Below are 52,223 nucleotides of genomic sequence, written 5' to 3'. Positions count from 1 at the left end.
CGCCGACACCCTGAACCAACGACCCCGCCCTACCCTCGAGCTGAAAACCCCAGCCCAAGCCATGAACGAACTCCTCAGCAAAGGTGCTTAGACCAATTGACTTTGGGTCGTTCTTCCGGGTCCGAAACGTCACACTCGGCGAGTGGACCCCGCCCGAGCAGCGCGCGCGGCGGGTCGGGGAGTTCAGCCGGCCCGCGGACGGGCGCACCTAGGATGCGGCGGGTGCGGAACCGAGGGGCGGATCAACCGGAGGCCACCGACCAGTCGAACGCGGTCTCGCCGGCCGGCTCGATGGACGGGCCGGACCCGGCCGACGGTTCGGAGCCGGTTGTCGGCCCACAACCGGGCGTCGAGCCCGCACCGGTCGCCGAACCAGAACCGGCCGCCGGGCCAGCACCAGCCGCCGAACCGGAACCGGTCGCCGGCCGAGAACCGGCCGACAGCTCGGAACCGGTCGGGGGCCGGATGCCGCTCCTCCGGTCGGAGTGGGCCCGGATCGGGTTGGCCCTGGTGGGGGCAGGGGCCGCGGTGATCGCCGGGTACCTGATCGTGGCGGTGGCCGGGGTTCGGCAGGGATCGCTCACGGTGGAGCAGGCCACCGGACCGTCCGCGATGGCGGTGCTCTACCTGACGTTCTGGATCGGCTATTGCGTGGTCTACCTCGTGACGACTCTGGTGACGCTCGGCCGCGCGGACGCCGCAACCCTCGCGCTCTGGCTCCGGGAGAGCAGGCAGGGACGGAGGCGACGACGGCTGCTGGAGCTGCTGTCCCTGTCCAGCGGCCCGGCCGGGTCGGTGAGCCTCAGCGTCGCGTCGCTGGTCGCGGTCGTCGTGTTCGCCATGTCGGAGCAGCTGCGCGGCAGCCTGCCGGTGATCGTTCTGACGTTCGGCGTGGTCGTCTGCTCCTGGCTCGTCATCGCGATCACGTACGCGCAGCACTACGCCCGCGAGAACAGCAACGACCGGCAGTTGGCCTTTCCGGGCGAGGAGCGGGACGGGCCGCCGGTCTTCTCCGACTACGTCTATCTGGCCGTCCAGGTCGGCACCACCTTCGCGACCTCCGACGTGGCGATCGAACGCCGCTCGATGCGCCGCACGGTCACCGTGCACAGCGTCGTCACGTTCGCGTACAACACCGTCGTGGTCGCCCTCATCGTCTCGCTGTTCCTCGGCGCCGCAGGCTGACCTGCGACCGGGATCACAGCGGCACGGCGACGACTCTGGGCCCGTTCGCCCGGTCCGGTGGGACATGACCAAGCCATCAATGACCCCCGAGGTCCTCTGGCGTGCCGTGACGACCGAGCGACTGGCGCTCGCCGACGACCTGGCCGCCCTCACCGACGAACAGTGGCGGCAACCGACCCTGTGCGGCCGGTGGACCGTGGCCGAGGTGGTCGCCCACCTGACCGCGGGCGCCGTCACCACGCCGTTCCGCTGGATCCGCAGCGTGGTCGCGGCCGGATTCGACTTCGGCCGGCACAACGACGCCCGGCTGGCCGAACACCTCGGCGCGACACCGGCCCAAACACTCGCGAGGTTCCGGGCCGCGGCCGACCGCCGGAACTCCCGGTTCGGCCCGCCCGCCGCGGCCTGGCTCGGCGAGACGATCATCCATGCCCAGGACATCCGGCGGCCGCTCGGCATCCCGACCGAGCCGGCGCTCGAGACGACGACCCACCTGGCCGGGTTCCTGGCCAGGACCGACGTCACGGTGCCGAGCCGGCAGACGGTCGCCGGGCTCCGGCTGGTCGCGACCGACGGGCCGTTCCGCACCGGCACCGGACCGCTCGTCTCCGGGCCGACGCTCGCCCTCGCACTGGTGATGGGCGGCCGTCCCGCGTACGCCGACGACCTGAGCGGGCCCGGCCTGGACCGGCTCCGGGCTCAGTGCCTGGCCGCCCACAAGATCACGGAGTGACCGGGCGGACCTTGTCGGTGAGCAGCTTCACGGCCAGCAGGCCGAGCACCGTACCCATCAGATAGCGCTGCACCCGCAGCCAGGTCGGCCGCCGGCCCAGGAAGCCGGAGATCGAGCCGGCGGCCAGCACGATCAGCGCGTTCACCGTGACCGCGATCGCGACCTGGATCCCGCCCAGCACCAGGCTCTGCAGCCAGAGCGGGCCGCCGGCCGGGTCGACGAACTGCGGGATCACCGCGAGGTAGAGGATCGCGATCTTGGGGTTGAGCAGGTTGGTCACCAGGCCCATCAGGAACAGCCGGCGCGGTGGGTCCGCGGGCAGTTCGCGCGGCTGGAACACCGACCGGCCACCCGGCCGGAACGCGGTCCAGGCCAGGTAGCCCAGATAGGCCGCGCCGCCGATCTTCAGCACCAGATACAGCTGCGGTACGACAGCGAACACCGCCGCCAGGCCGAGGGTCGCCGCGGTCAGATAGACGGCGAACCCGGCCGCCACCCCGGCCAGCGAGAACAGCCCGGCGCGGCGGCCCTGGGTCACGCTGCGGGAGACCAGGTAGATCATGTTCGGGCCCGGCGTGAGGACCAGGCCGAGGGCGACAGCGGTCACGCCGAGGACGGCGGCAACGGTGATCATGGGCCCGAGTCAAGCCGCGCGGCACGGCCCGGACCAGGGCCAATCCGTGATCTGTGGCCCGGTTGTCACCTGGATCGCGCGCGGAGTCATTAAGGTCTGCGGGAGGGAGTTCACCCGAACGGAGCTCATCATGGCCAAGACCCTGCAGGTGTTGCGCGACATCGTCTTGTTGATCACCCGGATCGGCCTGGGCGCGATCCTGATCGTGCACGGCTGGCGGCGCTGGCAGGTGGTCGGGCCGCAGAGCCAGATCGACTACCTGTCCCAGTTCAGCACGCCCTATCCGCAGGTGGTCGTCTGGGGCACGATCATCCTGGAACTGGTCGGCGGGCTGTTCCTGATCGTCGGGGCGCTGACCCCGCTGGTCGCGGCGGCCGTCGTGGCCCAGCAGGTGTTGATCATCTGCTACACCAATTGGTACGGCTACCAGTTCCTGGCCGCCAACGTGCCCGAGTTCTCGGTCTCGGAACGGATGATGAACAACCTGGCCCTCGGCCTGCTGGCGTTGATCTTCCTCGTCTTCGGTGCCGGCCGGGCCTCGATCGACCGTCTGTTCCGGCGCGAGAAGGTGGAGGAGCAGACGCCGGAGCAGGACTACGGCGACACCGTCGTGTCACCGCCCGGCCCGTAGGCCGCCCGGAACTCCCTGGGCGCCATGCCCTTCAGCCGGCGGAACTGCCGGTTGAAGTTGGCCAGGCTGGCGTACCCGCTGTCGGCGGCGATCTCCGCAACGGTCCGGTCGGTGTCGATCAAGAGCCGGCAGGCCACGGCGATCCGGACCTCGATCAGATAGTTCAGCACGCTGCGGCCGGTCGCCCTGCGGAAGCTCCGGCTGAGCGCGCTCGGGGTCAGGTGCGCCACCGCCGCCACGTCAGCCAGCGAGAGCCTGGCCCGGTGGTTCGTGATCAAGAACGTACAGATCCGCTCGATCATGGCCTGGCTGTTCTCATCGACCAGGGCTCGGAAGCCCTCGCTCACCAGCGCACGGGCAGGCAGGGCGGCGAGTTCAGTGAGCACCCGCAGGAGTTCAACGGTCCGGACGGCGCCGGCCAGCCCACCGAGTTCGGTCAGTCGGCCGGCCACAGCTCCGGCTGCTTCGGAACCGAACGCCAGGCCACGGCTCGCACGATCGAACAGGCGGGCCAGCGGGCCGAACTCCGGCGCCGCCAGGAAGCCGGTGCCGAGGAACTCCCGGTCGAACTGGGCCACGATCGCGGTGTTCGGTACGCCCTCGGGATGCGGCTCGGCCAGATAGCTGTGCGGCAGTTCCGAGCCGAGCAGGACCAGGTCGCCCGGCCCGTAGTCCTCGCAACTGTCGCCGACGAACCGGACGCCACGGCCGGAGATGATCAAGGTCAGTTCGAGCTGTTGGTGAAAGTGCCAGTGGAACGGGAAGGCCGGCTCGGACCGGAACTGGTAGGCCCAGGACTCCCGCGGCGACGGCTCGATGTGCTCGACCTGCGCCCTCATGGGCCTCGACGCTAGCGGTGTCGGCGGCGACCGGACAAGGCTGCGCGGATCGTACCGATGGAGGCTCGGTTTCAGGTAGACGTCCTGCCGCGCTCCGAACGAGACTTTCGGCAACCCCCAGCTGCCGAGGAGCCCCGATGACTCAGCCGCCGCGACGCTTCCGCCGGACCCTGCCGACCATGATCGCCCTCGCCGCGGCGGTCCTGCTGCTCCTGATCGCCAGCCCGCCGCACGCCCAGGCCGTCGGTGACGCCCCGGTGGCGTCGTCCCCCTCGGGCGTCTTCAAGCACCAGGCCAGCACCGATTCGAACCCCATGGACCTTCCCGGAGCCGTCCTCAACCTCCCGATGACCACCGGTGAAGGGATCTGGCTCTACACGACGGGGCTGGAGGCCCGCACCGAGTACGGCAGCGAATTCCCCGATCCCGGCGTCACCTTCATCGTCCAGTGCTACGGCCCGGGGATCGCCGCCGAGGGCACCGGCTGGTACGCCGCGCGCAACCTCGATCCGCCGCACAACACGTACACGTTCCGGCCGCAGATCCGGGCGATGTTCGTGGCGCCGTCGACCGGGACGTACGCCTGCAAGATCAGGGTCGCCGCCTATCAGCCGCGGAGCGGAACCATCGAGGTGATCTTCAACGCCGGTGCCGTGCTGCACGGCACACCGGTGAAACCGACCAGCACCGTCGGTGTGACGGCCGGGTACGGCTGGACGGTCCCGAACTCCGGCAGCAATCCCCAGCCGACGATCAGTGCAGCCCGGCCGACCCTGCGGCACCTCAGCGGCAGCTACACGTTCGCCCGGCCGTCGAGTCCCAAGGTCACGGTCGCGATCGATCAGAACGTCACCACCTGCAGCGTCGGCGACACGTTCCCGGGCTGCGGCACCGATCCGGCCTTCGACCAGACCACGGTCCGGGCCAGGATCCTCGCCCAGCCGCTGCACCTGGACGGCTCGGCCTGCGGGGTCAGCACGCCGCTGACGGTGTTCGAGCACGAACTGCGGGTGAAGGCCGCCTACCACCACTACCCGATCCTCACCACCGCCGTGCTCGACAAGGCCACCACGCTGAGGGGATGCCCCCGGGTGAACCTGGTGCTCGAGCTCACCTGGCTGAGCGGCCAGCCGATGGTCGTGCACACGTTCCGTCCCCATGATCAACGACCCGGCTGGGGTGGTATCTACGAGCATGGCTGATGATTCCGGAGTGACCAAGATCGACTGGCAGCGCTGGTATCCGCGCCGCGCCGTGTCCTGGTGGACCACGATCAACGACCTGCAATGGCCGAACCGCTCGATCCGGGACGACATCCGGCGACGGGCCGAGGCGCTGGCCGAGGCCGGTGTCGACCTCGCGATCAACTTCGGCTGCCACATGCGGTTCGACTTCGCGATGGTGTTCGGCAGCCTGCACGGTTATCTCGGAGAGGTCGCCGACGAACTGCACCGGGTCGGGATCAGGTTCTTCGACCACTACAGCTCCAACGTGATCACCCGGCCCCGTGGCGCCGCGGGCCGGGCCCACGCCCACCGGAGCAACCGGCATCAGGTGCTGTTCTACCCGGATCCGATCGCCGCACCGCACCAGCAGTACGCCGGGCACCGGTACGACGACCTGCGCACGGTAGACCTGCGCGACGGCGGCGCCGCCTACGCGACCCCGTACGACTCGGAGCAGTTCTGCTCCAACCACCCGGACTACCTCGACATGCACCGGCAGTACCTGGTCCGGCTGTTCGACGAGGTGGACCTGGACGGGATCGAGGTCGACGACATGGCCGACTACGGCGGCCTGGCCTCGTGCGGCTGCCGCTTCTGCCTGGACCGGTTCCGCACCGAGTACGGACTCGAGTTGCCACCGCTGACCGACCCGGAGTTCTGGGGCGACACCAGCGGCCACCCCTACTTGTGGGGCAACTACGCCAACCCGGACTTCCAGGCCTGGATCGCGCTGCGCGAACAGACCATGGCCGATCACCTGGCCCTGGTGAAGCGCACGATCGGCGACCGGCCGCTGATGACCTGTTGCGCCAGCACCGGCCCGATGAACCTCGGCGGCCGCGCGCTCAACCTGGAACGGCTGCTGCCGCACGTCGACCTGCTGATGCTGGAGAACGTCGGGCTGGCCCCGGACGGCGTGAACTGGCTCCGGCTGGAGGCCGAGGCGATGCAGCAGAAGGATCTGGCCCGGCAGCGCGGCGGCGTTCCGGTCCTCGCGCTCACGTACACACTCGGGCACGACGGAGGCCTGCTCGGCTGGGCCCTGTCCCGCTTCTGGGGTACGTCCTCCTGGGCCAGCACCAACCCGGGCCGGCTCGAGGTCGACCCGCCGGAGCCGCTGGACGAAGCGCAGATCACCGGGCCGGTCAACCGCTGGGAGCGGGCGGTCAGCCCGCTCGACGCGCTGGCCCCGAGCGATCTCGTCGATGTACGGCTGCTCAACGACACCTACGCCCGGGCGGCCGGTTGGCGTGACGCGGACGGCCGGGAGGAGTGGGACCGGGTCAAGGACTGGACCTATGCGCTGGTCGAGCACCAGGTCGGCTATCGGCTGATCCGGCCGGCCGAACTCGAGGCGGGCTCGGACGACGGAACACCGCTCATCCTGGACGGTGCCTCGTGCGTGTCCGACGCCCTCGACTCCGCGGTCCGGGCGCACCTCGACCGCGGCGGGCGGGTCTGGCTCCGGGCCCCGTACGGCACCCACCACGCCGACGGCAAGCCGCGCGAGCGTCCGCTGCTGGACGACCTGGTCACGCTCGGTTCGCCGGGCCTGCGGGTGCTGACCGAGCCCGTCGCGGCCGGCGGCCCGGCGCCGACGGACTGCAAGAACCAGCCGCCGCTGCACATCGAGGAGGACCGACCGCGGCACGATCCGGTCCGGGACCTGCTCGACCGGGGTGAACTGGAGCCGACGGTGACGGTGTCCCCGGCCGATGCGGGCTGGGCGGTCCGGCTCCGGCGGCATGCCGAGGGTTTCGCCCTGCATGTGCTGAACCTGCGGATGCACGGCGAGGCGCATCCCACCCTGCTCGAGATGGGCGAGCGGCCGGTGCTGGAGACGATCTCGTCGGTCAACCCGACCACGTCGGTCACCGTGACGCTCCGCGGCCTGGACCCCGGCTGGACGGCGCCGCACCTGTTCAGCCCCGAACTCGGCCGGTCCGGGCGTCCGGTGCCACGGTCCGAGGACGGCTTCGTGCTCGACCTGACCGGGGTCGCCGTGTACGCGGTCGTGCACGATCAGCTGGGCGCGGGGTGACCCACAGGTTTCGCACAGGTCGGCCATAGCTGACACCGGGGCTGCCGTGCCACGCTTGAGCGCATGGCAGCTACCGACACCGGGCGTGAGGCACTGGTCCACGCCGACGGTTCGCCGATCCGGATCCTGGCCGTCGACGACGAGCCCAGCCTGACCGAACTGCTCTCGATGGCCATGCGGTACGAGGGCTGGCAGGTCGCCACGGCCGCGTCCGGGTCGGAGGCGGTCCGGGTCGCCCGGGAGACGCGGCCGGACGCGATCGTGCTGGACATCATGCTGCCCGACTTCGACGGGCTGGAGGTGATGCGCCGGATCCGTACCGAATTGCCGGACGTGCCGGTGATCTTCCTGACGGCGAAGGACGCCGTGACCGACCGGATCAGCGGGCTCACCGCCGGCGGCGACGACTACGTGACCAAGCCGTTCAGCCTGGAAGAGGTGATCGCCCGGCTGCGCGGGCTGCTCCGCCGGTCCGGTGCCGCCCAGTCCCGGAACGACTCGCTGCTCGTGGTCGGCGACCTGACCCTGGACGAGGACAGCCACGAGGTGACCCGGGCTGGCGAGCAGATCCACCTGACGGCGACCGAGTTCGAACTGCTGCGGTACCTGATGCGCAATCCGCGCCGCGTGCTCAGCAAGGCGCAGATCCTGGACCGGGTCTGGAACTATGACTTCGGCGGCCAGGCGAACGTGGTCGAGCTCTACATCTCCTACCTGCGGAAGAAGATCGATGCGAACCGGGAACCGATGATCCACACCATGCGCGGCGCCGGGTACGTGCTGCGACCCGCAAGTTGATCATGACCCCTCGGGTCGGTGCTGATCATGGACGGTGAGGTCGAGCCGGTCGGGCGCTGGCCTGCTCCGGACGGACGGCGGCCGGGCGCCTTCGCCCGGGGCACCCTCGGGCGAAGGCTGTTGCTGCGCGTCGTCGGCCTGGTGGCGGCGATCGCGGTCGTGCTGTCCGGGCTGACCACGCTGGCGACCTGGCAGCTCCTGGTCGGCGATCTCGACAGCCAGTTGCGAGGCGTCTACTCGCGCGTCTTCCGCGACGCCCCGCCGATGCCGGGCAAGCCCGACAGCGAGACGCTGCAGGTCGATCTGCCGGGCCAGCCGATCGGCACGCTGGTGATCATCGACTACGGCGTCAAGGCTCGCGCCAACGTGCTCGGCGAACGCGGCATCCCAGCTCTCGTGAGCAAGAAGGCTGGTGCTCAGGCCCTGGACATCGAGGGCTCACTCCCGGTCAACGTCGATCTTGATCGACTCGGCCGCTATCGGGTCATGGTGAACGTGATCAACGGCTACCGGGTCGCCGTCGGGCTGCCGCTGAGCCGGGTCGACTCGTTGCTGTCCCAACTGGTCGGGCTGGAGGTCATCCTGTCGCTGGTCGCGATCCTGGCCACCGTCGTCATCGCCCGGCCGCTGATCACCCGCAACCTGCGCCCGCTGAACCGGGTCGCCGGAGTCGCGCAGCAGGTGTCGGCCCTGCAGTTGGATCGCGGCGATGTCGCGGTGGACGTCCGGGTCGCGCCCGCGGACGCCGACCCGACCTCGGAGGTGGGCCGGGTCGGCCAGGCGCTGAACCACCTGCTGGCCAACGTCGACGGAGCCCTGTCGGCCCGTCAGGCCAGCGAGACCCGGGTGCGCCGGTTCGTCGCCGACGCCTCCCACGAACTGCGCAACCCGCTGGCCGCGATCCGCGGCTACGCGGAACTGACCCGGCGCGACCGTGATCAACTCGAACCGGACACGTCGTACGCGCTGGACCGGATCGACGCCGAGGCCGGCCGGATGTCTGTCCTGGTGGAGGATCTGCTGCTGCTGGCCCGGCTCGACGACCGGCCCGAACTCGACCTCAAGCCGACCGACCTGTCCGAGCTGGTGATCAACGCGGTCAGCGACGCCAGGGTCGCCGGCCCCGATCACCAGTGGGAGCTCGACCTGCCACCGGTGCCCGTCCAGGCCGACCTCGATCATCACCGGGTGCACCAGGTGCTGGTCAACCTGCTCGCCAACGCCCGCACCCACACGCCGGCCGGCAGCACCGTGCTGACCCGGCTCACCGAGGGCGACGGCAAGATCACGATCATGGTCCGGGACAACGGCCCGGGCGTCCCGCCCGACATCGTCGACCACGTCTTCGAACGCTTCACCCGCGCCGAGGCCAGCCGGGCCCGCGCCGCCGGCGCCGCCAAGGGAGCCAGCACCGGCCTCGGCCTGGCCATCGTCGCCGCCGTCGTCGAGGCCCACCACGGCACCGTCTCGGTGGCGAGCAAGCCCGGCCGGACCGAGTTCACGGTGACCCTGCCCGCCACCGGCGCCGCGACCTGACATGAAAAACTGGTGATTCGCACCGCCGCACCAAGGGGGCTCCTGTGATCACCGAACGCGCCACGCTGCTCACCGCCGTTGCCGAGACGATCGTCGGGGTCGGCCCTTCGACAGGCTCAGAGAACGATGCGACAGGCTCGGGGCACGAATCGACAGGCTCGGGAACCGGTGGTTGGGATGCGACCGGGTTCCTGGCGGAGGCCGGCGCGGAGTTGGCCGATCTGGGTCCCGCGGTCGAGTCCCTGCTGGACCGGGTGACCGCCGAGGCGCCCGACTTCGCCGCGCTCGATCATGATCGGCGGCAGGCCGTGCTGGACCGGATCGAGCTGCCGCCCCGGCTGGCCCGGCTGCTCAACGCCGACTACTACGCGACACCGCGGGCCTGGGCCGAGGTGCGCTGGTCGCCGGCGGCGGCCGACGGCTGGCCCGATCCACTGCCGGCGGTCTCGTACGGGCAGCAGGGTTGGATCACCCCGGACCAACTGCTGGACCGCTACGACGCGATCGTCGTCGGGGCAGGTGCCGGCGGCGGCGCGGCGGCGCAGGTGCTGGCCGAGTCCGGCCGCCGGATCTTGATCATCGAGGCCGGTACGGCACCGACGGCCGCCGAGCTGAGCCGTGATCATCTACGCAACCCGCGGGTCAACTTCGGCCTGGACCGGTTGACCGACCCGCGCGGCGGCGGCTGGCCGCGGACCATCGAGACCCCGGACGGCGAGGAGGCCGTGGTCGGACCCGGTGACCCTGGCTGGGGCGGCAACGCACACACGCTCGGCGGCGGCACCCGGGTGTTCGGCGCGCAGGCCTGGCGGTTCGCGCCGGACGACTTCCGGATGGCCAGCCGGTACGGCGTCCCGGACGGCAGCGCGCTGGCCGACTGGCCGATCGGCTACGACGACCTGGAACCCTTCTACGACGAGGCGGAGCGGCGGTTCGGCGTCAGCGGCGCGGCCGGTGGCGACCCCTGGGCCGGGCCGCGCAGCCGGGACTACCCGATGCCGCCGCTCGCCGGCAACCGGCCGGCCGAGCGGCTCGCCGCCGGTGCGGCCAGGCTCGGCTGGTCGACCGTCCCGGTGCCGTTGTTGATCAACTCGGAGCCCTACCGGGGCCGGCTCGGCTGCCGCCGCTGCTCGCAGTGCGTCGGATTCGCCTGCCCGGTCGAGGCGAAGTCGGGTACCCACAACACGGCGATCCCGGCCGCCGTTGCCACCGGCAACGCCAGCGTCCTGCTCGGCAGCACGGTCGAGAAGTTGATCACCGATGCGAGCGGCCGGGTGATCAAGGTCGCGATCGTCGGTGATCATGGCAGAGCGGTCTGGCGGCGCGAGGTCGCGGCCACGGAGTTCCTGCTCGGCGCCGGCACCATCGAGACCGCCCGACTGCTGCTCAACTCGGCCCATGATCGGGAACCGGACGGCCTCGGCAACGCCCATGATCAGGTCGGCCGCCACCTGCAGGGCCACCCGTACGGCGGCGCGACCGGGCTGTTCGACGACGAGGTCACCGATCTGGTCGGGCCCGGCCCGGCGATCGCCACCTGCGACTTCCGGCACGGCAACGACGGCCTGGTCGGCGGCGGCATGATCGCCGAGGAATTCGTCCCGACGCCGGCCAGCACGTACGCCTATCTCACCGACGCCGGCATCATCCCGCGGCACGGCCGGGACGCCCACGAGGGGATGCGGCACTGGCTGCGCCGGATGCTGCGCGTCGTCGGCCCGTACCAGGAGGTCAGCACCGCCGACTCCCGGGTCCGGCTGGATCCGAAGGTCATCGACCGGTACGGCATCCGGGTCGCCCGACTCAGCGGCACCCTGCACCCCGAGGACGTCCGGGGCCGCGACTTCCTCAGCCAGCGGGCCGCCGAATGGCTCACCGCGGCCGGCGCGGCCCGCGTCGTCACGCCGCCGGCGGGCGGTCGCCCGGGCGGACCGAACGGCGGCCAGCACCAGGCCGGCAGCTGCCGGATGGGCGACGACCCGGCGCGCTCGGTGACCGACCCGGTCGGCCGGGTCTGGGGTCACGCGAATGTACGGATCGTCGACGGGTCGACCCACGTCACCAACGGCGGTGTGAACCCCGTGCTGACCATCCTGGCCAATTCGCTGCGGATCAGCGGCGACCTGGTCCGCTGACCGGGTCTGCCAGACTTCGATCATGGACCGTGCAAACCCTCCGGCCGCCGAGCTCACCTTCCGCGACGCGACCGGGGCCGATGTCGAGACCCTGGTCGCGCTTGTCGAGTCCGCCTACCGCGGCGACGCGAGCCGGGCCGGCTGGACCACCGAGGCCGACCTGCTGGACGGCCAGCGAACCGACCCCGAGGGCGTCCGGGCCGTGATCGAATCCCCGGACAGCCGGATGATCATCGCCGAGCAGGACGGCAGCATCGCGGCCTGCTGCCAACTGGAGCACCGCGGCGAGGCCGCCTACTTCGGCATGTTCGCCGTGTCTCCCGGCCGGCAGGGCGGCGGCCTGGGCAAGGCGGTGCTGGCGCAGGCCGAGCTGATCGCGGCCCGGGACTGGTCGGCCCGCCGGATGGAGATGACCGTGATCACGGCCCGGGACGACCTGATCGCCTGGTACGAACGCCGCGGCTACCGACGGACCGGAGACCTGTCGCCCTTCCCGTACGGCGACGAGCGGTTCGGCATCCCCCGCCGCGACGACCTGCGCTTCGAGTTGTTGATCAAGGACCTGGACCGCGGCGAACACTGACGACGCGGCGGAACTCAGGCGGCGGACAGCCGTGCGTGGCCGCGCAACACGGCCAGGTCGGCGTTCACCTGACCGAGATCGATCGACCCGTCGGCGCGGACCGAACTCGATTCCAGGCACAGCCGGAGGCTGCCCGGTGACGCGTTCGCCGCGGCGGCGACGGCGGCCAGGTCGAGCCAACCCTCGCCGGGATGGAGGTAGCGGCGCCGGCCCTGCGCGTCGAAGAACGCACCGTCGTAGTCCTTGACGTGGATGATCTTGGTCTCGGGGAGCAGGTCGGCGTCGGCCAGGGCAAGATCAAGTTCGTCGTGCAGGGCCAGGAACTCGGTGTCCAGGGTCCATCGGCATCGCGCATCCCGCTGCCGCAGTTCGGCCAGTCGGGTCAGCGGTGTCGCCGCCAGGCAGGGAATGGTCTCGATCGCCAGCGTGACGTCGTAGCGCTCGGCCCGGTCGAGGCACTCGGAGACGGCCGCCAGGTTCGCCGGGAAGCGACGGTCGGAGTCCGGCATGCCCCACAGGTGGAGGACGGCGACCTCGGCATCGAGGGCCACGGCCAGCCGGAGATCGGCGTCGAGCAGCGTCAGAGCCTGCCGGCGATCCTCGGTCGCGCCGGTGCACAGCAGCGGCCCGATGGCCTTGCCGGTGTGCACCGACACCCAGGACAGCCCGGAACGGACGAACGTTCGGGTCGACGCCTCCCGGTCGTCGGCGAACCCCGGGTAGGACAGCAACTCGAACCCGTCCGCCTCGACCTGACCGGCGCAGGACACGATCAGGGCCGGATCGACGACATCCGGATCCCGCGAGAAGGCCCCGGTCGAACAGGTCACGGCGCTGATCACCCGGGCAGCCTACGGGTCCGCCCGGTGACGGCTGAGAGCGCCCGGCGTCTCGCCGAAGGCGCGCCGGAACTCGGTGATGAAGGCGCTCGGCGAGGACCAGCCGCACGCGACCGCGGCCTGCGAGACCGTACGGCCCTCCGCGAGCAGGAGCGCCGCCCGGTGCAGCCGGAGCTGGCCGCGCCACTGCGGGAAGGTCAGGCCGAGCTCGGCGCGGAACAGCCGGGAGAGGGTACGGGCACTGCAGCCGATCCGGCGGCCGAGTTGATCAAGCGACTCCGGCCGGGACAGATCCGCTTCGACGAGCTCCGCCACGGCACGCAACCGGTCGTCGGCCAACCGCGGCAGCATGGTCGGCGGATCGGGGGTCAGCACCAGTTGATCACGCAGCACGGCGAGCAGCCGGCGGCCGGCCGCGGTGCCGGTCGGCCGGCCGGTCGCGGCCATGATCAACTCCCGGAGCAACGGAGTGACCTGGAGCAGCCCGGGCCGGCGACCCGGCAACGGTGACCGGCCGGGCAGGCCGACCAGGTGCACGGTGGACGTGCCGTGCACCTGCCACCGGTGGACGACGCCGGGCGGCACCCAGATCGCCCGGGTGGGTGGCGTGAACCAGGTCCCGTCGGCCGCGGTCACCTCCAGGACGCCGGCGCTGGCGTACACCAGCTGCGGCTCGTCGTGCCGGTGCTCGTCCACCTCGGCGCCCGCGGCCAGCCGGCGGGTCTCGGTCGGCGCAGTGGGGACGTGGCGGATTTTCGACATCATCCGGCAGATTACTGGAAGCCGGACAGTGGGTCGGTCGGCCAGGATCGCCTCATGCACCGACCCAGGCCCGTTCGCCGGCCGGCCACGCTTCTGCTCGCCGTCGGCCACGGCGGCGTCGACAGCTATCAGGGGATGGTGGCCGCGCTGGTCCCGATCTTCGTCCTGGAACGCGGTTACAGCCTTCCGGCGGCCGGCGGCCTGGTGCTCGCCGCGTCGCTGACCTCGTCGATCGTGCAGCCGCTGTTCGGCCTGCTCGGCGACCGGCGGCCGACCCGCTGGATCGTCCCGGTCAGCGTCCTGGTCTCCGGCGCCGGGATCGCCGCGGTCGGCCTCGTCGCCGAGCCCTGGCTGGTGATCATGCTGGTCGCGCTGTCCGGTCTCGGTATCGCCGCGTTCCATCCGGCGGCGGCGCGGCTGGCCCGCGAGCTGAGCGGCGGTGATCATGTCCGGATGAGCTGGTTCGCGCTCGGCGGCAACGTCGGGTTCGCGGTGGCACCGTTCCTGGTCGCCGGGACGGTCGGCGTGCTCGGTCTCGCCGCCAGCCCGTTGTTGATCATGCCGGCCGCGCTCGGATCGATCATGGTCCTGGGTCTCCACCGCGCCGGCGCCGCAACCGCCGGGCCGGCCCAGGCCGCGGTTCGGTCCGGCCGCGCCGAGGACTGGCGGTCGTTCGGTCGGCTGACCGTGGCGATCATGGCGCGCTCGGTCGTCTTCGTCGGGCTCGGGGCGTTCGTCGGCCTGTTCGTCCAGCAGGACCGCGGCCTCGGCCCGGCCGGCGGGACCGTCGCGCTGTTCGTGCTCTACCTCGGCGGCGCCTTCGGTACGGTGATCGGCGGCCGACTGGCCCGGCGCTGGCCGCGGACCCGGATCCTGCGCTGGTCGTACCTGCTGACGGTCCCGGCGATCGCCGGCCTCGTCCTCGCCCCCGGAGCCGGCAGCCTGATCTTCGTCGCGGCCGTCTCGATCCTGCTGTACCTGCCGTTCTCGCTGCACCTGACGCTGGCCCAGGACTATCTGCCGCGCCACCTCGGCACCGCGAGCGGGGTGACGCTCGGGCTCGCCGTCAGCGTCGGCGGAGTGGCCTCGCCGGCGATCGGCGCGCTGGCCGAGCAGATCGGGCTGCCCGGCGCGCTGCTGTCGTTGATCATCATCGCCGGATCGGCCTGGATCGTCCTGCTCCGGCTGCCGGAGCCCTTGACCTCGCCCCAGGGGCGAGGGCCATCATGACGTCCGGCGAAGGAGGGCACGATGGAGTTACTGGAACCGCCTCGCGTGGTCGAACGGCCGCGCCTGGACAGTCTCGGGATCCGTGAGGTGACGCCGTTTCGCGGCATGCTGAGCCGGCGCGACGCCTTGCTCGCCGAGCTCACCGACTGGCTCGACACTCACGACGTCGGCGAGGTCGGTCCGTTCTTCCTGCGCCTGCACGTGATCGACATGGACGGCCCGATGGACCTCGCCGTGGGCGTGATCACGCCAGCACCGCTGCCCGGTGACGACCGGGTCCGGCCAGCTGCCCTGCCGGCCGGCCGGTATGCTTCGCTGACGTACCGCAACCATGCGCTGCGGGCGAACCGGGCGTTGATCGACTGGGCCCGTGAGCAAGGGCTTCCGTTCGACCGGGCGGACGCCGCGGAAGGCGACCGGTTCGGCTGCCGGTACGAGGCGTACCGCACCGATCCGCGGACGGAGCGCCGCAAGACCCGCTGGGAGGTCGAGCTCAACATCAGGCTGGCCGACTGAGCCTGGCAGGATCGGTCCATGAGCGATGATCATGGACTTCCGCCGATCGTGTCCCGTGCGGAATGGCAGGCCGCCCGGGATGCGCTGCTGCTGCAGGAGAAGGCGCTGACCCGACTGAAGGATGCGGTCAGTGCGCAACGCCGCCGGCTGCCGATGGTCGAGGTGACCACCCGGTACGAGTTCGACGGCCCCGACGGCCCGGCGACCCTGCTCGACCTGTTCGACGGACGGCCACAGTTGATCATGCAGCACTTCATGTTCGGGACCGACTGGGACGAGGGCTGCAACGGCTGCTCGATGATGGCCGACCACATCGGCCCGTTGTCCCACCTGCACGCCCGCCGGACCTCGTTCGTCCAGGTGTCCCGGGCTCCGGTACCGACGCTGGCCGCGTTCGCGGACCGGATGGGCTGGTCCTACCCCTGGTACTCCTCCGGCCGCTCCACCTTCAACGAGGACTTCGGCACCACCGTCGACGGCGAGGAGCGCCATGCGATCAGTGTGTTCCTTCGTGATCAGGACCGGGTGTTCCACACCTGGTCCACCTTCGGCCGCGGCGAGGAGCCGTTCATGATCGTCTTCGACCTGCTCGACCTGACCCCGTACGGACGGCAGGAGAACTGGGAGCTGACCCCGCCCGGCCGACCCCAGGACCCGCCGTACGACTGGATGCGGCTGCACGACAGCTACTCCGATGAGGGGCGACTGCTGCGGTGAATTTCCGCCGCGTGTTCGCGGCGGAAATTCACTCAGGGACTCGGTGGTCGGTCCGCGGCCTCACGGATCCGGTCGGGGAGCGTCGAGTAGGGGCGGGCCGGGATCGCGGGCAGACCGTGCGCGGCTGCCTCGGTCCGCAGCCACTCGCCGTAGCGCCGGCTGACCTCCGCCCGCATCGTCTGCGGGCCCTCACCTGGTTCGCGATCAAGGAAGTTGGCGATCAGCTGGTCTTCGTCCGGCTCGTCGACGAAGACCGCCCGGACCTGAGGATCGGCCAGGGCGGCCGCGGCCGACGGCAGCAGATAGTCGCCCTCCATGATCACCGGCGGGCCGTGGTTCAGGTGCGTGGCGACCACCGCGGCCACCGCCGGGGCGAGGGCGGTCACCGTGGCGACGGTGACGTCGACGATCTCTTCGGCGGTCCAGCTCCGCCTGGCGGCCTGGGTCGACCAGTAGTGCAGCGCGGGCTGCTGGTCCGGCGTCGTCATCGCGACAACAGCTGCGTAGAGGTCGTCCAGCTCGGCGGTCCCGATCCCGTACCGGCGCATCAGGGCGGCACAGGCCGTGCTCTTGCCGGTGCCGGAGGGTCCGCCGACGAGCAGGACGTGCCAGTCGCGTTCCGTCACGGCCCGATCATCGCGGCCGGTCCGCTTCCCGCGCCAGCGGATATCAGACCGCCGGCGTCACCGGCTCAGGGGACGCCGGCGACGAGGCGAACTGGGTCGCGTACAACTCCGCGTAGCGGCCGCCGGTCGCGAGCAGGTCCTCGTGCCGGCCGCGTTCGACGACCCGGCCGCCCTCCAGGACGACGATCTGGTCGGCGTTGCGAACCGTCGACAGCCGGTGCGCGATCACGATCGCGGTGCGCCCCTCCAGCGCGTTCTCCAGGGCGGCCTGGACGGCGGCCTCGGAGGTCGAGTCGAGGTGCGCGGTGGCCTCGTCCAAGATCACCACCCGCGGTCCGGTGAGCAGCAGCCGGGCGATCGTCAGCCGCTGCCGCTCGCCGCCGGACAGCCGGTAGCCGCGTTCGCCGACCACCGTGTCCAGCCCGTCCGGCAGCGATTCGACGAGCGGCCGCAGCCGGGCCCGTTCCAGCGCGCTCCAGATCTCGTCGTCGGTCGCGTCGGGCTTGGCCAGCTGCAGGTTCTGCCGGATCGACTCGTGGAACAGGTGGCCGTCCTGGGTGACCAGCCCGACCGTCGACCGGAGGGCCTCGAAGGACAGGTCGCGGACGTCGACGCCGGACAGCCGGATCGCGCCGCCGTCGGTGTCGTACAAGCGAGTGATCAACTGCGCGATGGTCGACTTGCCGGCGCCGGACGAGCCGACCAACGCGATCATCTGGCCCGGTTCGGCCCGGAACGACACCTCGTGCAGCACCTGCGCCCCGGCCCGCGGATCGAGCACCGCGACCTCCTCCAGCGACGCCAGCGACACCTTGTCCGCGGACGGATACGCGAAGTCGACCCGGTCCAACTCCACCGACACCGGACCGTCCGGCGCCGGCTTCGGCTGCTCGGTCTCGGTGATCAACGGCTTCAGGTCGAGCACCTCGAACACCCGGTCGAAGCTGACCAGCGCGCTCATCACCTCGACCCGGGCACTGGCCAGTGCGGTCAGCGGCGCGTAGAGCCGGGTCAGCAGCAGCGCCAGCGACACGACGGCGCCGGCCTCGAGCGAACCGGACAGGACGAAGAACCCGCCGAGCCCGTACGTGAGCGCGAGGGCCAGCGCCGAGACCAGGGTCAGCGCGGTGACGAAGACGACCTGCACCATCGCGGTCCGGACCCCGATGTCGCGCACCCGCGCGGCCCGTACGCCGAACTCGGCCGACTCCCGCTCCGGCCGCGCGAACAGCTTCACCAGTGTCGCGCCGGGCGCCGAGAAGCGCTCGGTCATCGTCGTGCTCATCACCGAGTTGTGGTTGGCCGCCTCCCGCTCCAGCCGGGCCAGCCGGGACCCCATCCGGCGTGCCGGCAGGACGAAGATCGGCAACAGGATCAGCGCGCAGAGGGTGATCTGCCAGGACAGGCCGAGCATGACGATCAAGGTCAAGATCACGGCGACGACGTTGCCGATCACCCCGGACAGGGTCTCCGAGAACGCCCGCTGGGCCCCGATCACGTCGTTGTTCAGCCGGCTCACCAGGGCGCCGGTACGGGTCCGGGTGAAGAACGCGATCGGCATCTTCTGGACGTGGTCGTAGACGGCCTGCCGCAGGTCCAGGATCAGCCCCTCGCCGATCCGAGCCGACAGCAGCCGGGTGACGATCCCGACTCCGGCCTCCGCGATCGCGATCACGCCGATGATGATCGCCAGCCGCAGCACCACCTCGAAGGCGGTGCCGGCGAACAGCGCGTCCACCACCTGACCGGCCAGCAGCGGCGTGGCCACGGCCAGCACCGCGGTGACCACGCTGAGCAGGACGAAGCCGATCAGCTGCCAGCGCCGGTCCCGGACGAAGCCGAAGATCCGGCGCAGCGTGGCGCGCGAGAAGGGACGCCGGTCCTGGGCGGCGTGCATCGCGTTGTACAACGAGTTCCAGGCAACGATCTCCATGCTCACGCCGGACAATGTAGAACCTCAACGAAACTTGAGGTCAACCGAGTCCGGGCCGCCGGCCGCGGTGCAAAGGTTGCACGTTTGGTGCAAACCCCCGGCCGAGGCGGGGTTTGCGGTGGCCGGAGCCGATCCACCCTCCCTAGCTTGGGGACCTCGCAAGTAGTCACCCCCAAGCTTGAAGGGAACACTCTGCATGGCTGTTCTACGGAGAATCGCCGCCGCTGTTGGCGCTGCGGCGGTCATGTCTGTGAGTTTCGCGTCCGTCGCCAGCGCCGAGGTGCCGGTGGTCGGCGCCCTGCCCGGCGTCGGCGGCCTGCCCGATGTCGCCGGCCTGACGAATCTGGGCGGTCTGCCCGGCCTGGGCACCCTGCCGCTGCTCGGCGGCGGCCAGGACGCGACCGAGCGCATCATGGCGCCGCAGGACGAGGAAGGCGTCCGCTGGTACGGCGTCAAGAAGTCGGGTGGCCTGGTGGCGATCACCGACAACAACTTGGGCCCGTTCCAGGCCTGCAACAACGACGTGCCGATCAACGCGGTCGGCGGCGCCGTCGACGCCTCCGGCCTGTTCGCCATCCTCGGCTCGGACGGCAACTCGCTCACCGAGATCCGTAACTGCGATCAGTCCAACGCGCAGTTCAACGACGGAGAGGTGGCCGAGCCGCTCAAGACCGAGTGGTACGGGATGGACGGCGAAGGCGCGCTGGTCAACATCAGCGACAACAACATCGGCCCGTTCCAGGTGTGCAACAACGACGTGCCGATCAACGCGGTCGGTGGCGCCGGCGTGATCAGCGGGCTGGTCGGCATCCTGTCGGACAACAACTCCTCCCAGTTGGTCCGCGGCTGCACGCAGGACTCGACTCAGGAGAACTGAGTCCGTCGCCCCCCAACCGCCCCGGCGCGGGCCAGGCCATGACCAGCAGGAGTGGCCCGGCCCGAGCTCGGGGTGAGCAGGAAACACGGTTGCGACCGGTGTGCATCGACCCGGCTTACTCACAGACACTCACTCCTTGCCGGGTCGGGTACGCCGGTCGCAGCTCTTTCACGGATTCCCGCGAACCGATCGATGATCAGGTTCGTTGGGCTACCGTGACCGATGACGGTCCGCTGTCAGGGCGGGCCGGGAAGCACGAACTCAGGGACCGCGTCAGCGGAACGGGGAGGAGCACCGATGCCGATCGGGGGCTCGGGGGATGTCAGTGATCTTGTCCTGGCCGAGGTGTTGATCAACCGCGGCTGGCAGTCGATCATCGACGGCCAGGTCTGGGAATGGCAGGGCGCCGGCACCGCCGCCGGCGTGTTCGCACCGGGCGCCTGCGTCCTGGTCGACGACAGCCGCCCCGGTTACGTGGTGGAGGGCCCGTCGCATCGCGACGAGCCGACCGAGATCCTGCGCTACCGGTCCCGGCGGGAACTGCTGGACCGGCTGCGCATGATCGAGAACTGGACGCTGCCGCTCACCGCGACCGACCTGGACGCCGAGCACGCCGAAGCTGCTCTCTAGGAATCGTTGAGCCAGGGCGGCGGGTTGCGCAGGATCAGGGCGGTCAGCTCCGACTTGCTGCTGACGCCGGCCAGTTCGTACAGAGCCTTCAGCCGGTTCGCAACCGTACGCCGCGAGATGTAGCCGGACCGGGCCAGTTGATCATGGGTCAGGCCGGCGGCGACACCGGCCAGCAGTGTCCGGTCGCGCTCCCGGACGACCCGCCGCCACGGATCCGCGGGGCGCTCCTGGCCGGTCGGCCGCGCCCCGGGCCGGACCAGCCGGTCGACGTGGCGGACCCAGCCGTCCAGCCCGAGATGGCCCATCAGTTCCTGCCCGTCCCGCAGCCGGGCCAGGGCGCCGGCACCGTCGCCGCAGCGCAGCAGGACCCGGCCGTGAGCGATCAGGGTCCGGGCCCGGTCAAGATCGGGTACGGCGTCGGTGCACAGGTCGAGCGCCCGCTCGCCGGCCGCCGCGGCACCGGCCGGCTTCGCGGTCAGCGCCCGGCAGCGGGCCAGCAGGGCCACCGTCCGGGCGCCACCCGGGTCAAGATCACGCGGAGCCATCCGCCGTACGGTCTCGACCGCCCGGTCCGTCCGGCCGAGCGCGACCAGCGCCTCGACCAGGTCCGCCAGCACCTCGTCCAGGCCCTGGTGCAGCGGCGGCCCGGCCCGCAGGGCGGCGTCCAGGCAGGTCGCGGCGGCCTCGTACCGGCCGGCCACCAGGTGCCCGTAGCCGAGGTCGGCGTCGAACGGTGCCACCACCGGCGAGCCGGGCCGCCGGGACCGCAGCGTCGCCACCCGGCGCGGCTGGTCGTCCAGTCCCTGGGCCGCGCGGACCCGGACCGCCGCCCCGGCCAGCGGCGGCAGCCCGGCCGCCGCCGGGCAGGTCCGCTCGAGCTCCCGGATCCGCCGTCCGGCCACCGGATAGCGGCCCTCCCAGAGGTCGATCGAGATCAACGCGGGCGTGAGGTGGAGTTCGGCGAGCACGGTGTGCCGGCGCGGGTCGGCCAGCGCCGCGCCGATCAGCCGGCGGGCCGCCTGCGGCCGGCCACCGGCGACCAGCACGTCGGCGATCCCGGCGATCAACGAGGCCGGCACCGGCCGTACCCCGTCCGGTACGCCCGCGGCGAGCAGGTCCAGGTCCGCCTCGGCCGGCTGGTTCCAGGCGACGATCAGCGCGGCGACGACCCGGTGCAGGGTGACGAGGTCGGCGGCCGCGCCGGCCGGCAGCTCGACCCGGTCCAGGGTGAGCAGCGCCTCCCTGGTCGCGCCGGTCAGGGCCAGCAGGTGGGCGGCACGGAGCCGCAGCCAGGCGTGTTCCTCGGCCGGCTCCGGGTAGTCCGGCGGGATCAGGTCGGCCGACAGGACGGCCGGGTCGTCGCCGCCGGTCAGCACCGACGCCTCCAGCCCGGTCACCCGAAGCCAGAACTCCGACCGCGGGTCCGGTGCGCAGCGCAGACCGGCCGTCACCTCGGCCAGGGCCGACGCGGCGTACCCCTGCTCCAGCAGGGCTCGGGCCCGCAACGAGCGAAACCGGGCCGACTCGGCATAGCGCGGGTGTTCCGCCGCGGCCTCCAGGAGCCGCGCGGCGGCCTCCAGCTCGCCCTGCTCGAACAGGCTGCCGGCGAGCTCGAGCAGGGACGTGTCGTCGGCCGCGGCCTCGACCCGGCGACACCGGTGGTCGAGCGCCGCCGGTTCGTCGCCGACCGCCGCGAAGGCCGCCTCGGCACGCCGGTCCAGTTCCTCCTGATCGCCGGCCGACAGCCGGGCCCGGGCCGCCGCGGCGAGTAGCGGGTCGGTGGCCCGCCAGCGGTCCCGGTCGGGCCGGATCAGGCCGCGCCGGCTCAGCCGTGGTGCGGCCGCCGGGTCGTCGGCGATCCGGTCCAGCACCGCAGTCGGCACCCGTTGCTGATCGTCGAAGACGCCGAGGACGGCGAGGTCGACTGGTTCCAGCGGTGCGATCGCGGCGGCGGCGCGGGCGACGAACTCGGCCGGCGGGTCGAACCGCTGCGGCATCGGGACCGCCCCGGCGAGCTGCTCCGGGGTGAGCCGGCGGGCGTAGGCGCGGAGCAGCCCCGGATTGCCGTGACACAGCTGGCCGAGCCGGTCGGCGACCCACGCGGCGATCGGGACTCCGACCGCGTCCTGCAGCAGTTCGAAGGCGCCGGCCTGGTCCAGTCCGGAGACCTCGACGGTCGGGTGCTGGCTCAGCGGCCCGGCCGCGGCGGCGTCAACGACGACCAGCTGGGACCAGGGCCACAGCGCGGATCGGCGGAGGAACTCGGCGCAGAGTTCCAGCGTCGCCGGATCGCTGAGTTCGAGGTCCTCGTGCACGATCACCGCGGGCCGCCCCGGCTCGTCCCAGCCGCCGGCCTGGGCCGCGATCAGGTCACCGATCCGGTCGACGATCATGCCGGTGCCGGCGGTTCGATCACCGGCCGCGGCCTCCAGCAGCTCGATCAACTCGGCCAGTCCCGGCACGGCCGGCCGGCCGTGCAGCAGGTCCAGCGCGGTCCGGAACGGCTCGGTGCCCGGGGTGTAGCGGAGCTTGGTCGCCGTGGTCGCGCCGGCCTCGGCGAGGGCGGCGTCGACCAGGGTCGACTTCCCGATGCCGTACGGCCCGCTGACCACGAGAACTCCCGGCTCGGGAAGGTTCAGGAAATCGGTCAGGGCTTGTTGCTCGCGGCGACGCCCGATCGGGGATCGCAAGGTCCGGCCCGCAGACTGCATGTCTTGGAGCTACTCCCACTCTCGTTGCCGGGTGGTCGGTACGGGAGCCCAACCTAGGGGGTTCCGTCGCGATCCGTACAGCCCCGGAACGGTCGAGCCGCCGGAAACCCGGAGCCGTGCGCCGCCAGATGTGCACTTTCTGCACTGCCCTTTCTGCACCGCCCCGGCGGTCGGGGAGGGGATTTCCCCACCCCGGTTCGGCCGGACAGCAGGATGGTTCCGGAACCGGCTCCGGCGGCAGGGTTGATGCCATGACGAACACCGGCAGCGAGCTCGAGTTCAGCCAGGGTGCGGGGCTCGGCGCCACCCTTCAGAATGGACCCGACATGAGCGACCTCACCCAGCCTTCCCCCATCGACAGCGGCAACGCGCTGGCCCGGACGATCCGTCAGTCCGGGCGGGATCTCGCCTGCATCGCCGGCGGGTTCTTCATCGCCCTGTTCGGCTTCATCGTCTGCGTGCCGTTGTTCAGTCTCGGCGTCGGGACCGCGGTCACCGTGTTCGGTCTGTTCGTGCTGACCGCGGCGCTGGTGGTGGCCGGCGGGTTCGCCCAGTTCCACCGCAATCTGCTGGCCGGCGCCGGGTACGAACTCCGCCGCCCGGTCTACCCGCGCGGACGGATGCGGTTCTGGGGCCGGATGCGGCGGCTGCGGTCGGCGCAGGGCTGGCGGGACCTGCTGCACATCCCGATCGCCTTCATCGTCAACACGACGAGCTTCTGCATCGCCATCCCGTGGGTGGTCGCCGGTCCGGGCGGGCTGACGTACTGGTTCTGGAGCCAGTACCTGCCCGACGAGGAGCGGCACGGCCTGGCCTGGCTGCTCGGCTTCCCCGGCACCATCGCCGACATCGTCGGCACCACCCTGGTCGGCATCTTCTTCCTGATCACCGCACCGTTCGTGCTGCGCGGCCTGGTGATGTTGCAGGCGGCGATCGCGAAGGGCCTGCTGGTCGACGAGGCGTCCCACCTGCGGCAGCAGGTCAGCGAGCTGACCCACAGCCGGGCCGCCGCCGGCGAGGCCGAGGCGCACACCCTGCGCCGGCTGGAGCGGGACCTGCACGACGGCCCGCAGCAGCGACTGGTCCGGCTCGGCATGGACCTCGGCGCGGTGGAGCGCCGCCTGGAGACCGATCCGGACGCCGCCAAGCAGATCCTGCGGCAGGCGCTGGAGCAGTCCCAGGAGGCGCTGGCCGAGATCCGGACCCTGTCCCGTGGCATCGCGCCGCCGATCCTGACCGAGCGCGGGCTGCGCGCCGCGGTCACCGCGCTGGCCGCCCGCGGCGTCATCCCGACCACTGTGGACATCGACGAGGACCTGGACCAGACCCGGTCACTGTCCGACGCGGCCCAGAACGCGGTCTACTTCGTGGTCGCGGAATCCCTGGCCAACAAGGAGAAATACAGCCAGGCCTCGACCTGTTCGGTGGAGGTACGGCGGCTCGGCGGGGTGGTCGTGATCACGATCACCGACGACGGCATCGGCGGCGCCAGCGTGGCCAAGGGTCACGGGCTGGCCGGGCTGACGGACCGGCTGGCCGGGGTCGACGGCAACCTGCACGTCTCCTCGCCGGCCGGCGGGCCGACCATGATCACCGCGACCGTACCGGTCAACGCGATGCCGCAACGCGCTCCAGAAATGCGCTGATCGACGCCAGCGCGCGGTCGGTGGCCGGGTTGCCGAGGGCGTACACGAAACCGTGCTTGGTTTCGGGTACGACCTCGGTCTCGGTCCACCCGCCGTGCATCTCGACGGTCCTGGCCAGCTCCCGTACCTGATCATGGGGGAACAGGTGCTCGTACTCGGCGAGCAGGAAGAGGAACGGCGGGCAGCCGTCCCGGACCTGCCGGTCCGGCGAGATCTCCTCGTACGTGGAGCCGTCCCGGACCAACCAGCTGATCTTGGTCGCGATGTCGGGGTCCTGGTCCGGCCAGGGCACCATCGTGCCGGGCCCGTTGACCGACACGCAGCCGGCGATCTCGGCAGTGCCGAGCGCGATCATGGTGGCCAGGTGGGCACCGGCCGAGCTGCCCAGGACGACGATCCGGTCCACCTCCGGCGCCTCCTCGGCGAGCCGGGCCCTGAACCGGTCCAGCCCCGCCGTCACATCGGCCAGCTTGTCCCGGTAGCCGGTGGCCTCGCCGATCCGGTAGCCGGTCGCGGCCGCCGCGTAGCCCTGCCCGGCGAAGTGCTCGACGTGGCCGTGGAAGTCGGCCCGCTTGCCCGCGTACCAGCCGCCGCCGTGGATGGAGAAGAGTCCGATCGGCCGCAGCGGCCGGTCCGGCAGCCGAAGATCAACGACCTGCCGCTCGTCGTCGCCGAAACGCAGTTCCTCGGATCGCATGATGATCATCCCCCTCGTCCGACGCGGCCAACGCTACCGGTGCGGACGGAAGTCCGAGGATGGGGCACAGTTAGGGCATGCGCGTGGTACTCGCCGATGACTCCGTCCTGCTCCGCGAAGGACTGATCCGACTGCTCGACGAGGTCGGCTGCGACATCGTGGCCGCCGTCGACGACGCTCCGTCCTTGATCGCCGCGGCCGCCGAGCACAAGCCCGATGTCGCCATCGTCGACGTACGGATGCCGCCGACGATGACCGACGACGGGCTGAAGGCCGCGGTCACGGCCCGGGAGCAGAACCCGGCCCTGGGCGTGCTGATGCTGTCGGCCTACATCGAGTTGTCCTATGCCGACGTGCTGCTCTCCGACGGCCGCGGCGGTGTCGGCTATCTGCTCAAGGACCGGGTCACCTCGCTGAACACGCTGGCCGAGGCGCTGCAGACGATCAAGGGCGGCGGCACCGTGCTGGACCCGGAGGTGGTCGCCCAGCTGCTGGTCGCCCGCCGGTCCGATCCGCTGGCCGCGCTGACCGCCCGGGAACGCGAGGTGCTCGCCCTGATGGCCGAGGGTCGCAGCAACTCGGCGATCGCGGGCCAGCTGTTCATCACCGGCGGCGCGGTGGAGAAGCACATCTCCAACATCTTCAGCAAGATCAACCTGCCGGACGTCGGCTCGGACAACCGGCGGGTGCTCGCCGTGCTGGCCTGGCTCAAGTCCCGCTGACTTCGATCATGGCGACGGACTGATCATGGAGACGGTACGGATCGGTGTGCTCGGCGCGGCCCGGATCGCTCCGGCGGCCTTGATCGAGCCGGCCCGGCTGGTGCCCGGCGCCGAGGTCGTCGCCGTCGCCGCGCGGGACCTGAGCCGGGCCGAGGACTTCGCGCGGAAGCACGGGATCCGGACCGCCTACCGCGACTACCGGGCGCTGCTCGATGATCAACGGATCGACGCCATCTACAACCCGCTGCCGAACGGGCTGCACGGGCACTGGACCCTGGCGGCGCTCGAGGCCGGGAAGCACGTGCTCTGCGAGAAGCCGTTCACGGCGAACGCCGAAGAGGCCCGGACCGTCGCTGCGGCGGCGGCACAGAGCGGGCTGGTCGTGCTGGAGGCGTTCCACTACCGCTATCACCCGCTGGCCCGGCGGCTGCGGGAGTTGATCTTGTCCGGCGAACTCGGCACGCTGCGGCACCTGGAGACGGCGATGTGCTTCCCGCTGCCGGTCTTCTCCGACATCCGGTACGACTTCGGGCTGGCCGGCGGGGCGCTGATGGACGCCGGCTGCTACGCCGTCCACCTGGCCCGGCTGCTCGGCGGCGAGCCGGAGGTGGTCAGCGCTTCGGCGAAGTTGCGCGATCCCAGGGTGGACCGGGCGATGGCTGCCGAGCTGCGGTTCCCGGGCGGCCACACCGGGACCGTGCGCTGCTCCATGTGGTCCCGTGACGTGCTGCGGATGTCGGCCCGGGTCGTCGGTGATCATGGAGAGCTGCGGGTGTTCAACCCGTACGCGCCGCAGTTCGGGCACCGGCTCTCGGTCCGGGTCGGTGATCACCGGCGGGTGGAGCACTTCTCCCGCCGCCCGACGTATGCGTACCAGCTGTCGGCCTTCGTCGCCGCGGTCCTGGACGGGGTCCCACCGCTGACCCCGCCGGAGGACTCGATCGCCACCATGACCGTGATCGACGCGATCTACCGCGCCGCGGGCCTCCCGCTCCGCCAACCGTCCTGAACCGATCGACCGGTTCACGCCGAAGGACGCCGGCCGCGCTCTGCCACGCGCGGTGCGGGCCCTGCTGGCCGGCCCGCGTCGGCGAACGGCGGCTGATGCGTGCCCGGACCACCCGCCGCTGATCCCGCGTGCTCATGTCGCGATTTCTCTTGCGACGGACCGCTGAGCGGCGGTACAACGTTGCACCCTCTGGTGCGCAGAGAAATCGTGACACGTCCCACCGCAGCGCCCGACACCCGTGCCACCGCGACCGCGGCGTCAGCGGTGCAGCCGCGGCATGACGCGGCGGACAGCTTGACCCGCAGGATCGGCGCCGTCATCCGGCCGCCGCGGCGACCGGTCGGTATTCCAGCCGCCCGGCCGCGACGTACGGCCCGATCAGCGCGCCGGGACGCAGGCGGGCCTGAACGCGCCGGACCCGCGGACGCCGGCCACGGTCACCCGGCGTGGCCGCTCCAGCCCCGGCACCGGATTCGCCTCAGCGCGCTCCCGCTGCAGGATCGCGATCGTCGATGCCACGCCTCGGGCAGCGATCTCTCTCCGACCACGGCCCACCGCTCGGTACGCGTGCGGCTTCGGGACGGGCAAGGAGTACCCGGCCCGGTGATCATCGGGTTATCCCCAGCCCGGATCGGCCGGTCGACCCCATCGACCCCGGCCGTCGCGACGGCGATGCTGATGATCATGAAGCACGCAACGAGACTGGGCCGGGCCTGCACGCTGCTCACGCTGGCCGTGCTGGCCGGCGTCGCCGAGATGATCATCGCCCTGCTGACGTTCTCCTCGGCGGGTGCGCCGCCTTCGGACCTGGTGCTTCAGCTCGGCCTGCACGTGACCGCCTACGCCGTGGCGTTCGTCCTGATCGGGCTCACCTGGCGCGGCAGCCGGGTCGCCCGCTGGATCGTGTTGATCATGCTCGGGGTTCTCGGCACCGCGTCCCTGGTGGTGCCACTGCTCACCGAGTTGGCGGCCGGCGCGGACCTGCCCGAGGCGTTGGGCGGCGCGACGTCCCCGTACTTCCCGGCGGTCCGCGCCGCCCACCTCGTCTTCGTCGTGGCCGGCTCCGCGCTGCTGCTTGCGGCGAAGCCGGCCCCGGCGCACGCCCCGATCAGAGCGCGCGGTGCCGCTGGTTGATCCCCGGCTGCCCGTAGGGGTAGTCGTCGACGATCGGCTGGCTGGCCTCGGTGAGCAACTTCGTCTCGTCCTCGGTCAGGTGCAGCCCGGCGGCGCCGAGGTTGTCGTCCAGCTGCTCCATGGTGCGGGCGCCCAGGATCACCGAGGTCACGGCCGGGCGATCATTGAGCCAGGCCAGCGCGACCTGGGCCAGCGAGACGCTCCGATCCTTGGCGACCTGCTCGACCGCGCCGATCACCCGCCAGGTGCGCTCCTCGGCGTTGCGCCGGGCGTACGCCTCCATCCCCCGGCCGGGATCCTCGCCGAGTCGGCTGGCGCCGGTCGGCGTGGTGTCGCGCTGGTACTTGCCGGTCAGCCAGCCGCCGGCCAGCGGCGACCAGGGCAGGATGCCGATGTTCTCGTTCTCGCAGACCTCGGTCAGCTCCAGCTCGATGCTGCGCTGCAGCAGGTTGTACTGCGGCTGCAGGGTGACGATCTTGGGCAGGCCGCGGAACTCGGCGATCAGGGCCGCCTTCTGCAGTTGCCAGCCGGTGAAGTTGCTGACGCCGACGTAGTTGATCTTGCCCGCCCGGACCGCGTCGTCGTAGAAGCGCAGGGTCTCCTCGATCGGAGTCAGTGCGTCCCAGGCGTGCGCCTGGTAGAGATCGATCCGATCCACCTGCAGCCGCTTCAGGCTGGCATCCAGCGCGCGGGACAGATTGGTCCGGGACAGACCAAGATCATTCTTGCCGTCGCCCATCCCGAATCGCCCCTTGGTGGCGATCACCAGTTGATCGCGGACTGCGCTGCCGCGGTCGGCCAGCCAACGGCCGATGATCTCCTCCGAGACGCCGCGGCCGTAGACGTTGGCGGTGTCGATGAAATTGCCTCCCTGCTCGACGAACCGGTCGAGCTGGGCGTGCGAAACGGTCTCGTCGCTCTCCCGGCCGAAGGTCATCGTGCCGAGGCAGAGGGTCGAGACGACCGTGCCGGTGCCGCCGAGGGTGCGGTACTCCATGGATGCTGTGCCTTCCGTAGAACTGATGGCACCCACTCTGCGCCGCCGCGTTTATCCTGTCCAACAGAAGAATCCGATCCCACTCATCACCGATACGGATGATCCATGGAGCTCCGCCACCTCACGTACTTCATCGCCGTCGCCGAGGAACGCCACTTCACCCGCGCCGCCCAGCGGGTGCACGTCGCCCAGTCCGGCCTGTCCACCGCGATCCGTTCCCTGGAACGGGAACTGGGTGCCGAGCTGTTCATCCGGAACACCCGCAGCGTCGAGCTGACCGACGCCGGCCGCGCCCTGCTGGCCGAGGCGCGGCACACGGTCGGCGCGGCCGAGGCGGCCCGGGACGCGGTCGCCGCCGTGCAGGGCGTGGTCACCGGCCGGCTGGCGATCGGCACCCTGCAGTGCCTCGGCGCCCTGAACGTCTCAGCCCTGCTGACCCGCTTCCACCGCGCCCACCCCGGCGTCGAGATCCGGCTCCGCCAGTCCGGGTCGACCGAGCTCCTGGGTCTGGTCCACGGCGGCGACCTGGACGCCGCCTTCGTGACGGTCCCGTTCGTCGAGCAGCCCGGCGTGACGCTGCGACCGCTGTCCGCCGAACCATTGCTGCTGGCCTGCGCCCCCGATCATCCGCTGGCCGCCGAACGGCAGATCGGCGTGCTGGACCTGAAGGACGAGACGTTCGTCGACTTCCACCCTGGCTGGATCACCCGCGACCTGACCGACCGGGTACTGGCCGCCGAATGCATCGAGCGGCGGGTCGCCCTGGAAGCCAACGACGTCCACTTCCTGCTCGACCTGGTCGCCGGCGGCCTTGGCGTCGCCCTGGTCCCGGAGAGCTTCCGGCACAAGCAGACCACGGCGAAGTTCGTCCCGCTGGCCGACGAGGTCCCCCGCTGGGAACTCGCCATCGCCACTCCCACCGGCCGCCGCCTCAGCGCCGCCGCCCGCGCCTTCCTCTCCGACCCAGCCCTGACCCCGTAGCGAAACTCGGCCCCACTTCCCAACACTTCCTGTCGCAATACCAGAGTTACTTCTCGTGCAAAGTGCCGGTTTTTCACGTTAACGTGAAAAACCTGAGCCCAGAGTGACGAGCCCGGTCAGAGGTGAGTCTGCAGGTCAGTCACGGTCGCCCGGAGGGCGTCGCGGACCTCTTCGGAGGCCTCGAGTTCGTACGGAACGGCCGGGGTGATCAGGGCGAGGACGACCCGGGCCACCACGCCGAGGTCGTCGTCGCCGAACTCGACCCGGCGACGGCCGTCGTCCAGTTGCCGGATCCGGCTCGGCAGCAGGTAGCCGACCCGGGACCGGATCTCCTCCTCCGTCGCGGCGAGGGTGAGCACCGCCCGATGCCGGTACGGGGTCGAGGCGAGCGACCGGTTGAGGTAGGCGCGCGCTCCGCCCGGCGGCTCCCGGTCGCCGGCCCGCTGCCCGGTCCCCTCCGGGTCGGTGATCCGGTCCAGCCGGAAGGTGCGCCAGTCGACGCGGTCGAGGTCGTACGCGACGAGGTACCACCAGCCGTAGCCGGTCACCACCCGATGGGGCTCCACCCGCCGCCGCGACACCCGGCCCGCGCGGTCCCGGTAGCCGAAGCCGAGCACCTCGCGATCCCGCGTGGCCAGGGCGAGCCGGGCCAGCACCTCGCCGTCGATCGGCGCCTGCCCGCGCGGCCCGGCCCCGGCCAGCGGTTCCGACCCGGAGACGGCGGCGATGGCCGCGACCCGGTCCCGGAGCCGGCGCGGCAGTACCTGGCCGAGCTTGCCCAGCGCCCGCGCCGCGGTCTCGCCGATCCCCTCGATCGGGTTGGTCTCGGCGTGCCCGAGCAGCGCCGCGATGGCGACCGCCTCGTCGTCGTCGAAGACCAGCGGCGGCAGCCTGGTGCCGGCCGCCAGCCGGTAGCCGCCCGCGGTGCCGGTGGTGCTGTCGATCCGGTACCCGATCGCGCGCAGCCGGGCGACGTCGCGGCGCAGTGTGCGGGGCGTGATGCCGAGCCGGTCGATCAGCTCGGCTCCGGTCCAGGAGGAGCGGGCCGCGAGCAGCCCGAGCAGCGCCAACGACCGGTCCGTGACATCCGTCATGAGTTCAGAATCTTCTCCGTTGAGGACATGATCCGTCCTCAAGCGTCCCTAGTATCGCAGCTATGACCACAGAGACCATCGACCTGATCCGGCCCGGTGATCCCGACTACGACCAGCGCCGGATCGGCTTCCAGACCTTCAACCCGCTCCGGCCCGACCTGATCGCCACGCCGTCCGACACCGCTGAACTCACCGCCGCCGTCCGGTACGCCAAGTCCCAGGGCCTGCCGATCGCCATCCAGGCCACCGGTCACGGCTCCCCCGGGCAGACCGACGGCGGCCTGTTGATCAACACCTCCCGGCTCACCGGGGTCACCATCGACGCGGAGCGGCGGACCGCCTGGGTCGCCGCCGGCACCCGCTGGGATCAGGTCGTCGCGGCGGCCGCCGAGCACGGGCTGGCCGGGTTGGCCGGCAACGCCCGGTCGGTCGGCACGATCTCGTACACGCTCGGCGGCGGGATCGGCCCGCTGGCCCGGCGGTACGGGTTCGCCGCCGATCATGTGAACCGAGTGGAGTTGATCACTGCCGACGGCGAGCGCACCATGATCACCGCGGACAGCGACCCCGACCTGTTCTGGGCGGTCCGCGGCGCCGGCGGCAACTTCGGCGTCGTCGCCGGGATCGAGATCGGACTGTTCCCGCAGCGCGAGCTGTACGGCGGCTCGCTGTTCTTCGACACGCCCTTGATCGAATCCGGGCTGGCCACCTGGCACGACTGGCTGCAGACACTGCCCGACGAGGTGACGTCGACCGCCGTGATCGTCCCGCTGCCCGACCTGCCGGCACTGCCGCCGCCGTTGCGCGGTAAGCACGTGCTGTCGATCCGGGCGACCTCGACCGGCCCGGCGGCCGAGGCGGAGGAGTTGTTCCGCGGTCTCGGTGCGATCGGCGACCCGCTGCTGGGCGGGTTCCGGACCCTGCCGTACGCGGAGATCGCGACGATCAACAACGACCCGACCGACCCGTCGCCGCACCGCACCCGGGGCACCCTGCTGGACGGCCTCGACCAGGACACGATCGCGAAGTTGATCAAGGCCGTCGGGCCGGGCAGCGAGCTGCCGCCGGTGCTGGAACTGCGTCACCTGGGCGGGGCGCTGGCCAGGCCGCCGGCCGTCCCGAACGCGGTCGGCAACCGGGACGCCGCATTCACCGCGTCCATGATCATCGGGCTCTCCTCGGCGGACCCGGAGCAGGCCGAGCTGGACCGGGTGACCGCCACCCAGCAGCGGACCCTGGACGCCCTGGCCGGCCACGACACCGGCGGCCGGCACTTCACCTTCCTCGGCGCCGGAGCCACCCCGGAGGACGTCCGGGCCACCTTCGGCCCGGAGTCCTGGGACCGGCTGACCACGATCAAGTCGCGGGTGGACCCGGGCAACGTGTTCCGTTACAACGCAAACATCCCGCCCGCCTGAACCGTTCCCTGAGCTTGTCGAAGGGCAGGTCCGATCGGGCTCGGCACTTCGACAAGCTCAGTGCGCGGTGAGGTCCCTAATGCATGTAGAGGCCGCCGTCGACGTTCAGGGTCTGGCCGGAGACGTAGCCCGCGTCGTCGGAGATCAGGTACGCGACGGCGGCCGCCACATCCCGGGTCTGCCCGATCCGGTTCACCACAAGATCATCGGCGAGTTCCCGTTTCCGTTCCGGGGTCAGCGGGCCACCCATGATGTCGGTGTCGATCGGGCCGGGCGCGATCGCATTGACTGTGATGTCGTACGGGCCGAGCTCGCGGGCCAGCGACCGGGTCAGCCCGATCAGCCCGGCCTTCGCCACCGAGTACGGGGTCTTGCTGAACGTGCCGCCGCCGCGCTGCGCGGACACCGAGGCCAGGCTGATGATCCGGCCGCCGCGCCGGTTCCGGACCATCGTCTCGGCCACCCGTCGGGTCACGTAGTGGGCCCCGGTCAGGTTGATCCCGATCACCCGGTGCCACTCGTCGGCGTCGACGTCGAAGTAGCCGATCGGTGAGCTGACACCGGCCGAGTTCAGCAACCCGAGGATCGGCGGCAGGGCGGCCTCCATCGCGTCGATCGCGGCCCGCGCCTGCTGCTCGTCCGACACGTCGGCGGCCGCCCCGAACGCCGCCACGCCGTGCCGCGCGGTGAGCTCCCCGGCCAGCTCGTCGCAGGCCACTTGATCAAGATCCAGCACACCGATGCTCCAGCCCTGCGCCGCCAGCACGTCGGCGGTCGCCCGCCCGATCCCGCGCGTCGACGTGGCGCCGGTGATCACTGCCGTCCGCTGCCCGCTCTGCTCCATGATCAACCGCTCCTACTTCGAGTACGTGTAGTCGGCGCCCGGTTTCCAGTCCGGGAAGGCGTAGTCGTCCACCGAGACGTCCGCGCCGTCCGCCTTGGCCGCCGCGATCGCCTTCTCCCGTTCGCTCTCGTTGGCGTCGCTGAGCGTCTTCAGCGCGGCCCGGAGGTCCGGGACGTCACCGCCGAGATAGCCCTGCACGATCGCCCCGAGGCCGGGCGTCACGGGCTTGCGGCGGGCCTCGGCCAGCGAGATGTCCGGGTTCCGGACCACCGCCTGCGGTCCCTGGAACACCTGGTCCTTCAGCATCGCCACCGCCTTCTTGTACGGGTCCGTCACGTCCGCCGTGGCGACAAGATCGAGATCGATCGGCGGCGCGTCCATCGCCTCGGTGATCTTGACCAGGTAGTCCTCACCGGTGAACGACTCGACCAGCTTCGACGCCGCCTCCGGGTTCGCCGAGCTGCCGGAGATCACGAAGGTCGGTCCGCTCAGGTTGCGATACAGGGCGACCGGTGCTCCGGCCTCCGGCGTCACCACCTGGCCGACGCCCATCTTCGGCAGGAAGTCCGGCTGCAGGACCCGGGATCCACCGGGCGACCAGGCGCCGTCGATGAAGATCGCGACACCGCCCGACGCGTACCGGGTCCTGGCATTGACCACGCTGAAGGTGTTGGTGCCGCTCAACATCATGCCGCCCGCGAACAGCTCCTTCCAGAACTCGATCGCGTTGACGTAGGTGTCGTCATGGAACCCGTACTCCCCCGTCGCATAACGCACTCCGGCCAGACCGGGGAAGCCGGCGACCTGGGCCATGTCGTTGATCTGATCACCGGCCCGGCCGCCGTCGGCGCCGAGCGCGATCGTCATCGGCGCGACGCCGGCCGCCTTCAGCTTCTGGCAGGTCGCCCGGAAGCTGTCGTAGTCGCCCGGGACGTCCGCCGGGTCGAGACCGGCCTTGGCGAACAGCTCGACGTTGGTCCAGGTGAAGCTCGGATGCGAGCGGAACGACTGCAGCGGGACGCCGTAGAGCTTCCCGTCGATCTTGGTCACGCCCTCGACCAGGATCTCCTTCGGCAGCCGCTTCAGCGTCTCGTCCGACAGTTCGACCTCGCGGATCCACTTGTCGGCGACCAGCGCGGCCAGCGGCAGGCCGACGACGTTGGAGAACACGTCGGGCAGCTTCTTCGCCTGGTTGGCCAGCCGCAGTGACTCGCCCGCCTTGGACGCCTCGTAATAGGTGTAGGTGACGCCGACGCCGAGCTTCTCGGCCTGGCTCTTCGCCCACTCCTTCTGCAGATCCTGGTAGGCGCTGAAGTGATCCCACCACTGCAGGCCGCCGCTCGACGTACCGGAACCTCCGCCACCGGAACAGCCGGCGGCTGCCGCGACTCCCAGGGCCGTGATCCCACTGAGGAAACCGCGGCGATTCATGGTCGGATTCATGCCGACACCCCTTTCGAACTAGGACTTGACGGCTCCGGCGATGCCCTCGACGAAGTACCGCTGCAGGAAGAAGAAGAGAAGGACGACGGGGACGATCGAGATGATCCCGGCCGCCGTCATGCCCGACCAGTCCACCGCGTCCTGACCGATGAAGGCCTGCATCCCGACGCTCAGGGTGCGCAACTCCGGCCGGCTGAACGTGAACACCAGCGGCAGGAAGAACGCGTTCCAGGTGCCGAGGAACGTCAGCAGGGCCACGGTCGCGGTGACCGGCATCGCCAGCGGGAACATGATCGAGATGAAGGTACGGAGGAAGCCGGCACCGTCGACGATCGCCGCCTCCTCCAGTTCCCGGGGCAGCTGCCGGAAGTAGCCGGCATAGATCAGGATCGAGGCCACGTTCGCTCCGCCGCTGAGGGCCAAGATCATCCCGGCCAGCGAGTCGATCAGGCCGAGCTGGAGGGAGACCTGCACGACCGGAATGATCGTGTAGCCGGTCGGGACGAAGATCGTCGCCACCAGGATCCCGACGATCAGCCGCGAGCCACCGAACCGGTAGCGGCCGATCACGTAGCCGGCGGCGGCGCAGCGCACCGTCACGATGATCACCGTGATCACGGTGACCAGCACGGTGTTCACCAGATACCGGCCGAACTGGGCGTCCTCCCAGGCCCGGCCGTAGTTCTCCCAGACCAGGGTCTCCGGGATCAGACTGAGGCCGGCCGCGAAGACCTCCGTGTTGTCCTTCAGCGACGCGGAGAGCATCCAGACGAACGGGAAGATCCAGAGCAGCACCGCACCGACCAGGAAGACGGTCGCGATCCACCACGGCAGCCGTCGGAGCAGCCGGCGCGTCCTCGGCGTGGCCATCACGCCCCCGCCCGCAACCGGCGCGCGGCCCAGACGCCCCAGAGCTGGATCAGTCCGACGACGAAGACGAACAGCCCGAACAGCACGGCCGCCGCCGAGGCGAACCCCAACTGCGGGACCGGCGCGGTGAAGGCCCGCTGATAGATGTAGATCTCGATCACCTCGGTGGCGAAGAACGGGCCGCCGCCGGTCAGCGTCTGCATCAGGTCGAAGGCCCGGAACGAGTCCTCGATGGTGAGCAGCGAGATGATGATCAAGAACGGTTTCAGCAGCGGCACCGTGATGTGCCGGAACAGCCCGACGGCGCCCGCCCCGTCGATCCGGGCGGCCTCGTACAACTCGGTCGGGATGGTCTGCAACGCGGCCAGCCAGTAGATCAGCGTGATGCCGAAGAACTTCCAGATGTAGACCACCGAGGCGGTGATCAACGCTGTCTGCGAGTCGCCGAGGAAGCTGATCCCGCCGTCATGGCCCAGCGCCTGGAGCAGGCTGTTCAGTGGGCCGCTGGCCGGATCGAGGACGAACTGCATGACGACGCCGACGATCGCGGTGGTCGTCACGACCGGCAGGAAGAACGCGGTCCGGAACAGCCGGGCCAACGGCAGCTTCGGCGAGTTCAGCACGATCGCCAGCAGGAAGCTCAAGATCACCCGGGCCGGCGCCACCAGCAGCATGAAGATCAACGTGATCCGGAACGAGCTCCAGAACATCGGGTCGGAGAACACCGCCTGGTAGTTGGCCAGGCCGACGAAGCGCTGGTTCGCCTCGAAGCCGTTCCACTCGACCAGCGAGTACCAGTAGCTCGCCACGATCGGGTACAGCGTGTAGAGGCCGTACAGGATCGCGGTCGGCAGCAGGAACAGCCAGACCCAGAGCGTCAGTCGGCCGCGGCGGCCACGGCGGACGGACCGCTCGGCCGGCCCGGGCTGTTCGGCGTCCGGGCTCGCTCCTCGCATCGCTAATGTCGTCATTGACGTCAACCTTCGAGAGAGATTCGGATCAGTCGGGCGCCGTCGGCTCCGGGATCGGCCGGACCTGGCTGGCGGCGAACGTGCGTGGGTCGCCGCCGGTCCGGTGACCGGCGTCCAGGTTGTCGATCATGATCACCTGGTCGCCGGTCAGCTCGAAGCCGAACACGTCGGCGTTGGCTCGGATGCGGTCCGGCGTCACCGACTTGGGGATCACGATGTGACCGCGCTGCAGGTGCCACCGGAGCAGCACCTGGGCCGGCGTCCGACCATGATCATCGGCGATGGCCCGCACGGTCGGATGGCCGAGATCGGCACCGCGCCCGAGCGGCGAGTACGCCTCGACGGCGATCCCCCGCTCCGCGCAGTGCCGGGTCACCGCGGTCTGCTGGTACGTCGGGTGCAGCTCGATCTGGTTCACCGCCGGGACCCGCTCACACTCCGCGGCGAGCCGCTCCAGGTGCTCGGGCAGGAAGTTCGACACTCCGATCGAGCCGACCCGCTGCTCCGCGGCCAGCCGTTCCAGCGCCCGCCAACTGTCGACGTAGCGGTCGGCGGTGGGGTTGGGCCAGTGGATCAGGTACAGGTCGACCCGGTCCAGGCCCAGCCGGCGGCAGCTGTCGTCGTAGGCCCGCAGCGCGGACTCGTACCCCTGATCACCGTTGCGGAGCTTGGTCGTGACGAAGACCTCGTCGCGCGGCAGCCCGCTGGCCCGGAGCGCGGCGCCGACCCCGGCCTCGTTGACGTAGGCAGCCGCGGTGTCCAAGTGCCGGTAGCCGGCCGCCAGGGCCACCTCGACGACGCGCTGGACCTCCCCCGGCGGGATCTCGAAGACTCCCAGTCCGAGCTGAGGCACCAGCGCCCCGTCGTTCAGCGTGATCATGGTCGGCGCCGTCATCTCAGCCGCCGGGGGTCAAGATCAACAACGACACCGCCGGCAGCGGCAGCGTCACCTCGATCGAGAGCGCGCCGGAGGCGTCGACGGCGAGCTCGCGGACCGGCTCGAACTCCTCCAGTCCCTGGCGGGCCTGGATCTTCGCGATCTGGTCCGGGTCGGGATCCAGCGGCGAGCCGAGCGACGCCCAGACCGTGTGCGCATTGCTGTGATCATGATCGATCCGCAGGTGGGTCAGCCGGTACGCCGAGCGGTCCAGGCCGGACACCGCGAGCCGCACCGGTGTCGCGGCCTCGGCGCGCTGGTACTGGTCGTCGGTGTGCCGCCAGACCAGGATCGCCAGGGCGCCGTCCTCGGACGTGGTGGCGAGCGCGTCCACTTCCTCCGGCATGCTGCTGCCGTCGGGGTCCTGAGGCCACCCCACGACGTTCTTCTCCTCCGCTTCGCTCCCCCGAACAACGTCGCGGGGACCCCGGAAAGAGCCCAGCGCATCGATCGACCAGGCCTGGTCCGACCGGGCCGCGATCCGCCGGCTGCCGAGCCGGCCGAACATCCGGTAGGCGTTGAGCAGCGGCTTCTCGGTCCCGTCCGCGGTGAGGAAGGACCGAGTGCCCTCGAACCAGCGCTCGGCCTCGAAGTAGAAACTCCACGAGGTGGCCTGGTTCACCGAGACCGGACCGGCCGCGTTGAGGTCGAGGATCTTCTTGAAGAGCTTCGCCTGGAACACCGGATAGTATTCGGTGTTCTGGAACTCGTAGTTCGCATTGTCGTAGCGCCCGAAATGCGCAGGCACCGCGGCATCGCATTCATCGACCAGGACCTCGAGATCGTGATATTCGGGATAGTCCGCGATGATGCGATTGCACCGCACGATGTCGTACAGCATCTTGGTCGACGAAGGGCTGGCCTGCTCGGTCGCCGGAGCACCGATCGGCCGATAGTCGCGGGTCGGGAAATGGCAGCCCTTCGTGTGGTACGAGATGAAGTCCAGCGGTTCGCCCCGCGAGCTCGTGTAGTCGAGGAATTCCTTGAGGAACTCGAGCCCGCCGCTGGTCACCGACGGCCCGCCGACCTTCGCACCGGGGATCGCGGCCCGCACGGCTCGCGCGGTCACCGTGTACAGCTCGTTGTACTGCTGGACCGTGCCACCCCAGTAGAAGATGTCGGGCTCGTTCCAAAGCTCCCACAGCCACTGGCTCACCTCGTCCATCCCGTAGCGTTCCGCGCAGTGCCGGGCGTGCGCCTCGATCAGCCCGCCCCAGCGCTCGTAGTCCCGCGGCGGAAAACGCCACGCGCCCGCTTCGTACGCGCCGTACAGGGTCGGGCTCGACGGCACCGTGAATTCCACGTCGGGCACCAGGTCCCGCGGCGTGAAGCCCAATTCGACCAGCACATGATGCCCGGCACCGACGATCGCGTCGTAGGCCTGATCGACCAGCGTGAAATCGTAATAGGGATTCCCGTTCTCGTCCTCGTGATAGACGTTCCCGGAACTCCAGTGCGGAATGCCGAACCCGCTGCCCGAACAGAAGACGTAATGCGGCCGCACGTGATAGCTGTCGCCACTGATCTCGCCGAACGTGCGCAACAGGCGTTTCCCGGTGCGGGTGTAGGTCCAGTTGAATTCGTCGTACCCGATGCTGCGCCAGACCGGCTCGATCGGGCCGAGATCGGCCGCGGCGTCGATCTCGACCAGGGCTTGGTCGACATGCGGGGCGCTCGGATCGCTGGGGGCCGCGGGCGGGAACGGACTGCGGGCCCGGCGGCTGACATGGGGGTTCTGGGTTTCGGTGCTCACGGGGGTGGCCCCTCGCTCTCACTTCGTCGTGTGACGGCCGGCGACGGCGATCGCCGAGTCCGGTGATCAACTCCTCCTTCGAGTTTCACGACCCGAACCCCATATTGTCAACGATATATTGTTAATGATTTGTAGTTCGTGACATGATCCGGGGACACGGCCAGGAAGGACGCGAGCGTGCTCCCTCAGGGAATCCAGCGACCGATGCAGGTGCAGCCTGCGCTCGGCACGATGGTCGCCAACCTGCTCCGCGAGATGATCACCAACGGCCAGTTCGAACCGGGCGAGCACCTCAAGGAGGCGGCGATCGCGGAGGCCATGTCGGTCAGCCGTGGCCCGGTCCGCGAGGCGTTCACCCAGCTCGAGGCCGAGGGGTACGTCGAGCTGAGGCGGCACCGCGGCGCCTACGTGGCCGCACTGACCCGGGTCGACGTGGAAGAGGTGCACACGCTGCGCGGCGCGATCGAACGACTGGCCGCCGAGCGGGCCTGCACCCGGATGGGCGAGGCCGAGTTCGCGAGGATGGACGAGGTCCTGGAACGGATGAAGGCCGTCGACACGACCATCGAGCCCGACGGCGCCGTCGTTCTCGATCTTGCCTTCCACGACATCGTCTACGCGTCCTGTGATCACGCCCGGGTGCAGCGCGTCTGGGAGTCGATCCGCGGTCAGGTGCGCCTGTTCCTGCGCGCCCGCAACATCAACTTCCCGGACTTCTCAGAGGTCGGCTACCCCGAACATCGCGAACTGCGCGACGCCCTGGCCGAAGCCGACCCGGAGGTCGCCCGAGCCGCCGTGGACAAGCACATCCTCGGCGCGTACGAACGGTTGAAACGCCTCGACCTACCCTGATCAGGCAGGTTCGGACGGATCGACCAGGAGCTGGCGCACCCGGAGCCGGTCGACCTCGAGGTCGCCGATCTTGAGGGTACGGATCGTGGCGCGCCGGATCACCAGCCGCCCGATCGCGATCACCCCGAACGCCAGCGCACCGCCGGCCAGCGCACCGACCGCGAGCCCGGCCAGACTCAGCCCGCCGATCGCGCTGGCCCCGCCCGCCCCGGCTCCGACCGCCGTCGCTCGGACCGAACCGCGACGCTCCCGGCCGGCCAGGTCCTCCGACGCCGGGTCCGGGGCTTGATCAGCATTCATGGGTCAACCGTCGCACAGATCAGACCGGTGATTCGAGGGTTTCGTCGGAGTCGATCAGCTCTGCGGTGTCGGTGGCCGGCTCGGTCTCGGCGTAGCTGGTCACGGTGGCCAGGTCGAGGGCCAGGTCGATCTCGAAGTCGCCGAACATCAGGCGGGTGGCGGTGCGGGCGGCTTCCCGTACCGACTGCTCGGCCTGCTCGGCGAGCCGCTCCGGCGTGTGCACGATGATCTCGTCGTGCAGGAAGTAGACCAGGTAGGGCCGGTCGTCGGGCGGGCCGAGCGCGGCCAGCCGGTTGCGCAGGTCGGCCATCCAGCACAGCGCCCACTCGGCGGCGGTGCCCTGGACGACGAAGTTGCGGGTGAACCGGCCCCAGTCGCGGGCCTGTTGCCGGGCCCGGCGCTGCTCGTTCGGGCCGGCGTCGGCATCGCTCGCGGCGGACTGGACCCGCTGCCAGGACTCGCCCGGCCGCGGTGAACTCCGACCGAGCCAGGTGGTCACCACCTCGCCCCGCTCGCCGGCCCGGGCGGCGTCCTCGACCAGTCCGGTGGCCCGCGGATAGGCCTTGATCAACCGCGGCATCAGCTGGCCCGACTCGCCGGTCGTCGCCCCGTACAGCGCGCCGAGCATGGCCACCTTCGCCTTGGCCCTGGTCTCGACGACCCGCTCGTCGACCAGGCCCTGGTAGAGATCGCCGCCGCGGGCGGCCCGGGCCAGCCGATGATCACTGGCCATGCCGGCCAGCACCCGTGGCTCCAGCTGGGCGGCATCGGCCACCACCAGCCGCCAGCCGGGTTCGGCGGTCACCGCACCGCGGAGCAGCTTCGGGATCTGCAAGGCTCCGCCACCGCGGGTCGCCCAGCGGCCGGTGACCACGCCGGCCGGCACGTACTCGGGGCGGAACCGGCCGTCGCGGACCCACTGGTCGGCCCAGCCCCAGCCGTTGGCGGCCAGCAGCCGGGACAGTTTCTTGTACGTGAGCAGCGGCGCGATCGCCGGATGATCAAGCTTGGACAGTTCCCACTGCCGGGTGCTGCTGGCGTCCAACCCGACCGTGTGCAGGGCGCGCAGCAGTTCGGGCGGCGAGTCGGGATTGAGCCCCGGCTGCCCGAGCGCAGTACGGATCTCGCCGAGCAGCCCCTCCAGCACCGGCGGCCGACCGCCGAACCGGGGCCGCGGGCCGAGCAGCCCGGTCAGTTGTCGATCATGGACCGTGACGTCGAACGGCAGCCCGTGGTGGTGCAGTTCCGCCGCGATCAGCGCGCCGGCGGACTCGGCGGCGAGCAGCAGCCGGAGCCGGTGCCGGTGCGGCGACTCGGCGACCGCCGCCGTCTGCAACCGGTGCTCGGCGATCACCTGCGCCAGGTCGGCCCGTTCCACCGGCCGGGCGAGCAGGGACGGCTGCTCGTCCTCGAGCAGTTCGGCCGGCGACCGGTCCCAGAACGCGTCGGAACCCTGCAGCGGCTCGGCCAGGTAGGTCGAGGCGGCCAGGATCGCGTGGCACAGGCGAAGGTCGACGCAGCGTTCGATCCGGACGCCGGCGCGGAGCAGCTCGGGATAGAGCTCCCGGGTGTCCGCCCAGATCCACCGTGCGCCGGCGCGCTCCAGCTCGCCGAACCGGACCGGCGCCGCGGACCGGTCGATCGTCTCGTCGGTGGCGCCGTCCAGACACCGCAGCACGACCTGGTCGTCCGCGACCGCGACGGCGATCTCCTCCACGGTGGCCGACTCTACGGAACCGCACCGACAGTCAGGCCCGCCCACGGTCCCGGATGGAGTTCGCGCCACGGCGGTCTCGTCGGGAACGTTCCCGCGGGAACGTCAGTGCCGGTTGTTACCGTCCGCGGCATGACCACGGTCGATCAACTCACCCGCCGGTTCGGCGTCACGCTCGATCCGGACACCGTGTCGGGAGGTCTGTCCGGCTCGGCGGTCCGGCGCGGGGTCCGGCCCGACGGGAAGCCCGTGGTGGTCAAGATCAGGTTCGCCGAGTCGGGCTTCGACCGCGTCGCCGCAGAACGGGAACTCATCTTCTATCGGGAGATCAGCGGCGACCTCGAGATCAAGACGCCCGAGTTGCTCGACCACCATCAATCGGACGACTGCGTGGCGATCCTGCTGTCCGCGCCGGGGACGATCCAGCCGGCCACGGACTGGACCCATGATCAGTGGCTCGCCCTGGCCGTCGACCTGGCCCTGCTGCACCAGACTCCGGTGCCGGAAGGTGAGTTGTGGCGGCACGCCCCGGACGGCGAGGTGCCCGGCTCCGATCCCGAACTCTGGCGGAGCTACTGGGATCGGCCCGGCGAGGCGGAGCTGTTCGCACCGCTCTTCGACGATCCGGCTGCCCTCGCCGCTGCCGTACGCGAGCAGCCGCTCTGCTTCAGCCACGGCGACTGCCACACGGACAACATCCTGCTCACCGATCGCGGTCTCGTCTGGGCCGACTGGCAGGTCGCCGGTGTCGGCCGGCCAGCGAGCGAACTCGCCTTCGCAGCGGGCCGCGCCGCGCCATCGGGCGCCGAACCGCCACTGGCCGACATGATCAAGTTCTACGCCGACCGCCGAGCCCTCGATCCCGCCACGCTCGCCCGCTCGGTGCTGGCCGCAGAGCTCTCGACCGTGCTCTTCGCCTGGCCGGCCTACGCCGGTTACAACTCCGCAGCCGGCGTCGACCGGGTCCGCCGACGGGCGGCGGACCTGGCCAGGCGGTGGTCAGCCGAGGTCTGACGAGATCCAGTGCTCCGGCCGCAGGTAGATGCCGGAGTGCTCGCCCATCTGGGTCAGCTCCAGCTCCACGTAGCCCTCGACCTGGTCCGGCGGCAGGTAGCGCTCGGCCATCCGCTGGGTGCGTTCGCGGCTGCCCGGCTCGATCCTGGTCACCGGCCCCTCCACCGACACGTACCGGATCGTCGGCTCGACCCGCTGCACCATCAGGCTGAACCGCCCGGCGGCGCGGATCGCGCGGCCCTTCCGCGACTCCAGCTCGGTGTTCACCCACAGTTCCCCGCCCGGCGTGTAGTCGTACCAGATCGGCACGACCAGCGGGGCGCGGCCGTCACCTTCGGACACGGCCAGGGCGCCGATGTGGGGCTCGGCCAGGAATTCTTCACGTTCAGCTTTGGACAATGCCATGATCCCGAACCTAGCTCCGGCCACTGACACTGTCGTACGATCGGCACCGACCATGTAAACAGCCCCAACTGTAGGCGGCCGGACGGCCGGTGGAGTGGTCGCGTTCCACGCAGGCGCCAGGCGCCGGAGACAACGAGTGGACGCGTGGGCCCAGGACACGGAGGCATCCTCAATGCGCCGTTCGTCGCTGCCCACCCAACAACGCTTCTCGCTCACCCGCCTGCTCGGCCTGCCCTCGATCCGCGGGCACGTACCGCTCGTCGTCGCGCTCGGCGTCGATGCCGTCGGCACCGGCCTGGCCGGCCCGCTGGTGCTGCTCTACCTGACCACCGTCGTCGGACTGCCGGTCGCGACCGCCGGGCTGGTGGTCACCGGCTCCGGCGTGGTCTCGCTCGCCGTACCGGCCGTGGCGGCCGCCGTCGCCGGCCGGTTCACGCCGCGGACGATCGTGATCTTCGCGCTGATCCTGCAGGCGATCGGCATGGCCGGCCTGCTGCTCGCCGTCCTGCCGGCCGGTCGCGCACTGCCGGTCCTGGTCGCCTGCTGCCTGCTCACCGCGGTCGGCGGGCGGGCCTTCTGGTCGTCGATCTTCGCGCTCGTCGCCGACGCGGCCGACGCCGCCGGGGCCGCCGGCAAGGAGTCCTGGTTCGCGCTGTCCGGGATGACCCAGGGCGTCGGCTTCGCGGTCGGGGCCCTGATCGCCGGTGCGTTGTTGATCATCCCAGGCTCGCTGCCGTACGTCATCGCCCTGGCGGCCAATGCGGTGACCATGATCGCCGCTGCGGTGCTGCTGGCCCGCGACCCCGGCCATCGGCATCGCCCGGTCGAGGGCACGCCTGATGATCAGCCGACCGGCCGGGTGCATCGGGACGGACCGTACCTGCTGCTGATCGGGGCGAACACCCTGTTCGCCTTCTGCAGCACGATCCTGGGCGTCGGCCTGCCGCTGTACGTGGTCCAGGGTCTGGACGCGCCGGCCTGGCTGATCGGTCCGCTGCTGGCGCTGAACACGGTGATCGGGGCGACCTGTCAGGGCCTGGCCGTGCGGGCGACGAACCGGTTCCGGCGGATCCGGGTGCTGGTCGTCGCGGGGGTGATCTGGGCGGCCTGGGGCGTGGTCACCGCCGCGCTCGGGCTGGCACCGCTCTGGCTGGTCATCCCCGGCCTGATCATCTCCGTGCTGGTCTACTCGATCGCCGAACTGATCCATGCGCCGGTGTCGATGGGACTGGCCTCGGACGCCGCGCCGCAGGCGTCCCGGGCCGGCTATCTGTCCTGGTTCCAGTACTCGTTCGCGCTGGCCACGATCGCCGCGCCGGGCGCGTTCGCGGTCGCCTTCGCCGCCGCACCTGAGCTGCCCTGGCTGATCACCTCGGTCATCGGCCTGGTCGGGTGCGCGGCGATCATCGCCGCCGGTCGTGGATTGGCACCTCGGCTCCGGCGCTGATTGTTAAGGTCAGGGCATGGTGGAGCGCGTCGAACTCGAGGTCGGCGACCGGGTCGTCAAGATCAGCAACCCGGACCGGGTCTATTTCTCCGCGCGCGGGGAGACCAAGCTCGACCTGGCGAACTACTACCTCTCGGTCGCCGACGGCGTGGTCAACGCGCTGCACCACCGGCCCTGCATGCTGCACCGGTTCCCGGACGGCGTGGACGGCGACAAGGTGCACCAGAAGCGGCTGCCGCACGGCGCGCCGCCCTGGATCCAGACCGTCCGGGTCGACTTCCCGTCCGGCCGGCACGCGTACGAACTCTGTGTCGATCATCCGGCCGACGTGATCTGGGCGGTCCAGATGTCGACGGTGGAGTTCCATCCCTGGAACTCGCGCAGCGAGCATGTGGAACAGCCCGACGAGTGGCGGATCGATCTTGATCCGGGGCCGCAGGCGACCTACGAGGACGTCCGCCGCGTGGCCGCGGTGACCCGCGAGGTGCTGGACGAACTGGGTGCCACCGGCTTCCCGAAGACCTCGGGCAGCAAGGGCATCCACATCTATGTCCGGGTCGCGCCGGTGTACGGGTTCGCCGACGTGCGCCGGGCCGCCTGGGCCTTCGCCCGCGAGGTCGAGCGGCGGGCCGGCGGCCTGGTCGACCTGACCTGGTGGCGCAAGGACCGGGACCCGGCGACCGTGTTCGTCGACTACAACCAGAACGCTCGTGATCACACGGTCGCCTGCGCCTATTCGGTACGGGGAACGCCGGAAGGCCTGGTCTCGGCGCCGGTGCGCTGGGATGAACTCCCCGAGGCGGATCCGCGCGACTTCACGATCGCGACCATGCCCGCCCGCTACGCCGAACTGGGCGACCTGCACGCCGGCATCGACGACGAGATCTACAGCCTTGATCAACTTCTGGAGTGGGCCGAGCGCGACGAACGCGACGACGCACCTCCGCCGGACGAGACCTGATCCCGGTATGACGATCTCATCGTGATCTTGTGACGCCGGTCAGACGCCGGGCCGCGACACCACTGGCACGATCGGGTCGATGATCAACGAACCCACGCCGCTCGGTCTGCCGGCCCGCCTCGGCTGGACCGCCCACCTGATACTCCGGATCGGCCTGGCCGGCTACCTGTTCGTCTACGGCTGGGCGAAGGTCTTCCTGGCCCAGATGGGGCGGGCGGACTTCGGCGACGCACTGGTGGGGTACGGCGAGATGAGCCCGATGGGGCTGCTCTGGCGGATGGTCGGCTACTCGGTGCCGTTCCAGTTCCTGTCCGGAGTCGCCGAGGTGCTGGCCGGCGGGCTCCTGCTGTGGCGCCGGACCGCCGGGGTCGGTGCGCTCATCGCGGCGTTCGACCTGTACTTCGTGTTCCTGCTCAATTTGTCCTACGACGTGCCGGTGAAGCAGCTCTCGCTGGCCCTGGCGATCGGCGCCACGATCGCCGCGATCCCTTATGCGACGCGGTTCCTGCGGGCGCTGTTCACCTCCGGCCCACTGCCCCGCGGTCCGCTGCCGACGATCGTCACCGGGCGGCCGGGCAAGATCATCGACATCGCCGGTGCGGTGCTGACGGTGCTCGCGGTGATCGGGTCGGAGCTGGTGTTCGGCCGGACGTTCCCGATGCCGGCCGAGGGGCGGCCGCTGGCCGGCGTCTACCGGGTCGTCGACGACGCCGCTGCTCCGGCCGACCGGTTGGCCGAGGACCCGCGCTGGCAGCAGGTCGCGTTCGGCCAGTGGCTGGTCGGCGGCAAGTCGCGGCTGTCGCTCCGGCAGGCCAACGGTGATCTCCGTACCGGCTCCTATCGCGACTCCGGGCCGGACAAGATCACCATCGAGCTCCGCGCAGCCCAGCGTGGTCCGGTCCGCACCACGGAGCCCGTCACGACGAAGCTCGAACTGCGCTGGGAACGCCGGCCGGACGGGCGGATCCGGCTCGTCGGCGGCGGCCAGGACCTCACCCTCGCGGCAGACCCGGAATTCCGCTTCCTGTTCGACCGCGATTTCTCCTGGGACCCGCGCCCGCCGGTGAACCGCTGAGCTACCGGGCGGCGGCGTAGGTCCAGAAGTCACGGATCCAGGCCGGCAGGCTGGGGTCGCCGCCCCGCTGGGTGAGCAGCACGGACACGGTGCCGGTGCTGGGATCGACGTGCGCCGACGTGCCGGTGCCGCCCACCCAGCCGTACCGGCCCGGAACCCGACCGGGCTCGCCGGCCGCCAGATCGACCGCCCCGCCGAAGCCCCAGCCGTGCCCGTCGAGGAACAGTGCGCCGGGTTGCCGCTGCTCCGGAGTCAGGTGATTGGTGAGCATCCGGCTGACCGATCTCTCAGTGAGCAACCGCCGGCCGCCGGCCTCGCCGCCCGCCAGCAGCAGCCGGCCGAACGCAAGCCAGTCGTCGGCCGTCGACGCCAGCCCACCGTGTCCCAGCGGGAAGGCCGGCGGCGCGCTCCAGTCCCCGTCCGGACCGTCGACGAGGACGAGCCGGCCGCCCTCGTCGGGCTGGTAGAAGCTGGTCATCCGGCCGCGGCGGTCGGCCGGGACCCAGAACGCGGTGTCGATCATGGCCAGCGGCTCGAACAGCCGCTCGGCCAGGAAGTCGGCCATCGACCGGCCGGTGACGCGGGAGATCAGGATGCCCTGCAGCACCGAGCAGGTGTCGTACAGGAACGCCTCGCCCGGCTGGTGGAGCAGCGGTACGCCGGCCAGCTCGGCCAGCCAGTCCGCTTCCGTCGCCGGGTACGTGCTCGGCCGCCGGCCGTCCCGCTGGACCGGGAAGAGCGCCTGCACGGCCGGGAGGTCGAAGTCGGACGGCCAGCCGTAGCCGGCCGTCGAGGTGAGTACGTCGAGTACCGTGATCGGCCGCACCGCGGGCACCAGATCGTCGAGCGGACTGGCCGGGGTACGGACCACCCGCGGCTCCGCCAACTCCGGAAGCCACCGCGAGATCGGATCGTCCAGGGCGACCCGGCCCTCGTCGACCAAGATCATCACCGCCGCCGCCACGATCGGCTTGGTGATCGAGGCGATCCGGAAGATCGAGTCGCGCTCCATCGGCGCCGTACCGTCCGTGTCGACCGAGCCCGCCGCCGCCACCTCGATCCGGTCACCGCGAGCGACCAAGGCCACCGCGCCGGGCAACGACCCGTCGTCGACATAGCGCTGCACCAAGGCCTGGAGATCCTTCACCGCGAACCCTTCATCCATCGTCGGACTGCTTTCATTCTGCAATCAGAATGCCAGGTCGAAGGATCCCGGTCAACGAGGAGTTCCCGGCCGCCTACACGCCGGCCGGCATCGTCGGCGACTGTCGCGGCGACAGGATCGCCGCGATGATCATCCGCGAGGGCCGGCTACCCCAGCCCGCGGGCGGACAGCCAGGCTGCCGCAACCTTGTCCACCGGCTCGCCGCTGCCGACCTGGCTCTTCAGCACGGTGAGTTCCTGGGTGGTGAGGGCCGCATGGACGGCCTCGATCGCTGCCTGAGCGGTCGGGTTCGCCTTGATCGCGGCGCCCCCGACGGCGGTGATGTTCTCCGGCAGCACCATCGACTCGGTGTCGTCCAGCCGGACGAAGCTGTCCCCGGCGAGGACCGGGTCGGTGCCGCTGAACGCGCCGACCGAGACCGTACCGGCACCAAGATCACGGGCCAGCGCGGCCGAGTCCGGGTACGGCTTGAAGGAGGCGAACTTGGCGCCGTAGATCGCGGCCAGCGCCTCCGGGCCGTACTTCTGCCGGGGCAGGTCGGCCGGGCCGCCGAGCACCGTACCGGCGGAGATCTTGGCCAGATCGTCCAACGTGGCCACCTGCTTCGCGTCGGCCGTGGCCTTGGTGATCACGAAGCTGGTCTTGGCCGTGGCGGGTGCCGACTTGAGCACCACCAGGTCGGGACCGGCGGCCGCCGGGAGTTGATCATCGACCTCGGCGGCGGTACTGGCGGCCTGGGACGGATTGAGTTCGGTGAGCAGGGCGCCGGTGTGATCCGGGACCAGGGCCAGCGAGCCCTGACGCAGCCGCTGCAGGTAGTCGGCCCGCTCCCCGACCGGCTCGGTGCCGGCCGTCAGGCCCTTGGCCTGCAGGGAGCTGACGTACAACTGGGCGAGCAAAGCACCCTCGGCCGACTCCGGCGCGCCGACCACGAAGTCCGGCGGTGCCGAGGCCTGACCGCTGCCGCGCAACGGATCGGCGTCGACCGAGCAGCCGGCCATGATCATCACCAACAGGATGATCATGGCCGGTCCGGCGATACGGCGTCGCCTGGACATCAGGCGACGCGGCGACGGGCGGCCCAGCCGAGGCCGGCGAACGCCAGGTAGAACAGCCAGCCGAGTCCGATCAGCAGCACCGCCCCGGCGAACACCTGGGGGTAGCCGGAGTCGAAGCCGGTCTTGATCACACCGCCGAGTCCCGGGGCGCCGATCATGCCGGCCACCGCGAGCGCGGTCACCGTGGCGGCGCCGACCCGGGCCAGCGTGCGCAGGACCGCCGGCAGCACCAGCGGCACCCGGTAGCCGAAGAACAGCCCCGCCCGGGTCAGTCCCATCGCCCGGCCCGACTCGACCACCGCCGCGTCACCGACCCGGAGTTCCCGAGCGGTCACGCCGGCAACCGAGAGGATGATCAACAACAGCAGACAGCCGGCCAGCACCGGCAGCCCCGCACCGAAGATGATCACGCCGACGGCGAGCAGGCCGAGCACCGGGACACCGGTGCCGAGCCAGGAGACCAGCCGGACCACCGGACGGCTGCCCCGGAAGGCTCCGAAGAGGCAGCCGAGGCCGAGACCGAGCAGGCCGCCGCCGACCAGCAGCACCAGGGTGATCAACGCGTGTACGGCGAGCGCGATGAGCAGCGGACTGCTCCAGGTCCAGTTGGCCGCGTCGAACAGGTATCCGGTCAGATTCATGCTGCCACCTCCTCGATCGGCTCGGCCGCCGCGAGTCGGCGGAGGCCACGGAAGATCAGGTCGACCACGATGGCCAGCGCGACCACCAGCACGATGCCGCTCAGCGCCTGGGTCAGATCTCGGGTGTCCAGGCCACGCCAGATCAGGCCACCGAGCTCACCGCCCGGACCGAACGCCGCGGAAACGATCACCCCGCCGAGCGTGGTCAGGACGACCGTGGCGACAGCGACCCGGCCGACGGTGCCGAGCACCCGCGGTGCCAGGTAGGCCAGGTCGAGCCGGAACCGGGTCGCGGCGCCGAGGCCGGCCACCTTGAGATAGGCGTACGGCGCGGCGGGACGCTTCCGGTGCGCCACCAGCACCGACCGGCTGATGCGCAGGACCGCCAGGGTGCCGAAGGCCATGATCAGGTTGAGCCGGTCGTCGATCGCCGTACCGCGGGCCAGCGGGGCGATCAGCAGCAGGCCCAGCGGCGAGGCGTACGAGAGCAGGTCGAGGACCGGTGCCAGGACCGGGCCGACCCGCAACTTCGCCAGCAGGTAGCCGAGCGGGATCCCGATCACCACGCCCGCGGCCAGCGACAGCCCGAGCACGATCGCGTGCCCGGCCAGCAGGGTGCCCAGATAGCCGGTGTTCTGGACGACCCAGTCCCAGTTCACCGCCGGCCCCCGGCAGCGACGGGCTCGCGGTCCTCGCCGGCCTGATCGGTGCCCGGACGGACCTTGTCCACGCCGCCGGCCTGAGCCCGGCGGGCGACCGTGGTGCCCGGCTTGGTCTCCGCGGCCTCGTCGCTCTCGGCGTCGGGCGCCTCGGCCTCGTCGGCGACCCGGATGGTCGCCTCCTGCTCGGCCTCGTCGACCGGGCGGACCGCGGTCTCCTGGTCGGCCTCGTCGAGCACGATCTCGGGCGAGCGCGGGCTGGTCGGAGCCGGCTTCGGAGCGGGCGCCTCCTGGGCTGCCTCGATGCCGGCCCGGACGGCCGTGGTGCGCTGCTCGACCGCGGCGGCGACGATCTCGGCAGCGCTGAGGACGCCGGCGTACCGCCCGGTGCCGCGGGTGACCGCGACCGCCAGCCCGACCGGCGAGGTGAGCGAGGCGTTCAGCGCGTCCTGCAGGGAGCCGGTGCCCGGATCGAAGACGTCGCCGAGCGGCAGGACGGTACCGGAGCGCTCGGGGTCGACCCAGCCGAGCGGCACCGCGTCGTTGTCGACCAACAGCGTCGCTCCGGCGTCGGGATCGGCCGAGGCGGGATCGCGGACCACCGGAACCCGCTGCAGCGGCAGCCCGATCGTCGTCGCGTACGCCAGCGCCCGGTAGCCCCGCTCGGCACCGACGATGTCGGCGACCAGCGAGTTCTGCGCGTCCAGTACGGCGACCGGCGGGCCGGAATCGACCACCGTGCCGTTGGCGAAGACGACCAGCCGATCGGCGATCGCGAGCGCCTCGTCCACGTCGTCGGTGGCGACGATCGCGGTGAACTCACGCTCGGCGTGCAGCCGGCGCAGCAGGTCCTGCATCGCGGTCCGGTCGCCCGGATCCAGGTCGCCGAACGGGTGGTCCAGCAGCACCAGGGACGGCTCGCCGGCGATCGCGCGGGCCAGGCAGACCCGCTGGCGCTGGGCGGCGGTCAGCCGGGACGGCTTCAGCCGGCCGGTGGCGCGGTCCAGCCCGACCGCACGGAGCAGGTCGTTGGCCTCGGTCAGCGCCTTGCCCCGGCCCGCCGCGCGGACCCGCGGCACCAGGGCGATGTTCTCCGCCGCGTCCCGGTGCGGGAACAGCCCGCCCTCGCGCAGCAGAAAGCCTTGCCCGCGCCGCAAGGCCTTGCGACGAAGGGTTCTGAGCGGTTTGCCGTTGATCATGATGCGGCCCTCGGCCGGCTCGATCAGGCGGTTGA

The 52,223-nt window shown here is 70.9% G+C and carries 50 protein-coding genes (1 of these 50 only partly in view); 25 read left to right on the top strand and 25 right to left on the bottom strand.

The features are described from left to right. Positions 1-222: 222 nt before the first annotated feature. Together AC6CCG_RS22465 and AC6CCG_RS22460 are read left to right on the top strand one after the other, a co-directional pair. Entirely contained in the window at positions 223-1,185 is a 963-nt protein-coding gene (locus AC6CCG_RS22465; RefSeq protein WP_496656905.1) for a DUF1345 domain-containing protein, read from the top strand. A gap of 64 nt (positions 1,186-1,249) precedes the next feature. Next, on the top strand, positions 1,250-1,918 hold the full coding sequence (locus tag AC6CCG_RS22460) for a maleylpyruvate isomerase family mycothiol-dependent enzyme (protein WP_496656904.1): 669 nt from the start codon (positions 1,250-1,252) through the stop codon (positions 1,916-1,918). Here the strand turns inward: AC6CCG_RS22460 and AC6CCG_RS22455 are convergent. Next, on the bottom strand, positions 1,908-2,552 hold the full coding sequence (locus tag AC6CCG_RS22455) for a LysE family translocator (RefSeq protein WP_496656903.1): 645 nt from the start codon (positions 2,550-2,552) through the stop codon (positions 1,908-1,910). The genes AC6CCG_RS22460 and AC6CCG_RS22455 overlap by 11 nt on opposite strands. A 130-nt stretch (positions 2,553-2,682) precedes the next feature. Between AC6CCG_RS22455 and AC6CCG_RS22450 the strand changes: the two genes are divergently transcribed. Next, positions 2,683-3,183, top strand: coding sequence for a DoxX family protein (locus AC6CCG_RS22450; protein WP_496656902.1), 501 nt, complete (start codon positions 2,683-2,685; stop codon positions 3,181-3,183). Here the strand turns inward: AC6CCG_RS22450 and AC6CCG_RS22445 are convergent. Next, positions 3,147-4,022: an AraC family transcriptional regulator gene (locus AC6CCG_RS22445; protein WP_496656901.1), complete on the bottom strand. Its 876-nt coding sequence runs from the start codon at positions 4,020-4,022 to the stop codon at positions 3,147-3,149. The two genes, AC6CCG_RS22450 and AC6CCG_RS22445, sit on opposite strands and share 37 nt — an antisense overlap. A 137-nt stretch (positions 4,023-4,159) precedes the next feature. Between AC6CCG_RS22445 and AC6CCG_RS22440 the strand changes: the two genes are divergently transcribed. The 6 genes from AC6CCG_RS22440 to AC6CCG_RS22415 all read left to right on the top strand — a co-directional run bounded on the left by AC6CCG_RS22440 (position 4,160) and on the right by AC6CCG_RS22415 (position 12,341). Continuing rightward, positions 4,160-5,224, top strand: a complete 1,065-nt coding sequence (locus AC6CCG_RS22440; RefSeq protein WP_496656900.1) for a hypothetical protein — start codon at positions 4,160-4,162, stop codon at positions 5,222-5,224. Beyond that, a complete protein-coding gene (locus tag AC6CCG_RS22435; protein WP_496656899.1) occupies positions 5,217-7,289 on the top strand; it encodes a hypothetical protein in 2,073 nt (690 codons plus the stop codon). Before AC6CCG_RS22440 ends, AC6CCG_RS22435 begins: the two co-directional genes overlap by 8 nt. 63 nt (positions 7,290-7,352) lie before the next feature. After that, complete coding sequence (locus AC6CCG_RS22430) at positions 7,353-8,087, top strand: response regulator transcription factor (RefSeq protein ID WP_496656898.1); 735 nt, start codon at positions 7,353-7,355, stop codon at positions 8,085-8,087. Positions 8,088-8,114: 27 nt separating this feature from the next. Continuing rightward, positions 8,115-9,623 (top strand): sensor histidine kinase, encoded by a 1,509-nt coding sequence (locus AC6CCG_RS22425; RefSeq protein ID WP_496656897.1) that lies wholly within the window; start codon positions 8,115-8,117, stop codon positions 9,621-9,623. Between the two features lie 44 nt (positions 9,624-9,667). Further along, the gene (locus AC6CCG_RS22420; protein WP_496656896.1) at positions 9,668-11,758 is read left to right on the top strand and encodes a GMC oxidoreductase; all 2,091 of its coding nucleotides are present in this window, start codon (positions 9,668-9,670) and stop codon (positions 11,756-11,758) included. Between the two features lie 22 nt (positions 11,759-11,780). Next, the gene (locus AC6CCG_RS22415; protein ID WP_496656895.1) at positions 11,781-12,341 is read left to right on the top strand and encodes a GNAT family N-acetyltransferase; all 561 of its coding nucleotides are present in this window, start codon (positions 11,781-11,783) and stop codon (positions 12,339-12,341) included. 14 nt (positions 12,342-12,355) lie between these two features. Here AC6CCG_RS22415 and AC6CCG_RS22410 read toward each other — a convergent pair whose 3' ends face one another. After that, on the bottom strand, positions 12,356-13,183 hold the full coding sequence (locus AC6CCG_RS22410) for a sugar phosphate isomerase/epimerase family protein (RefSeq protein ID WP_496656894.1): 828 nt from the start codon (positions 13,181-13,183) through the stop codon (positions 12,356-12,358). Between the two features lie 9 nt (positions 13,184-13,192). Further along, the gene (locus AC6CCG_RS22405; protein ID WP_496656893.1) at positions 13,193-13,945 is read right to left on the bottom strand and encodes an AraC family transcriptional regulator; all 753 of its coding nucleotides are present in this window, start codon (positions 13,943-13,945) and stop codon (positions 13,193-13,195) included. Positions 13,946-13,996: 51 nt separating this feature from the next. Here AC6CCG_RS22405 and AC6CCG_RS22400 point away from each other — a divergent pair, with 51 nt between their 5' ends. From AC6CCG_RS22400 to AC6CCG_RS22390, 3 genes are read left to right on the top strand one after another with little or no spacing between them, the layout of a single operon-like run. Continuing rightward, positions 13,997-15,172, top strand: coding sequence for an MFS transporter (locus AC6CCG_RS22400; RefSeq protein ID WP_496656892.1), 1,176 nt, complete (start codon positions 13,997-13,999; stop codon positions 15,170-15,172). A gap of 21 nt (positions 15,173-15,193) precedes the next feature. Then, positions 15,194-15,688: a GyrI-like domain-containing protein gene (locus AC6CCG_RS22395; protein ID WP_496656891.1), complete on the top strand. Its 495-nt coding sequence runs from the start codon at positions 15,194-15,196 to the stop codon at positions 15,686-15,688. A gap of 18 nt (positions 15,689-15,706) precedes the next feature. Further along, positions 15,707-16,405 carry a DUF899 domain-containing protein gene (locus AC6CCG_RS22390; RefSeq protein WP_496656890.1) on the top strand — a complete coding sequence of 233 codons (699 nt, stop codon included), beginning with the start codon at positions 15,707-15,709 and terminating at the stop codon, positions 16,403-16,405. A gap of 32 nt (positions 16,406-16,437) precedes the next feature. Here AC6CCG_RS22390 and AC6CCG_RS22385 read toward each other — a convergent pair whose 3' ends face one another. Together AC6CCG_RS22385 and AC6CCG_RS22380 are read right to left on the bottom strand one after the other, a co-directional pair. Next, positions 16,438-17,031, bottom strand: coding sequence for a hypothetical protein (locus tag AC6CCG_RS22385; RefSeq protein ID WP_496656889.1), 594 nt, complete (start codon positions 17,029-17,031; stop codon positions 16,438-16,440). 43 nt (positions 17,032-17,074) lie between these two features. Then, positions 17,075-18,964, bottom strand: coding sequence for an ABC transporter ATP-binding protein (locus AC6CCG_RS22380; RefSeq protein ID WP_496656917.1), 1,890 nt, complete (start codon positions 18,962-18,964; stop codon positions 17,075-17,077). Positions 18,965-19,214: 250 nt separating this feature from the next. Here AC6CCG_RS22380 and AC6CCG_RS22375 point away from each other — a divergent pair, with 250 nt between their 5' ends. Together AC6CCG_RS22375 and AC6CCG_RS22370 are read left to right on the top strand one after the other, a co-directional pair. After that, the gene (locus AC6CCG_RS22375; protein WP_496656888.1) at positions 19,215-19,841 is read left to right on the top strand and encodes a hypothetical protein; all 627 of its coding nucleotides are present in this window, start codon (positions 19,215-19,217) and stop codon (positions 19,839-19,841) included. A 297-nt stretch (positions 19,842-20,138) separates the two neighbouring features. After that, on the top strand, positions 20,139-20,471 hold the full coding sequence (locus AC6CCG_RS22370) for a hypothetical protein (protein ID WP_496656887.1): 333 nt from the start codon (positions 20,139-20,141) through the stop codon (positions 20,469-20,471). Here the strand turns inward: AC6CCG_RS22370 and AC6CCG_RS22365 are convergent. Next, the gene (locus AC6CCG_RS22365) at positions 20,468-23,182 is read right to left on the bottom strand and encodes an AAA family ATPase (protein ID WP_496656886.1); all 2,715 of its coding nucleotides are present in this window, start codon (positions 23,180-23,182) and stop codon (positions 20,468-20,470) included. The two genes, AC6CCG_RS22370 and AC6CCG_RS22365, sit on opposite strands and share 4 nt — an antisense overlap. Positions 23,183-23,433: 251 nt before the next feature. Between AC6CCG_RS22365 and AC6CCG_RS22360 the strand changes: the two genes are divergently transcribed. Next, the gene (locus AC6CCG_RS22360) at positions 23,434-24,828 is read left to right on the top strand and encodes a sensor histidine kinase (protein WP_496656885.1); all 1,395 of its coding nucleotides are present in this window, start codon (positions 23,434-23,436) and stop codon (positions 24,826-24,828) included. Here AC6CCG_RS22360 and AC6CCG_RS22355 read toward each other — a convergent pair. Further along, on the bottom strand, positions 24,791-25,534 hold the full coding sequence (locus AC6CCG_RS22355) for an alpha/beta hydrolase (protein WP_496656884.1): 744 nt from the start codon (positions 25,532-25,534) through the stop codon (positions 24,791-24,793). The genes AC6CCG_RS22360 and AC6CCG_RS22355 overlap by 38 nt on opposite strands. Before the next feature lie 68 nt (positions 25,535-25,602). On the opposite strand from AC6CCG_RS22355, the gene AC6CCG_RS22350 reads away from it, so the two are divergent. Beyond that, entirely contained in the window at positions 25,603-26,247 is a 645-nt protein-coding gene (locus AC6CCG_RS22350) for a response regulator (protein WP_496656883.1), read from the top strand. 25 nt (positions 26,248-26,272) lie between these two features. Next, the gene (locus tag AC6CCG_RS22345) at positions 26,273-27,256 is read left to right on the top strand and encodes a Gfo/Idh/MocA family protein (RefSeq protein WP_496656882.1); all 984 of its coding nucleotides are present in this window, start codon (positions 26,273-26,275) and stop codon (positions 27,254-27,256) included. 378 nt (positions 27,257-27,634) lie between these two features. Here AC6CCG_RS22345 and AC6CCG_RS22340 read toward each other — a convergent pair whose 3' ends face one another. Next, entirely contained in the window at positions 27,635-27,775 is a 141-nt protein-coding gene (locus AC6CCG_RS22340; protein ID WP_496656881.1) for a hypothetical protein, read from the bottom strand. Between the two features lie 84 nt (positions 27,776-27,859). On the opposite strand from AC6CCG_RS22340, the gene AC6CCG_RS22335 reads away from it, so the two are divergent. Next, entirely contained in the window at positions 27,860-28,390 is a 531-nt protein-coding gene (locus AC6CCG_RS22335) for a hypothetical protein (protein WP_496656880.1), read from the top strand. Here the strand turns inward: AC6CCG_RS22335 and AC6CCG_RS22330 are convergent. Beyond that, positions 28,365-29,387 (bottom strand): aldo/keto reductase, encoded by a 1,023-nt coding sequence (locus AC6CCG_RS22330; protein WP_496656879.1) that lies wholly within the window; start codon positions 29,385-29,387, stop codon positions 28,365-28,367. The genes AC6CCG_RS22335 and AC6CCG_RS22330 overlap by 26 nt on opposite strands. A gap of 105 nt (positions 29,388-29,492) precedes the next feature. On the opposite strand from AC6CCG_RS22330, the gene AC6CCG_RS22325 reads away from it, so the two are divergent. Continuing rightward, positions 29,493-30,368 carry a LysR family transcriptional regulator gene (locus AC6CCG_RS22325; RefSeq protein ID WP_496656878.1) on the top strand — a complete coding sequence of 292 codons (876 nt, stop codon included), beginning with the start codon at positions 29,493-29,495 and terminating at the stop codon, positions 30,366-30,368. 116 nt (positions 30,369-30,484) lie between these two features. Here the strand turns inward: AC6CCG_RS22325 and AC6CCG_RS22320 are convergent, their stop codons facing one another. Further along, positions 30,485-31,462 carry a helix-turn-helix transcriptional regulator gene (locus tag AC6CCG_RS22320; protein ID WP_496656877.1) on the bottom strand — a complete coding sequence of 326 codons (978 nt, stop codon included), beginning with the start codon at positions 31,460-31,462 and terminating at the stop codon, positions 30,485-30,487. Between the two features lie 62 nt (positions 31,463-31,524). On the opposite strand from AC6CCG_RS22320, the gene AC6CCG_RS22315 reads away from it, so the two are divergent. Continuing rightward, a complete protein-coding gene (locus AC6CCG_RS22315) occupies positions 31,525-32,880 on the top strand; it encodes an FAD-binding oxidoreductase (RefSeq protein ID WP_496656876.1) in 1,356 nt (451 codons plus the stop codon). A gap of 76 nt (positions 32,881-32,956) precedes the next feature. On the opposite strand, the gene AC6CCG_RS22310 is transcribed toward AC6CCG_RS22315, so the two are convergent. From AC6CCG_RS22310 to AC6CCG_RS22285, 6 genes are read right to left on the bottom strand one after another with little or no spacing between them, the layout of a single operon-like run. Continuing rightward, a complete protein-coding gene (locus AC6CCG_RS22310; RefSeq protein WP_496656916.1) occupies positions 32,957-33,724 on the bottom strand; it encodes an SDR family NAD(P)-dependent oxidoreductase in 768 nt (255 codons plus the stop codon). Positions 33,725-33,736: 12 nt separating this feature from the next. After that, positions 33,737-35,167, bottom strand: a complete 1,431-nt coding sequence (locus AC6CCG_RS22305; RefSeq protein ID WP_496656875.1) for an ABC transporter substrate-binding protein — start codon at positions 35,165-35,167, stop codon at positions 33,737-33,739. 18 nt (positions 35,168-35,185) lie between these two features. Next, positions 35,186-36,037, bottom strand: coding sequence for a carbohydrate ABC transporter permease (locus AC6CCG_RS22300; protein ID WP_496656874.1), 852 nt, complete (start codon positions 36,035-36,037; stop codon positions 35,186-35,188). Then, positions 36,037-37,008, bottom strand: a complete 972-nt coding sequence (locus AC6CCG_RS22295) for a carbohydrate ABC transporter permease (RefSeq protein ID WP_496656873.1) — start codon at positions 37,006-37,008, stop codon at positions 36,037-36,039. Before AC6CCG_RS22295 ends, AC6CCG_RS22300 begins: the two co-directional genes overlap by 1 nt. 28 nt (positions 37,009-37,036) lie before the next feature. Further along, positions 37,037-37,903, bottom strand: a complete 867-nt coding sequence (locus tag AC6CCG_RS22290) for an aldo/keto reductase (RefSeq protein ID WP_496656872.1) — start codon at positions 37,901-37,903, stop codon at positions 37,037-37,039. Position 37,904: 1 nt separating this feature from the next. Next, a complete protein-coding gene (locus tag AC6CCG_RS22285) occupies positions 37,905-39,698 on the bottom strand; it encodes a GH39 family glycosyl hydrolase (RefSeq protein WP_496656871.1) in 1,794 nt (597 codons plus the stop codon). A gap of 204 nt (positions 39,699-39,902) precedes the next feature. On the opposite strand from AC6CCG_RS22285, the gene AC6CCG_RS22280 reads away from it, so the two are divergent. Beyond that, positions 39,903-40,550, top strand: coding sequence for a GntR family transcriptional regulator (locus tag AC6CCG_RS22280; protein WP_496656870.1), 648 nt, complete (start codon positions 39,903-39,905; stop codon positions 40,548-40,550). Here the strand turns inward: AC6CCG_RS22280 and AC6CCG_RS22275 are convergent, their stop codons facing one another. Both AC6CCG_RS22275 and AC6CCG_RS22270 read right to left on the bottom strand, forming a co-directional pair. Beyond that, positions 40,551-40,850 (bottom strand): hypothetical protein, encoded by a 300-nt coding sequence (locus tag AC6CCG_RS22275; RefSeq protein WP_496656869.1) that lies wholly within the window; start codon positions 40,848-40,850, stop codon positions 40,551-40,553. It lies immediately after the preceding gene. A 19-nt stretch (positions 40,851-40,869) separates the two neighbouring features. Then, positions 40,870-42,567 carry a bifunctional 3'-5' exonuclease/DNA polymerase gene (locus AC6CCG_RS22270; RefSeq protein WP_496656868.1) on the bottom strand — a complete coding sequence of 566 codons (1,698 nt, stop codon included), beginning with the start codon at positions 42,565-42,567 and terminating at the stop codon, positions 40,870-40,872. Between the two features lie 129 nt (positions 42,568-42,696). Here AC6CCG_RS22270 and AC6CCG_RS22265 point away from each other — a divergent pair, with 129 nt between their 5' ends. After that, positions 42,697-43,578 (top strand): aminoglycoside phosphotransferase family protein, encoded by an 882-nt coding sequence (locus tag AC6CCG_RS22265; protein WP_496656867.1) that lies wholly within the window; start codon positions 42,697-42,699, stop codon positions 43,576-43,578. On the opposite strand, the gene AC6CCG_RS22260 is transcribed toward AC6CCG_RS22265, so the two are convergent. Next, positions 43,564-43,983 carry a pyridoxamine 5'-phosphate oxidase family protein gene (locus AC6CCG_RS22260; RefSeq protein WP_496656866.1) on the bottom strand — a complete coding sequence of 140 codons (420 nt, stop codon included), beginning with the start codon at positions 43,981-43,983 and terminating at the stop codon, positions 43,564-43,566. The two genes, AC6CCG_RS22265 and AC6CCG_RS22260, sit on opposite strands and share 15 nt — an antisense overlap. A 172-nt stretch (positions 43,984-44,155) precedes the next feature. Here AC6CCG_RS22260 and AC6CCG_RS22255 point away from each other — a divergent pair, with 172 nt between their 5' ends. The 3 genes from AC6CCG_RS22255 (at position 44,156) to AC6CCG_RS22245 (ending at position 47,466) form a co-directional block, all read left to right on the top strand. Further along, positions 44,156-45,430, top strand: a complete 1,275-nt coding sequence (locus AC6CCG_RS22255) for an MFS transporter (RefSeq protein ID WP_496656865.1) — start codon at positions 44,156-44,158, stop codon at positions 45,428-45,430. A gap of 16 nt (positions 45,431-45,446) precedes the next feature. After that, positions 45,447-46,391, top strand: a complete 945-nt coding sequence (ligD, locus tag AC6CCG_RS22250) for a non-homologous end-joining DNA ligase (RefSeq protein WP_496656864.1) — start codon at positions 45,447-45,449, stop codon at positions 46,389-46,391. 79 nt (positions 46,392-46,470) lie between these two features. Then, positions 46,471-47,466 (top strand): hypothetical protein, encoded by a 996-nt coding sequence (locus AC6CCG_RS22245; RefSeq protein ID WP_496656863.1) that lies wholly within the window; start codon positions 46,471-46,473, stop codon positions 47,464-47,466. A gap of 1 nt (position 47,467) precedes the next feature. Here AC6CCG_RS22245 and AC6CCG_RS22240 read toward each other — a convergent pair whose 3' ends face one another. From AC6CCG_RS22240 to AC6CCG_RS22220, 5 genes are all read right to left on the bottom strand, one after another. After that, positions 47,468-48,631, bottom strand: coding sequence for a serine hydrolase domain-containing protein (locus tag AC6CCG_RS22240; protein WP_496656862.1), 1,164 nt, complete (start codon positions 48,629-48,631; stop codon positions 47,468-47,470). 146 nt (positions 48,632-48,777) lie between these two features. Continuing rightward, positions 48,778-49,656 (bottom strand): glycine betaine ABC transporter substrate-binding protein, encoded by an 879-nt coding sequence (locus AC6CCG_RS22235; RefSeq protein WP_496656861.1) that lies wholly within the window; start codon positions 49,654-49,656, stop codon positions 48,778-48,780. A gap of 32 nt (positions 49,657-49,688) precedes the next feature. Next, entirely contained in the window at positions 49,689-50,330 is a 642-nt protein-coding gene (locus AC6CCG_RS22230) for an ABC transporter permease subunit (protein ID WP_496656860.1), read from the bottom strand. Next, on the bottom strand, positions 50,327-50,989 hold the full coding sequence (locus tag AC6CCG_RS22225) for a hypothetical protein (RefSeq protein ID WP_496656859.1): 663 nt from the start codon (positions 50,987-50,989) through the stop codon (positions 50,327-50,329). The genes AC6CCG_RS22230 and AC6CCG_RS22225 overlap by 4 nt, the downstream gene beginning before the upstream one ends. Then, a protein-coding gene (locus tag AC6CCG_RS22220; protein ID WP_496656857.1) for an ATP-binding cassette domain-containing protein crosses the window boundary here: on the bottom strand, positions 50,986-52,223 show its 3' portion. Its footprint extends 91 nt past the window's final position; only the last 1,238 of its 1,329 coding nucleotides appear in the window; its start codon lies off the right edge, out of view; its stop codon occupies positions 50,986-50,988. The genes AC6CCG_RS22225 and AC6CCG_RS22220 overlap by 4 nt, the downstream gene beginning before the upstream one ends.

The sequence above is a fragment of the Microlunatus sp. YIM B11417 genome, from assembly GCF_059617205.1.
The sequence above is the reverse complement of the archived record's forward strand: the minus strand, read 5'-3'. Positions and strand labels throughout refer to the sequence as shown.

What these genes read in the sequence shown, in the direction of transcription:
- AC6CCG_RS22325 (WP_496656878.1), top strand. Translation starts at nt 29,493, where the DNA reads ATGGAGCTCCGCCACCTCACGTACTTCATCGCCGTCGCCGAGGAACGC.
- AC6CCG_RS22355 (WP_496656884.1), bottom strand. Translation starts at nt 25,534, where the DNA reads ATGATCATCATGCGATCCGAGGAACTGCGTTTCGGCGACGACGAGCGG.
- AC6CCG_RS22370 (WP_496656887.1), top strand. Translation starts at nt 20,139, where the DNA reads ATGCCGATCGGGGGCTCGGGGGATGTCAGTGATCTTGTCCTGGCCGAG.
- AC6CCG_RS22305 (WP_496656875.1), bottom strand. Translation starts at nt 35,167, where the DNA reads ATGAATCCGACCATGAATCGCCGCGGTTTCCTCAGTGGGATCACGGCC.
- AC6CCG_RS22300 (WP_496656874.1), bottom strand. Translation starts at nt 36,037, where the DNA reads ATGGCCACGCCGAGGACGCGCCGGCTGCTCCGACGGCTGCCGTGGTGG.
- AC6CCG_RS22235 (WP_496656861.1), bottom strand. Translation starts at nt 49,656, where the DNA reads ATGATCATCCTGTTGGTGATGATCATGGCCGGCTGCTCGGTCGACGCC.
- AC6CCG_RS22260 (WP_496656866.1), bottom strand. Translation starts at nt 43,983, where the DNA reads ATGGCATTGTCCAAAGCTGAACGTGAAGAATTCCTGGCCGAGCCCCAC.
- AC6CCG_RS22350 (WP_496656883.1), top strand. Translation starts at nt 25,603, where the DNA reads ATGCGCGTGGTACTCGCCGATGACTCCGTCCTGCTCCGCGAAGGACTG.
- AC6CCG_RS22405 (WP_496656893.1), bottom strand. Translation starts at nt 13,945, where the DNA reads ATGATGTCGAAAATCCGCCACGTCCCCACTGCGCCGACCGAGACCCGC.
- AC6CCG_RS22330 (WP_496656879.1), bottom strand. Translation starts at nt 29,387, where the DNA reads ATGGAGTACCGCACCCTCGGCGGCACCGGCACGGTCGTCTCGACCCTC.
- AC6CCG_RS22240 (WP_496656862.1), bottom strand. Translation starts at nt 48,631, where the DNA reads ATGGATGAAGGGTTCGCGGTGAAGGATCTCCAGGCCTTGGTGCAGCGC.
- AC6CCG_RS22280 (WP_496656870.1), top strand. Translation starts at nt 39,903, where the DNA reads ATGCAGGTGCAGCCTGCGCTCGGCACGATGGTCGCCAACCTGCTCCGC.
- AC6CCG_RS22295 (WP_496656873.1), bottom strand. Translation starts at nt 37,008, where the DNA reads ATGACGACATTAGCGATGCGAGGAGCGAGCCCGGACGCCGAACAGCCC.
- AC6CCG_RS22440 (WP_496656900.1), top strand. Translation starts at nt 4,160, where the DNA reads ATGACTCAGCCGCCGCGACGCTTCCGCCGGACCCTGCCGACCATGATC.
- AC6CCG_RS22230 (WP_496656860.1), bottom strand. Translation starts at nt 50,330, where the DNA reads ATGAATCTGACCGGATACCTGTTCGACGCGGCCAACTGGACCTGGAGC.
- ligD (WP_496656864.1), top strand. Translation starts at nt 45,447, where the DNA reads ATGGTGGAGCGCGTCGAACTCGAGGTCGGCGACCGGGTCGTCAAGATC.
- AC6CCG_RS22395 (WP_496656891.1), top strand. Translation starts at nt 15,194, where the DNA reads ATGGAGTTACTGGAACCGCCTCGCGTGGTCGAACGGCCGCGCCTGGAC.
- AC6CCG_RS22435 (WP_496656899.1), top strand. Translation starts at nt 5,217, where the DNA reads ATGGCTGATGATTCCGGAGTGACCAAGATCGACTGGCAGCGCTGGTAT.
- AC6CCG_RS22255 (WP_496656865.1), top strand. Translation starts at nt 44,156, where the DNA reads ATGCGCCGTTCGTCGCTGCCCACCCAACAACGCTTCTCGCTCACCCGC.
- AC6CCG_RS22450 (WP_496656902.1), top strand. Translation starts at nt 2,683, where the DNA reads ATGGCCAAGACCCTGCAGGTGTTGCGCGACATCGTCTTGTTGATCACC.
- AC6CCG_RS22390 (WP_496656890.1), top strand. Translation starts at nt 15,707, where the DNA reads ATGAGCGATGATCATGGACTTCCGCCGATCGTGTCCCGTGCGGAATGG.
- AC6CCG_RS22455 (WP_496656903.1), bottom strand. Translation starts at nt 2,552, where the DNA reads ATGATCACCGTTGCCGCCGTCCTCGGCGTGACCGCTGTCGCCCTCGGC.
- AC6CCG_RS22365 (WP_496656886.1), bottom strand. Translation starts at nt 23,182, where the DNA reads ATGCAGTCTGCGGGCCGGACCTTGCGATCCCCGATCGGGCGTCGCCGC.
- AC6CCG_RS22430 (WP_496656898.1), top strand. Translation starts at nt 7,353, where the DNA reads ATGGCAGCTACCGACACCGGGCGTGAGGCACTGGTCCACGCCGACGGT.
- AC6CCG_RS22265 (WP_496656867.1), top strand. Translation starts at nt 42,697, where the DNA reads ATGACCACGGTCGATCAACTCACCCGCCGGTTCGGCGTCACGCTCGAT.
- AC6CCG_RS22415 (WP_496656895.1), top strand. Translation starts at nt 11,781, where the DNA reads ATGGACCGTGCAAACCCTCCGGCCGCCGAGCTCACCTTCCGCGACGCG.
- AC6CCG_RS22400 (WP_496656892.1), top strand. Translation starts at nt 13,997, where the DNA reads ATGCACCGACCCAGGCCCGTTCGCCGGCCGGCCACGCTTCTGCTCGCC.
- AC6CCG_RS22345 (WP_496656882.1), top strand. Translation starts at nt 26,273, where the DNA reads ATGGAGACGGTACGGATCGGTGTGCTCGGCGCGGCCCGGATCGCTCCG.
- AC6CCG_RS22245 (WP_496656863.1), top strand. Translation starts at nt 46,471, where the DNA reads ATGATCAACGAACCCACGCCGCTCGGTCTGCCGGCCCGCCTCGGCTGG.
- AC6CCG_RS22275 (WP_496656869.1), bottom strand. Translation starts at nt 40,850, where the DNA reads ATGAATGCTGATCAAGCCCCGGACCCGGCGTCGGAGGACCTGGCCGGC.
- AC6CCG_RS22445 (WP_496656901.1), bottom strand. Translation starts at nt 4,022, where the DNA reads ATGAGGGCGCAGGTCGAGCACATCGAGCCGTCGCCGCGGGAGTCCTGG.
- AC6CCG_RS22425 (WP_496656897.1), top strand. Translation starts at nt 8,115, where the DNA reads ATGGACGGTGAGGTCGAGCCGGTCGGGCGCTGGCCTGCTCCGGACGGA.
- AC6CCG_RS22460 (WP_496656904.1), top strand. Translation starts at nt 1,250, where the DNA reads ATGACCAAGCCATCAATGACCCCCGAGGTCCTCTGGCGTGCCGTGACG.
- AC6CCG_RS22360 (WP_496656885.1), top strand. Translation starts at nt 23,434, where the DNA reads ATGACGAACACCGGCAGCGAGCTCGAGTTCAGCCAGGGTGCGGGGCTC.
- AC6CCG_RS22380 (WP_496656917.1), bottom strand. Translation starts at nt 18,964, where the DNA reads ATGGAGATCGTTGCCTGGAACTCGTTGTACAACGCGATGCACGCCGCC.
- AC6CCG_RS22290 (WP_496656872.1), bottom strand. Translation starts at nt 37,903, where the DNA reads ATGACGGCGCCGACCATGATCACGCTGAACGACGGGGCGCTGGTGCCT.
- AC6CCG_RS22310 (WP_496656916.1), bottom strand. Translation starts at nt 33,724, where the DNA reads ATGGAGCAGAGCGGGCAGCGGACGGCAGTGATCACCGGCGCCACGTCG.
- AC6CCG_RS22315 (WP_496656876.1), top strand. Translation starts at nt 31,525, where the DNA reads ATGACCACAGAGACCATCGACCTGATCCGGCCCGGTGATCCCGACTAC.
- AC6CCG_RS22320 (WP_496656877.1), bottom strand. Translation starts at nt 31,462, where the DNA reads ATGACGGATGTCACGGACCGGTCGTTGGCGCTGCTCGGGCTGCTCGCG.